General features: G+C 37.0%; 50 protein-coding genes, 1 pseudogene and 1 riboswitch. Of the genes and pseudogenes, 25 read left to right on the top strand and 26 right to left on the bottom strand.

All coding sequences use genetic code 11. The features are described from left to right. Positions 1–800 (bottom strand): aldehyde dehydrogenase family protein (locus AC3WOM_RS15760; protein WP_492447530.1); only part of this gene is annotated, 800 nt, incomplete at its 3' end. Positions 801–979: 179 nt separating this feature from the next. Here AC3WOM_RS15760 and AC3WOM_RS15755 point away from each other — a divergent pair. Continuing rightward, positions 980–2,317 carry an AAA-type ATPase lid domain-containing protein gene (locus tag AC3WOM_RS15755; protein WP_492447529.1) on the top strand — a complete coding sequence of 446 codons (1,338 nt, stop codon included), beginning with the start codon at positions 980–982 and terminating at the stop codon, positions 2,315–2,317. A gap of 40 nt (positions 2,318–2,357) precedes the next feature. On the opposite strand, the gene AC3WOM_RS15750 is transcribed toward AC3WOM_RS15755, so the two are convergent. Continuing rightward, positions 2,358–3,332 carry a proline dehydrogenase family protein gene (locus AC3WOM_RS15750; RefSeq protein ID WP_492447528.1) on the bottom strand — a complete coding sequence of 325 codons (975 nt, stop codon included), beginning with the start codon at positions 3,330–3,332 and terminating at the stop codon, positions 2,358–2,360. Between the two features lie 346 nt (positions 3,333–3,678). Further along, positions 3,679–4,152: a YbaK/EbsC family protein gene (locus tag AC3WOM_RS15745; RefSeq protein WP_492447527.1), complete on the bottom strand. Its 474-nt coding sequence runs from the start codon at positions 4,150–4,152 to the stop codon at positions 3,679–3,681. 130 nt (positions 4,153–4,282) lie between these two features. Between AC3WOM_RS15745 and AC3WOM_RS15740 the strand changes: the two genes are divergently transcribed. The 3 genes from AC3WOM_RS15740 to AC3WOM_RS15730 all read left to right on the top strand — a co-directional run bounded on the left by AC3WOM_RS15740 (position 4,283) and on the right by AC3WOM_RS15730 (position 6,723). Then, complete coding sequence (locus AC3WOM_RS15740) at positions 4,283–5,434, top strand: PstS family phosphate ABC transporter substrate-binding protein (RefSeq protein ID WP_492447526.1); 1,152 nt, start codon at positions 4,283–4,285, stop codon at positions 5,432–5,434. A gap of 31 nt (positions 5,435–5,465) precedes the next feature. Next, positions 5,466–5,561: riboswitch (guanidine-I (ykkC/yxkD leader) on the top strand. A 506-nt stretch (positions 5,562–6,067) separates the two neighbouring features. Beyond that, positions 6,068–6,409 carry a DMT family transporter gene (locus tag AC3WOM_RS15735; protein WP_427544146.1) on the top strand — a complete coding sequence of 114 codons (342 nt, stop codon included), beginning with the start codon at positions 6,068–6,070 and terminating at the stop codon, positions 6,407–6,409. Beyond that, entirely contained in the window at positions 6,409–6,723 is a 315-nt protein-coding gene (locus AC3WOM_RS15730; RefSeq protein WP_427544144.1) for a DMT family transporter, read from the top strand. Before AC3WOM_RS15735 ends, AC3WOM_RS15730 begins: the two co-directional genes overlap by 1 nt. A gap of 171 nt (positions 6,724–6,894) precedes the next feature. Here the strand turns inward: AC3WOM_RS15730 and AC3WOM_RS15725 are convergent, their stop codons facing one another. From AC3WOM_RS15725 to AC3WOM_RS15710, 4 genes are all read right to left on the bottom strand, one after another. Beyond that, positions 6,895–7,770, bottom strand: coding sequence for a glycine betaine ABC transporter substrate-binding protein (locus tag AC3WOM_RS15725; RefSeq protein WP_492447525.1), 876 nt, complete (start codon positions 7,768–7,770; stop codon positions 6,895–6,897). A gap of 60 nt (positions 7,771–7,830) precedes the next feature. Further along, on the bottom strand, positions 7,831–8,685 hold the full coding sequence (locus tag AC3WOM_RS15720) for an ABC transporter permease (protein ID WP_492447524.1): 855 nt from the start codon (positions 8,683–8,685) through the stop codon (positions 7,831–7,833). Further along, positions 8,678–9,877 (bottom strand): quaternary amine ABC transporter ATP-binding protein, encoded by a 1,200-nt coding sequence (locus AC3WOM_RS15715; RefSeq protein WP_492447523.1) that lies wholly within the window; start codon positions 9,875–9,877, stop codon positions 8,678–8,680. Before AC3WOM_RS15715 ends, AC3WOM_RS15720 begins: the two co-directional genes overlap by 8 nt. Before the next feature lie 362 nt (positions 9,878–10,239). Beyond that, positions 10,240–10,875, bottom strand: a complete 636-nt coding sequence (locus AC3WOM_RS15710; protein WP_427544132.1) for a GntR family transcriptional regulator — start codon at positions 10,873–10,875, stop codon at positions 10,240–10,242. Between the two features lie 271 nt (positions 10,876–11,146). Here AC3WOM_RS15710 and AC3WOM_RS15705 point away from each other — a divergent pair, with 271 nt between their 5' ends. The 4 genes from AC3WOM_RS15705 to AC3WOM_RS15690 are packed head-to-tail and all read left to right on the top strand — an operon-like array spanning position 11,147 to position 14,661. After that, positions 11,147–11,878, top strand: coding sequence for a GTP cyclohydrolase II (locus tag AC3WOM_RS15705; RefSeq protein WP_492447522.1), 732 nt, complete (start codon positions 11,147–11,149; stop codon positions 11,876–11,878). Positions 11,879–11,891: 13 nt separating this feature from the next. Further along, on the top strand, positions 11,892–13,001 hold the full coding sequence (gene ribD, locus AC3WOM_RS15700) for a bifunctional diaminohydroxyphosphoribosylaminopyrimidine deaminase/5-amino-6-(5-phosphoribosylamino)uracil reductase RibD (protein WP_492447521.1): 1,110 nt from the start codon (positions 11,892–11,894) through the stop codon (positions 12,999–13,001). Next, complete coding sequence (locus tag AC3WOM_RS15695) at positions 12,998–14,083, top strand: FAD-dependent monooxygenase (protein ID WP_492447520.1); 1,086 nt, start codon at positions 12,998–13,000, stop codon at positions 14,081–14,083. Before ribD ends, AC3WOM_RS15695 begins: the two co-directional genes overlap by 4 nt. A 17-nt stretch (positions 14,084–14,100) precedes the next feature. Next, a complete protein-coding gene (locus AC3WOM_RS15690; protein ID WP_492447519.1) occupies positions 14,101–14,661 on the top strand; it encodes a 5' nucleotidase, NT5C type in 561 nt (186 codons plus the stop codon). 47 nt (positions 14,662–14,708) lie between these two features. Here the strand turns inward: AC3WOM_RS15690 and AC3WOM_RS15685 are convergent, their stop codons facing one another. From AC3WOM_RS15685 to AC3WOM_RS15665, 5 genes are all read right to left on the bottom strand, one after another. After that, positions 14,709–15,476, bottom strand: coding sequence for an IclR family transcriptional regulator (locus tag AC3WOM_RS15685; protein WP_492447518.1), 768 nt, complete (start codon positions 15,474–15,476; stop codon positions 14,709–14,711). Between the two features lie 121 nt (positions 15,477–15,597). Beyond that, positions 15,598–16,740, bottom strand: a complete 1,143-nt coding sequence (locus AC3WOM_RS15680; RefSeq protein WP_492447517.1) for a CaiB/BaiF CoA transferase family protein — start codon at positions 16,738–16,740, stop codon at positions 15,598–15,600. A 14-nt stretch (positions 16,741–16,754) separates the two neighbouring features. Beyond that, positions 16,755–17,561 (bottom strand): enoyl-CoA hydratase/isomerase family protein, encoded by an 807-nt coding sequence (locus AC3WOM_RS15675; RefSeq protein ID WP_427544111.1) that lies wholly within the window; start codon positions 17,559–17,561, stop codon positions 16,755–16,757. Positions 17,562–17,616: 55 nt separating this feature from the next. Continuing rightward, the gene (locus tag AC3WOM_RS15670) at positions 17,617–18,693 is read right to left on the bottom strand and encodes an acyl-CoA dehydrogenase family protein (protein WP_492447516.1); all 1,077 of its coding nucleotides are present in this window, start codon (positions 18,691–18,693) and stop codon (positions 17,617–17,619) included. Continuing rightward, positions 18,690–19,844 carry an acyl-CoA dehydrogenase family protein gene (locus AC3WOM_RS15665; protein ID WP_492447515.1) on the bottom strand — a complete coding sequence of 385 codons (1,155 nt, stop codon included), beginning with the start codon at positions 19,842–19,844 and terminating at the stop codon, positions 18,690–18,692. Before AC3WOM_RS15665 ends, AC3WOM_RS15670 begins: the two co-directional genes overlap by 4 nt. Positions 19,845–20,063: 219 nt before the next feature. On the opposite strand from AC3WOM_RS15665, the gene rpoN reads away from it, so the two are divergent. From rpoN to AC3WOM_RS15630, 7 genes are all read left to right on the top strand, one after another. After that, the gene (gene rpoN, locus AC3WOM_RS15660) at positions 20,064–21,401 is read left to right on the top strand and encodes an RNA polymerase factor sigma-54 (RefSeq protein ID WP_492447514.1); all 1,338 of its coding nucleotides are present in this window, start codon (positions 20,064–20,066) and stop codon (positions 21,399–21,401) included. A 237-nt stretch (positions 21,402–21,638) separates the two neighbouring features. Then, positions 21,639–23,054: an amino acid permease gene (locus AC3WOM_RS15655; protein ID WP_427544099.1), complete on the top strand. Its 1,416-nt coding sequence runs from the start codon at positions 21,639–21,641 to the stop codon at positions 23,052–23,054. Positions 23,055–23,261: 207 nt separating this feature from the next. Further along, complete coding sequence (locus AC3WOM_RS15650) at positions 23,262–24,908, top strand: sigma-54 interaction domain-containing protein (RefSeq protein WP_492447512.1); 1,647 nt, start codon at positions 23,262–23,264, stop codon at positions 24,906–24,908. Between the two features lie 269 nt (positions 24,909–25,177). Next, on the top strand, positions 25,178–26,503 hold the full coding sequence (locus AC3WOM_RS15645; RefSeq protein WP_492447511.1) for an aminotransferase family protein: 1,326 nt from the start codon (positions 25,178–25,180) through the stop codon (positions 26,501–26,503). A gap of 29 nt (positions 26,504–26,532) precedes the next feature. Then, positions 26,533–27,927 carry an aldehyde dehydrogenase family protein gene (locus AC3WOM_RS15640; protein ID WP_492447510.1) on the top strand — a complete coding sequence of 465 codons (1,395 nt, stop codon included), beginning with the start codon at positions 26,533–26,535 and terminating at the stop codon, positions 27,925–27,927. A 209-nt stretch (positions 27,928–28,136) separates the two neighbouring features. Then, positions 28,137–30,161, top strand: coding sequence for a hydantoinase/oxoprolinase family protein (locus tag AC3WOM_RS15635; RefSeq protein ID WP_492447509.1), 2,025 nt, complete (start codon positions 28,137–28,139; stop codon positions 30,159–30,161). A gap of 24 nt (positions 30,162–30,185) precedes the next feature. Continuing rightward, positions 30,186–32,162: a hydantoinase B/oxoprolinase family protein gene (locus AC3WOM_RS15630; protein ID WP_492447508.1), complete on the top strand. Its 1,977-nt coding sequence runs from the start codon at positions 30,186–30,188 to the stop codon at positions 32,160–32,162. A 68-nt stretch (positions 32,163–32,230) separates the two neighbouring features. Here AC3WOM_RS15630 and solA read toward each other — a convergent pair whose 3' ends face one another. Together solA and AC3WOM_RS15620 are read right to left on the bottom strand one after the other, a co-directional pair. Next, the gene (solA, locus tag AC3WOM_RS15625) at positions 32,231–33,349 is read right to left on the bottom strand and encodes an N-methyl-L-tryptophan oxidase (protein ID WP_492447507.1); all 1,119 of its coding nucleotides are present in this window, start codon (positions 33,347–33,349) and stop codon (positions 32,231–32,233) included. A gap of 293 nt (positions 33,350–33,642) precedes the next feature. Continuing rightward, entirely contained in the window at positions 33,643–34,911 is a 1,269-nt protein-coding gene (locus tag AC3WOM_RS15620; RefSeq protein WP_427544079.1) for a DNA cytosine methyltransferase, read from the bottom strand. Positions 34,912–35,024: 113 nt separating this feature from the next. Between AC3WOM_RS15620 and AC3WOM_RS15615 the strand changes: the two genes are divergently transcribed. Next, positions 35,025–36,704 (top strand): hypothetical protein, encoded by a 1,680-nt coding sequence (locus AC3WOM_RS15615; RefSeq protein WP_492447506.1) that lies wholly within the window; start codon positions 35,025–35,027, stop codon positions 36,702–36,704. A gap of 209 nt (positions 36,705–36,913) precedes the next feature. Here AC3WOM_RS15615 and AC3WOM_RS15610 read toward each other — a convergent pair whose 3' ends face one another. The 3 genes from AC3WOM_RS15610 to AC3WOM_RS15600 all read right to left on the bottom strand — a co-directional run bounded on the left by AC3WOM_RS15610 (position 36,914) and on the right by AC3WOM_RS15600 (position 37,768). Next, complete coding sequence (locus AC3WOM_RS15610) at positions 36,914–37,210, bottom strand: hypothetical protein (protein WP_492447505.1); 297 nt, start codon at positions 37,208–37,210, stop codon at positions 36,914–36,916. An 87-nt stretch (positions 37,211–37,297) separates the two neighbouring features. Further along, a complete protein-coding gene (locus tag AC3WOM_RS15605; RefSeq protein ID WP_492447504.1) occupies positions 37,298–37,438 on the bottom strand; it encodes a hypothetical protein in 141 nt (46 codons plus the stop codon). 183 nt (positions 37,439–37,621) lie between these two features. Beyond that, positions 37,622–37,768 carry a hypothetical protein gene (locus tag AC3WOM_RS15600; protein WP_492447503.1) on the bottom strand — a complete coding sequence of 49 codons (147 nt, stop codon included), beginning with the start codon at positions 37,766–37,768 and terminating at the stop codon, positions 37,622–37,624. A gap of 61 nt (positions 37,769–37,829) precedes the next feature. Between AC3WOM_RS15600 and AC3WOM_RS15595 the strand changes: the two genes are divergently transcribed. Beyond that, the gene (locus AC3WOM_RS15595; protein ID WP_492447501.1) at positions 37,830–37,997 is read left to right on the top strand and encodes a hypothetical protein; all 168 of its coding nucleotides are present in this window, start codon (positions 37,830–37,832) and stop codon (positions 37,995–37,997) included. Positions 37,998–38,032: 35 nt separating this feature from the next. Continuing rightward, positions 38,033–38,296, top strand: a complete 264-nt coding sequence (locus AC3WOM_RS15590; protein ID WP_492447500.1) for a hypothetical protein — start codon at positions 38,033–38,035, stop codon at positions 38,294–38,296. Between the two features lie 10 nt (positions 38,297–38,306). Here AC3WOM_RS15590 and AC3WOM_RS15585 read toward each other — a convergent pair whose 3' ends face one another. Next, positions 38,307–39,203: a LysR family transcriptional regulator gene (locus AC3WOM_RS15585; RefSeq protein ID WP_492447499.1), complete on the bottom strand. Its 897-nt coding sequence runs from the start codon at positions 39,201–39,203 to the stop codon at positions 38,307–38,309. A gap of 114 nt (positions 39,204–39,317) precedes the next feature. Between AC3WOM_RS15585 and AC3WOM_RS15580 the strand changes: the two genes are divergently transcribed. Together AC3WOM_RS15580 and AC3WOM_RS15575 are read left to right on the top strand one after the other, a co-directional pair. After that, positions 39,318–40,520, top strand: a complete 1,203-nt coding sequence (locus AC3WOM_RS15580) for a YbfB/YjiJ family MFS transporter (RefSeq protein ID WP_427544058.1) — start codon at positions 39,318–39,320, stop codon at positions 40,518–40,520. A 160-nt stretch (positions 40,521–40,680) separates the two neighbouring features. After that, positions 40,681–41,202 carry a DUF6886 family protein gene (locus AC3WOM_RS15575; protein WP_492447498.1) on the top strand — a complete coding sequence of 174 codons (522 nt, stop codon included), beginning with the start codon at positions 40,681–40,683 and terminating at the stop codon, positions 41,200–41,202. Positions 41,203–41,253: 51 nt separating this feature from the next. Here AC3WOM_RS15575 and AC3WOM_RS15570 read toward each other — a convergent pair whose 3' ends face one another. Further along, the gene (locus AC3WOM_RS15570; protein ID WP_427544052.1) at positions 41,254–41,739 is read right to left on the bottom strand and encodes an NUDIX hydrolase; all 486 of its coding nucleotides are present in this window, start codon (positions 41,737–41,739) and stop codon (positions 41,254–41,256) included. Positions 41,740–41,932: 193 nt separating this feature from the next. On the opposite strand from AC3WOM_RS15570, the gene AC3WOM_RS15565 reads away from it, so the two are divergent. The 3 genes from AC3WOM_RS15565 to AC3WOM_RS15555 all read left to right on the top strand — a co-directional run bounded on the left by AC3WOM_RS15565 (position 41,933) and on the right by AC3WOM_RS15555 (position 44,163). Further along, positions 41,933–42,385 carry a 2-thiouracil desulfurase family protein gene (locus tag AC3WOM_RS15565; RefSeq protein WP_492447497.1) on the top strand — a complete coding sequence of 151 codons (453 nt, stop codon included), beginning with the start codon at positions 41,933–41,935 and terminating at the stop codon, positions 42,383–42,385. Between the two features lie 114 nt (positions 42,386–42,499). Further along, entirely contained in the window at positions 42,500–43,066 is a 567-nt protein-coding gene (locus AC3WOM_RS15560; protein WP_492447496.1) for a sigma-70 family RNA polymerase sigma factor, read from the top strand. Continuing rightward, on the top strand, positions 43,063–44,163 hold the full coding sequence (locus AC3WOM_RS15555) for a DUF4179 domain-containing protein (RefSeq protein WP_492447495.1): 1,101 nt from the start codon (positions 43,063–43,065) through the stop codon (positions 44,161–44,163). Before AC3WOM_RS15560 ends, AC3WOM_RS15555 begins: the two co-directional genes overlap by 4 nt. Before the next feature lie 56 nt (positions 44,164–44,219). Here AC3WOM_RS15555 and AC3WOM_RS15550 read toward each other — a convergent pair whose 3' ends face one another. Next, positions 44,220–46,607 (bottom strand): FtsX-like permease family protein, encoded by a 2,388-nt coding sequence (locus tag AC3WOM_RS15550; RefSeq protein WP_492447494.1) that lies wholly within the window; start codon positions 46,605–46,607, stop codon positions 44,220–44,222. A 3-nt stretch (positions 46,608–46,610) separates the two neighbouring features. Further along, on the bottom strand, positions 46,611–47,369 hold the full coding sequence (locus AC3WOM_RS15545) for an ABC transporter ATP-binding protein (protein ID WP_427544037.1): 759 nt from the start codon (positions 47,367–47,369) through the stop codon (positions 46,611–46,613). 191 nt (positions 47,370–47,560) lie between these two features. On the opposite strand from AC3WOM_RS15545, the pseudogene AC3WOM_RS15540 reads away from it, so the two are divergent. Continuing rightward, a pseudogene (locus AC3WOM_RS15540) lies at positions 47,561–48,324 on the top strand (DUF4184 family protein). Positions 48,325–48,464: 140 nt separating this feature from the next. On the opposite strand, the gene AC3WOM_RS15535 reads toward AC3WOM_RS15540, so the two are convergent. From AC3WOM_RS15535 to AC3WOM_RS15515, 5 genes are all read right to left on the bottom strand, one after another. Then, a complete protein-coding gene (locus AC3WOM_RS15535) occupies positions 48,465–48,950 on the bottom strand; it encodes a DinB family protein (protein WP_492447493.1) in 486 nt (161 codons plus the stop codon). Between the two features lie 74 nt (positions 48,951–49,024). Then, positions 49,025–50,464 (bottom strand): sensor histidine kinase, encoded by a 1,440-nt coding sequence (locus tag AC3WOM_RS15530; protein ID WP_492447492.1) that lies wholly within the window; start codon positions 50,462–50,464, stop codon positions 49,025–49,027. 9 nt (positions 50,465–50,473) lie between these two features. Then, a complete protein-coding gene (locus AC3WOM_RS15525) occupies positions 50,474–51,184 on the bottom strand; it encodes a response regulator transcription factor (protein ID WP_492447490.1) in 711 nt (236 codons plus the stop codon). Between the two features lie 6 nt (positions 51,185–51,190). Next, entirely contained in the window at positions 51,191–51,904 is a 714-nt protein-coding gene (locus tag AC3WOM_RS15520) for an ABC transporter permease (protein ID WP_492447489.1), read from the bottom strand. 21 nt (positions 51,905–51,925) lie between these two features. Further along, on the bottom strand, positions 51,926–52,804 hold the full coding sequence (locus tag AC3WOM_RS15515; protein WP_492447488.1) for an ABC transporter ATP-binding protein: 879 nt from the start codon (positions 52,802–52,804) through the stop codon (positions 51,926–51,928). Between the two features lie 42 nt (positions 52,805–52,846). On the opposite strand from AC3WOM_RS15515, the gene AC3WOM_RS15510 reads away from it, so the two are divergent. Then, positions 52,847–53,053, top strand: a 207-nt coding sequence (locus AC3WOM_RS15510; RefSeq protein ID WP_492447487.1) for a hypothetical protein, incomplete at its 3' end; no start/stop codon positions are given.

Genomic DNA, 53,053 nt, shown 5'->3' with positions numbered 1-53,053 from the left:
TGGTTAATACGTAAGCCTACATCACGTGAACCTGTGAAGCTGATGAAGCGTGTTTTTGGATGATCTACTAAGTAGTCACCCACTTCAGCACCAGAACCTGGTACAAAGTTCACCGCACCTGCCGGAAGACCAGCTTCTTCTAATACTTCAATAAATTTATAAGCTACAACAGGTGTTGTTGAAGCTGGTTTTAATAACACTGTGTTCCCTGTTACTAAAGCTGCTACTGTTGTACCCGCCATGATCGCAAATGGGAAGTTCCAAGGAGAAATAACAATACCGATACCTAGTGGGATATAGTCATAACGGTTGTACTCACCTGGACGGCTTTCTACTGGCTGACCGTTTTTAATACGCAGCATTTGGCGACCATAATATTCTAGGAAGTCGATTGCTTCTGCTGTATCTGCATCTGCCTCTGCCCATGGTTTCCCAGCTTCTTTTGTTAAAAGTGCAGAGAATTCATGTTTACGACGACGAATAATCGCTGCTGCTTTGAAAAGTACATCTGCACGAATGGCTGGATCTACTTTTTTCCATGTTTTAAATGTTTCATCTGCTGCTTGCATCGCTTTTTCAGCTAAGTCCTTGCTCGCTTTTGACACGCGACCAATCACTTCTGTTTTCTTAGCAGGGTTATACGAAACGATTTTATCTTCTGTCGTAATACGTTCGCCACCAATAATAAGTGGATAGTCTTGACCTAAATAGCTTTCAACTTTATTTAAAGCCTCTACGTAAGCGTTGTAGTTTGCCTCTTGTGAAAAATCTGTGAACGGTTCGTGTTTGTATGGAATCATGTCATTTTCCTCCCATGGATAGAAGGTGCCAAATGATTATGCACCTTTTAAGATTGTGATAATTATATAATGCAATATTATTTGGCATTAATCAACTCAAATATTAAAACTTTTTTAATTTTTGCATCTGTTTTTCGTATTGGTGTTAGAATAGGCTTAAGGGAATACAGGAGGACAAGATGGATAATAATGTACTACAAAGTATTTATAAATACGTTATTGAAAAAGGCGATATGGGCGTTTGCGTTATCGATACGGAAGGCAAACTGCTCATATACAATAAAAAGATGAGGGAATTAGAAGGCGTGAACGAAGATGAGTTCGAGGAGAGGCGAGCCTTAGAGATTATTGATTTCGAAATTGAAAAAAGTGATATATATAAGGTTTTAAGTTCTGAAACGCCAGTGCTCAATGTGAAAAAAACGTATTGGAATAAAAAAAATCAAGAAGTAACCTACATAAGCAATATTTATCCGTTGCACTATGAGGGTGTTTTAGTAGGGGCTGTAGAATTTGCTCGTGATATTACACAGCTTGAATACATGATGTACCAGCCATTAAGAAGATATGGTGCACCATTGACATTTGATATTATTACGGCTGTATCGACAGTCATGAGGGATGTCATTGAAAAAGCAAAAATTGTTGCACTAAGTAGAATGCCTGTTGTATTGATTGGGGAGTCAGGTACTGGTATCGATATGGTGGCTGAAGGTATTCATCATGATCTAAAGGTGCAAAATGATATGTTTATTGCTCTAATTTGCCGTCGAGATGAGAAAACGGTGTTAAAGCAATTTGAAAAATATATTGTTGAAAAGGAAAAAATTACTTTCTTTGCTGAGCGTATTGAATACTTATCGCAAGAAGCTCAAGAAATGATTGTTGAGCTTTTCAACAATCATCCAAATCATCAGCATGTTTTAATTGCTAGTGTAGGTAAAGATCCAATTGATTTAATTCAAAAGCATGAACTATCCAAAAAGCTCTATCGACTATTTTCAGGTATCACGATTTACGTGCCACCTTTGCGAGAAAGAAAAGAAGATATAATGCCATTTATTGATGATTATTTTAAAAGGCATCGTGATAGCTTTGGTTCATCTATCCAAGGGCTTTCAGATGAGGTGCAAGAGACCTTTCTAAAATATGACTGGCCAGGTAATTTAAAGGAGTTAGAAGTACTATTGGATGAAATCACCTCGCTTATTACGAATGAAACCATTGTCGAACCACATATGCTACCTGTCCATTTTAAATGGAAAATTCAGAGCACATGTGAAGAAATCGAAAAGGAATCTTCCACGAGTGATTTATTTGTTATTAAAAATCAGCAGGACATAAGACCACTGGACGTCTATATGAAAGAGGTAGAGGAATATTATATTTCGAAGGCGTTAGACTTTCATCAAGGTAATATTTCCAAAACGGCTGCTGCTTTAGGGATACGTCGACAAAGCTTACAATACCGTGTGAAAAACTATAAGCTTAATAAAAAAGGCGAAAACATTGATTAACGATGTTTTCGCTTTTTTGATTGATGGATAGTTTGCTGAATTATTTTCTTTTTTTAGAAAGGCGTCCAAGGGCAAATGCTGCTGCACCTATGCCAATAGCAAGGTTTGTATTTTTATTAAACACTTGTTTTGTAACAAGCGCTACATTTTGAGGGCGTTCTGCTAAACGGCGCATAAAGTATCCATACCAATCGTTACCAAATGGTAGATATGTGCAGAAATTATAGCCTTCTCGTGCCAGATCTAATTGCATTTCTTTACGGAAACCGTAGAGCATTTGGAATTCAAACTTGTCATTCGAAATATTATGTTGTTTAACAAATTGTTTTACATGGTTGATTACATTATGATCATGTGTAGCGATAGATGTAAACTTACCATGCAATAAATGATATTCAATTAGTTTCAGGTAGTTACGGTCGATATCACCTTTTGATTGATATGCTACATTTTCTGGCTCTTTGTAGGCACCTTTTACAATACGTAAACGGAAGTTTTTATATTTTTCAATATTTTCCTCTGACTCAAAGAAGTAAGCTTGAATAACTGTACCAACGTTATCAAATTCTTTGTGTAGCTCCTCAAGTAATTCAAATGAGCTGTGTAAACGCTCGTAGTTTTCCATATCGAAATTCACGAAAATATTATATTGATGGGCAAGTTCCACGATTTCTTTTAAATTTTCGAAGCAAAATGCATAATCAATATCTAAACCTAGTTGTGAAGGCTTAAGTGAAATATGTGCATCTAACTGTTCATCATGGATAGCTTGTACTACTGCTAAAATATTATTTTTCGCAGCCGTTGCCTCTGATTTTTCGTATACGAATTCACCAAGATTATCAACTGTACAAGAAATATTAGCTTTATTTAATTCTTTGATTGATTGCACAACTTCAGGAAGACTTGTGCCAGCAACAACGCTCTGGGCTCCCATTTTTAGTCCATATTTTTGTGCAGCGCTATTTAATAATTTGTTTTCTGATAAGTAAATAAAAAAGTCACGTAATACCATAAAGTTACCTCCAAAGTTGAAAATTTTAAATTCTTGGCGATTATAACACTTTTTTTAAAAAGTAAAACTATTAGATTTTTAGTAAAAAATTTTTTAAAAGGGTTGTGGGATATTGTGTTTACTGACTTTTTTGAGATATAAAAAAGGAAAAAATATTTTTTTCTGAAAAAAAGACTTTTCAAAAAGGATTTTTTCTTTTATTTTGGATTATAACTATGCTTTTTTAGGCGGGTATTAGATGAAAAGGGTAGTTAATAATGCTTTATGTTATATTGAAATATTATTTTTGACTAGAAAAAAATCGATGAAACGACCTTAAACGTTTCATCGATTATAAAAAATACCATTATTCATTCCAACCCTTGCAAACATCTATCCATTCTTGGTAAGGTGTGTAGGTTTCAAGTTCAGAAATCGTAAGCTCAATGGCAGAATTACTACTACCACATGCAGGAAAAACCGTTGTAAAACGTTTAAGTGATTCATCTAAATAAATAGCGACACCATCATTCACACCAAAAGGACAAACACCGCCAACTTCATGTCCAATTTTTTCACTTACCTCATCTTTTGCCAGCATTTTTGCCTTGGTTCCAAAGATGGCTTTAAATTTAGCGTTGTCAATTTTTGCATCCCCCGCTGCAACGATTAATACCGCACCATCGTTCACAAGAAACGATAAAGACTTGGCAATGCGTTCAGGCTCACAACCAAGTGCCTGTGCTGCTAATTCCACCGTTGCAGAGCTTTCGTCTAGCTCCAATATTTTGTGTTCCACATTCCATTGTGATAAATGTTTCTTTACCTTTTCAATTGCCATATGTACTTACCTCCTTGCCATAGTAAGCTTTATTTTAACATAATTTTCAGAATAAATAGTTGTTTATCACTCATAAATGACCTATTATAATTATATGTAGTGTAAAATTACACTTTTCGGAGGTGGGAGAATGCTTTTGAAATTACTACAAACGCTTTTTGTACTAATAGGATTGTTATTTTTTTCAGGGATATTCGGACTATATGTATTGTTAATGGGGGGAATACATTTTAGAGGATTACTCGTTACCGTTCCACTGTGTTTATTTGTTTTATTTACTTGTTTAATTTTTAATTGGTTGTCAACAAAGAAGCGCAAGATTTGGCTGGCTGGAATAATGGGAATTTCACTGTGCCTTGCCTTAGTTGAGCCTGTTCAACATTACTACAAAATGAGTATCCCGACAGTTGATGCTGAAATCGATGTATCAGCCTATCAACCATTTACTGAGCATAATCAAGTTATTAAGCTAGATACAGGGGCTTCATTCCAGCTTGATGAATCATTGCCACGCTTAGATGGGGCGACAGCAATGTATCCACTGTATGCCGCCTTTGTAGAAGCGACATATCCAAAGAGTGATTATCCTTATTACGATAGCAGAGTAATGGTAAGCCGTACACCCGAAGCGTATCAAAATTTAATCTCTGGAGATGTTGATCTAATTTTTGTAGCAGCACCATCAGAATCTCAAAAGAGACAGGCTGAGCTGCAAGGTCTTACTTTTAATATGATTCCCATTGGACGAGAGGCGTTTGTCTTTTTCGTCAATCATAAGAACAGCGTAGAAAACTTAACACTAGGGCAAGTTCAGCAAATATATGCTGGCAACATTACGAATTGGCAGGAAGTTGGTGGTAATAATGATGTGATTCGTGCATTTCAACGTCCAGCTGATAGTGGAAGTCAAACAGCACTGGAAAAAATTATGGGAGATACACCTATTATGGAAGCGCCCGCTGAAAATGTTGCAACAGGCATGGGGGGCATTATTCATGAGGTGTCACAATACCGTAATTATAAAAATGCTATTGGCTACACGTTTAGATTTTATTCCACAGAAATGGTCAATAACAAAGACATTAAATTATTGTCCATTGATGGCGTTGCGCCTACAAAGGAAAATATTCGTAATGGCACATACCCACTTGTATCTGAATTTTATGCTGTTACAGCAGGTACCGATAATCCGAATGTAAAGAAATTTATTGACTGGATTGTATCAGAGGAGGGGCAAGCAATTGTCAAAAAAGTTGGCTATGTTCCAGTGGAAAATGACTAAATAGTTTGTTATACTAGTGGCATAATCATATATGATAGTTTTCTAGGGTTCCGTAGCAATTGCTAGTCTGGTCCGAGAGAAAACCACAAATTGTTTTGTGACACGGAAGGATAAAAGCCTGGGAGATACTGTTTACGACAGTGTTCTTCAGGCTTTTTTTGTTTGGCTAAAATAAGGTTATGCTGGTAGTGCAGGGAGTTTGAAATGTGTGCTGATTCGAGCGACGTCTATTTGAGTTGAGAGAAGAATGCTCCGCTCGGGGAGAGGATTGCTTAGAAAGATGTGAGAAGGGCTTGGCTTTGGAAGAAAAGCGCTCCGGTAGATGTGAAAAGTGCTCGGCTTGAGGATAAAAGCGCTCCGGTGGATGTGAAAAGTGCCCGGCTTGAGGATAAAAGCACTCCGGTAGATGGAAAACTGTTCGGCTTGAGGATAAAAGCGCTCCGGTAGATGTGAAAACTGCTCGGCTTGGAGAGAAAAACGCTCCGGTAGATGTGAAAACCGCTCAGCTTGGAATAAAAAGCTCCACTCAGAGAAAAAACTCGCAGATGTAAATTTCATTCAGCAAGAAATAAAGCTAAATGACCTTAGTATAGTCGTTGGTCCGTGTCTAGCAATAAAATGGAGGAATTCACTATGAATAAACAATGGGCAAGTGTTATTATCGCTGCTTTTTTTGAGGTCGGTTGGGTCATAGGCTTGAAGCATGCGGGAAATAGTATTGAATGGATCGGTACAGCTATTGCTATCTTTGTGAGCTTTTATTTATTAATTAAAGCCGGGGAGAGTCTTCCTGTCGGAACTGTTTATGCGGTATTTGTCGGCTTAGGTACAGCGGGAACGGTGTGTGCGGATAGCTTGCTATTTGGAGAGCCATGGAAAATAGCTAAAATTTTATGTATTGTGGTGTTACTTGCAGGGGTTGTGGGCTTAAAGCTGGTGACTGGGGAGCCGAAAGATAAAGAGGTGAGTGAATAATGGCATGGATAGCATTGGTGATTGCAGGGCTCTGTGAGATGATGGGTGTTTATATGATTAGCAAATATAATGATACCAAGAGCATTAAAAATTTGGCACTATTGATTTTTGCATTTACTTTAAGCTTTGCTGGCCTAGCATATGCTATGGAAACTTTACCGATGGGCACAGCCTACGCCATTTGGACAGGTATTGGAGCCGCGGGTGGAGCACTGCTAGGTATGTTGTTCTTCAATGAATCTAGGGATTGGAGACGTATTCTTTGTATTGCGTTGGTACTAGGAGCAGCAATTTCCTTGAAATTACTATCGTAAAAAAATAATAGAGAGCACTGAAAATGTTGATTCGCCACAAAAAATGTTTTTCAGTGCCCTCATTTCATAAGTCCCTTTTGGAGTAAAATCACATGAAATTGAAAAGGCAGAAACGTTGTTAAATCAACGTTTCTGCCTTTCACAATTTATTCACTCGGGTTAAAAAGCCCTTTATTTTTTTACATCCTTTGTCCATTCAGCTACTGTATCAGCATTTTTTTCTATCCAGTCTTTAGCGGCATCTTTTGGATCTTTGCCATCCATAATTTCAAGCATTACACTTTCTAAATCTTCTGATGTCCAATGGAAATTATCTAGGACAGAATAGACATCTGGTTGATCCTCTTTTAAGCCTTTGCGAACGAATGTATTAATTGTTTCTTCTCCACCATAAACACCCTTTGGATCTTCTAAATATTTTAGATCATATTTGGCGAATTTCCAGTGTGGAGACCAGCCTGTTACGATAATTTCTTCCTTATTTTTAAGGGCTTTCGCAAGGGAAGTTGTCATGGCACCAGATGAAGAGGTTACTAGATTCCAATCTGATAAGTTATCGTATTCCTCTAACGCCTTTTCAGTAGCAGCAGTGATTCCTGCACCAGGCTCTATACCTGTTATTGTATGATCAGCCTCATTTGCTAAATCCTCAATTGAGTTTACTTTCATATAGCTTGGTACTACTAAACCAATTTTTGCACCAGCCAGGTTTTCACCTAGCTCATCTAAATCAGCCTTATATTTGTCGTACTGAGAGGCATGCGTATGGGGTAGCCAAGCAGCCACCATTCCATCTGCCTCACCTTTTGAAACAGCCTCCCACATGATGGCATTATCAAGCGGTGTTAATGTTACATTATACCCTAAGTCCTCTAGCACCTGACCAACGACATTAGTGGAAGCAATTTCTGTATCCCATTCCACATAGGCAAGGTTGACATCCTTTGAGTCTCCACTGCTCTTGTTAGAATCATCGCCACTACATGCGGCAAGCATAAAGCCAAGACCTAAAGCCATCCCTAATTTAGATAAAGTTCTCAATTTCATCGAATCTTCCTTTCTCATTTATAAATTTGAAAAAAACGCATCATAGTTGCTATGGTTTTTCTAAGCTGCTTTCTTTTTATTAAAGCTTTGTGTTAAACGATCAATAATAATCGCGAAGATTACTAAACTTAAACCTGCCACAAATCCATTACCGACTTGTGTACGTTGCAATGCAGTTAATACTTCACGGCCAAGTCCAGGAGCACCAATCATTGAGGCAACGACCACCATTGATAGTGAAAGCATAACGGTTTGGTTAATACCTGCCATGATGGTTGATTTAGCGAGTGGAATCTCCACTTTAAATAATTTTTGGCTTGCCGTACTGCCGTAGGAATCAGCAGCTTCCACTAATTCTTTTGGAACCTGACGAATACCGAGATTCGTCATACGTACTGTTGGAGGTAATGCAAAAATAACCGATGCAAAGACACCAGGTACAATTCCAATGCCAAAGAAGGCAACTGCCGGAATCAAGTATACGAAGCCAGGCATTGTTTGCATGAAATCGAGTATAGGCTTAATAATATTTTCTGCTACATTAGACTTGGACATAAGGATGCCAAGTGGAATTCCAAAAATGATTGAAATAATACTTGAGAAAAGTACAAGTGTGGTTGTTTCCATCAGATGTGACCATAAGCCTTGGTTATAAATAAATAGCAGACCTATGAATGAAAATGCAGCGAGCCCAAACTTTTTGCCTGTGATGAAAAAGGCAAAAATGACGACAAGTACTATAAGAATAATGGCAGGAATGTTTATTAATAAATCAGTGACCTGATTCATGAGTAGTTTTCCAGATTTCTGAATAGCGTTAAACAACACTGAAAAATTACTCGTCAACCAGTCCATAGCTGATTCTACCCATGGAGCAAGCGGGATTTTTGGAATATTGTCTAAAAAATTATTCATGTGTTACAGCCTCCTCATCGCTAGTTGATAATGCTTCGATGACAACGCCACGAATGAGAACTCCAAGTAAGCGCTCATCTTTTACAACTGCAATAGGAGTAGGAGAATTATGAATCAAACCTAAAATATCCTGTAATAGCATATCTGGTGGAACGGTTAACACCTCTGATTGAACAATGGAATGCACGGTTTGTTCATGCTTTTTAGCAGCTGCCAGGGCGTCATCAGCCGTAATAAAGCCTTTTAAATGACGGTTTTTGTCAACCGCCATTAGCAAACTAACAGCCTCTTGGCGCATTCTCTTAAGGGCTACGGCAGGACCATCTAAGTCAACATTGACATATACAGGGCGTACCATAACATTTTCGGCAGTTAATACTTTAGAACGATCAACATCTTCCACGAAGGTTTTTACATAATCATTTGCTGGGTTTGTTAAAATTTCTTCTCCCGTGCCAATTTGAATAATGGAGCCATCCTTCATAATGGCAATACGATCTCCAATACGCAATGCTTCATTCAAATCGTGGGTGATAAATATAATGGTTTTCTTCAATGTTCGTTGTAAATCGAGTAATTCATCTTGCATTTCTTTCCGAATTAATGGATCAAGTGCTGAAAAAGCTTCATCCATTAGTAATATTTCAGGATCATTGGCAAGTGCCCGTGCTAATCCAACACGTTGTTGCATACCGCCTGATAGTTGATTCGGAAATTGGTCTTTATATGCGAGTAAGCCAGCATTTGCGAGTGCCTGTTCCGCTTTTGCTTGACGTTCTTCCTTTGAAATGCCTCTAATTTCAAGGCCGTATTCGGTATTTTGAAGAAGTGTACGATGGGGGAATAAACCGAAGTTTTGAAAAACCATACTCATTTTGTTCCTTCTGACATTTCGTAAACTTTCTTTACCCATTGACGAAATATTTTCTCCATCGATATAAATGTTTCCACTGGTAGGTTCAATCAGTCGGTTTAAAAGCCGGATAAGTGTTGACTTTCCACTCCCTGATAATCCCATGATTACGAAGATTTCACCCTCATTTACTGTAAAACTTGCATCATAGACACCAACAGTTGCACCTGTTTCTTTTAAGATATCAGTCTTGCTTTTTTGTTGCTTGACGAGTTCTAATGCTTGAGGAATATGTTTCCCAAATACTTTTGAAACATGTTCCACTTTTATTTTTTCCATAGAACCACTCCTTTCGAAGAATAATTTAGCCTTGGCGTAAATGTGCTGTTGCACAAATAAATATTTCGTCCGGTTTTGAATAGTGTCTGCATCTTTCTTTATTCTCAAATTCCGTGACATTTGCCAGAGACTATATCTTCACATCTGCATCTCATCACCTATAGAGGTGGGAGTATTCTATAGCCGACATTCCATTTTCGCTACAAACATTTGCTGCATGAAGATAAACACTATTTGAGGGTAATGATACCCAATAATAAACAAGTAACAACTTAAGACTAGCAAAGAGTTGTTACTTTTGTCAAATCGGCAAATAAGAAAAAATCCGCTTAAACGCTGTTATATCAGCGCTTAAGCGGATTTTAATTTGGGTATAAAAAGCTCTGAACACGAGCGAAGCTTTCATCATTACCAATAAAGTAAATAATATCACCTTCCTCTAACGAAACATATGGACCAGGTGATAGTAATAATTCATTTCCTCGGCGGATACCAACAATCGTACTAGATGTATTTTGCCAAAAATTCAAAGCTTGTACTGTTTGATGGATACAAGGACTTTCGACGGTCATTTCTAATTGATAAGGGATAAACGGATTGACGGATCGGAAATGTTCAGTTCGACTAATAAGCTGTTTCGTTTTATCCTGTAGGTTTAATAATTCTTGATGCTGTTTCTGAATACTAATCATCAGCTCAGTTTGTAGCTCATGGACAGACTGAACATCTTGAAATTGTCGGACAAAATGTGCTGCCTTCTCGTATGATTTGATAATGACGCCACTGCCTTTTGATGCCTCTACGATTTCTAAGTCCTGTAAAACTGCGATAGCTCTTCTTGCGGTTTCTGCAGATACATTGTATTGACTTGCAAGAGAGGATCTTGCATAAATTTTATCGCCAATACTATATTTTCTTTCTACAATTTTTGAAGCAAGATCGACTGCAATTTGCTGATATTTTGGCTGCTTCACCTGAACATTCTTTTCTAAGTTCATTCTAAACTTCCTTTCATCATTACAATTACCTCAGCTTATTATAGACTAGCCTGCACAGAAAAAATAGCATCTCCATAAGCTATTAGTATATCATTAAAACGTCTTATAACAGTTTTCGTTTCTATATATTTTTAGTTATAGAATAGGAGCAGTTATTTGACAGTTATTAGTTATTATTATAAACTAAGTTACGTTATGTAAGTGATGTGAAAATATACGTGCTCAGTTAGTAAAATAAACTAGCTGCTAACAATAGAAGGTTGGATAAAAAATGACAATTACAACAAAAGTTATGGATATAGTGAAAGATAAAATGATTATTGTACAGCACTCTAAAACAGAAAATATTTGTTTAGTTGGGCCAGTAAAGTTACCAGTGAAACAAGGTGATTTTTCAGCCATTTTTCAATGGTATAACTGGCTAAAAATAGATGCAAATTTATCGAAAGAAGAAATCATTGACGGTTTAAATTCAGCCAATTTAGCTTTCTCACAACAATCTTCAGTGCTTGTTTATGGTGATTTTACCCACACAGACGATGCTTTAATCCGTATGCATAGTATATGTCATACAGGTGATATTTTTGGTAGTCAGCGCTGTGACTGTGGCTATCAATTACATGAATCGATGAAAATGATTGTGGAGCATGGCAGTGGAGCTATTTTTTATTTAGCGGATCATGAGGGGCGTGGCATTGGTTTATTCTCCAAATCTCTTGCTTATTTATTACAAGAAGAGGGATTGGATACGGTTGAAGCAAATCATGCACTAGGCTTCTCAGACGATACTCGTTCCTATGAAGAGGCAATTACCGTATTAGGTGCTCTACGCTCCAAGCCAGTTACGCTAATTACGAATAATCCGAAAAAGCTTGCAGCATTACAGGCACATGGCTTAGCAGCAGAAGGACATGTCCCATTATGGGGGGGTCTGACAGAGACAAATCGTTTTTATTTAGATACAAAGGTTGAAAAATCTGGACATATACGAGGAAAGAAGTGAGGTGAGTTGCGAGATGATGACAGATGAGAAATATATGCAATTAGCACTGGATTTAGCTGCTAGTGCAAGAGGCAATACAAATCCCAATCCACTTGTTGGGGCAGTAATCGTAAAAGACGGCATAATTGTAGGAACAGGTTTACACAGAAAAGCGGGGGAACCACATGCAGAGGTTCATGCTTTCCGTATGGCTGGAGAACATGCGAAAGGTGCCACGCTTTATGTAACACTTGAACCATGTTCACATTATGGAAAAACACCTCCTTGTGCGAAATTAGTGAAGGAATCTGAGGTTAAGCGTGTTGTGGTTGCCATGCAGGATCCAAATCCTGCTGTGGCTGGACGTGGTATTCAATTGCTGCGCGATGCAGGGATTGAGGTAGCTGTAGGCGTGCTGGTAGAGCAGGCTCAACGTTTAAATGAACGTTTTATCCATAATATGTTAACAAAACGACCATTTATCATTTCAAAGTACGCGATGACATTAGATGGAAAAATCGCGACCCATACAGGTCATTCTAAGTGGGTGACAGGTGAGGAGGCTCGTCAGGATGTTCATCATATTCGACATCAAGTTGATGGGATTTTAGTTGGGGTTGGCACGGTGATAGCTGACAATCCTTCCTTGACAACAAGATTACAAGAGGGGTACGGAAAAAATCCAGTACGTATCATTATGGATAGTACACTCCGCATACCAGTACATGCTCACGTACTAGATGTGAAAGAAGCTAACACAATTATTGTCTGTGATGAGGATGCAAGTTTAGAGAAGATAGTAACCCTACAAGAACAAGGTGTGACAGTTATTCCAGTGCGCCGAAATCAAGAGGGTCTTATGATTGATGATATGCTTGATAAGCTCTATCAATATGGTATTACTGATATTTTAGTGGAGGGCGGTAGCGCAGTAAATGCTTCCTTTTTACAACAGGGTGCCATTGATAAATATATAATTTATATAGCACCAAAGGTTCTTGGAGGAAAATTATCCTTGACACCATTTGCTGGCCCAAATCCTTCTACAATGGATGAATCATGGGATGTTGAAATTGCATCCTTTGATAAGATTGGGCAGGATTTACGTATTATTGCTTATCCAAAGAAGGGTGAAGGCAAGTGAATTATCAAGCCGATGTTTGTATCGTAGGCGCAGGGCCAGGTGGTGCATTACTGTCCTATTTATTAGCCAAAAAAGGTCTTTCTGTCATACTATTAGAGCAAAATGCAGCACTTGGTCAGGCATTTCGTGGTGAGCATTTAAATGAGGAGGGGGAGGCTGTTTTGAAAAGTCATCAGCTTTTTGAAGCAGTCGAAGCACTCGGCGTATTACGTATGGAGAAGCTTGAATATTACGCAGAAGGGAAAGTTTTTAAAACAATCTATCCTAATGAAGCTGCAGGACATTTAGGGATTCATGTACCTCAAGCAAATTTATTACAGGGAATTTTACAAAAGGCACAGCAATTTCCTCATTTTTCATGCCTCCTACATACTAAAGTAACGCAGCTTCTACAGGATTCCTCTGGTAGGTATATAGGTGTTGTTGCAACAAAAAATGGGGAGACTATTGAAATTGACAGTCAGTTAATTATTGGTGCTGACGGTCGTTATTCTACTATTCGTAAGCAAGCAAAAATCGATATTCAAAAGCGTAAGCATGGCTTTGATTTACTTTGGGCAAAAATTTTGGCTCCACAGGGCTGGGAGCCATCTATAAAAATGGCCTTAATTGGGGATAAACAGCTATCATTGTTTACGCAGGTTGGTGGCTTTATTCAGATAGGGTGGAATATTGAACAGGGAAGTTTTTCACAATTAAAAAAACAGGATTTTACCCCGTTTATTCATCAACTTTCAGTGGCATTTCCGGAATTAGCAGACTCAGTTAGAACACAGATTACCTCTTGGCATGACTTTGTCTTGCTTGATGTTTTCAGCAGCCATTGTGAAAGCTGGGGAACAGAAGGTATTGCTTTACTAGGAGATGCTGTTCATACGATGACACCAACAGGGGCATTTGGTCTCAACAGTGCGTTAAAGGATGCAGATTGTTTAGCATCGCTGTTAAAGAAAGAGTCACTTGCTCAATTTGATGTGAAAAAATTCCAAGATATGCGCACACAAGCTATTGAAGAAGTTTTGACAAAACAACTAGAAAAAGAGCAAACCTTCGCAGCAAACTTTATCAACAAGGCGTCCTGAAAGGAAGAAAAATAAACATGAAATTTGGCTTTGATATAGATGACACACTCATTGATTTACGTGCGCACGCCTTTTCACTCTATAATCAAAAATTAGGTAAAAATATTGCGCAAGAGGTATTTCAAACATTGCAAAGGGTGGAAATACATGAACCGTTTGGGTTAACAGACATAGAAGGAGCAAAGATGTGGAATAACTCCATGGAGGAAATCTATTTTACAGACTGTCCTTCCTTTGAGGGAGCTCTTGAGACACTTCAATTATTAGCACAGCAGGGACATGAAATTTATTACATTACATCGCGTCCAAAGCAGTATTGTGAGCGTACAAAGGAATGGATGAGAGCAAAGGGCTTTCCAATCAAAGATGGTCACTTTTTCTGTGGTATGCAGGATATAGAAAAAGTAGAAATTATTCAGAAGCTTGCCTTAGATGTCTATGTTGACGATAAACCAGCAGTGTTAGAAACACTTGGCAATGTAGCAACAAAAGTAATCCTAAAAAATCAATCCTATAATCAGCAAGTAGATTTGCCGCGATTGAATCATTGGAATGATTTTCTTAAATTAATCATGTAATTGCATGAAGAAATCCCGAATGAGGTGTGAGCTCGTTCGGGATTATTTTAAAATAATTGTTTTTCGATTTCTAAGCCAACACTTTGAATGGTGTGAATTAGTTGATTTTCATCATAGTCACTGTATCGTACTTCAGGTATGACCAATGACACAGAGGCAATAACTTGCTGAGAAGCATCTAAAATCGGAGCCGATAGCGAGCAGGCACCTCGTACACGTTCACTACTGCTTTTTGCAAATCGTTGTTTACGAATTTGCAGTAATTCCTCCCATAGCTGCTCTTTGGAAAGAATGGTTTTATCGGAGATTGGTTCAAGTCCTATATTCCCAACATAGTCCTCCGCATTCGACATAAATGCGAGCAATGCTTTAGAAGAAGCTCCCGCATAAAGAGGAGACGTGTCCCCAACAAACATCTTTGTTGAAAGCGGGTAGGTTGAATCGTAGTTTAATATACAGCGTCTTTCCAATCCATCAATTATATTCATGGAAACACTCTCGCCAATTTCTTCATTTAACTTCTTTAAAATGGGCTCTGCAACAATAATTAGACTCGATTCTTCTTTAACTAAATTTCCTAGGTATAGAAGCGAATGCCCTAATTGATAGCGCTTTGTACGTTCATCTTTATGCAGAAAGCCTTCATATACAAAGGTAGAAACGAAGCGCTGTAAACTAGAGATGCTTATCCCTGTTTTTTTACTTAACTCGGTAAGAGAAAGGCTTGGTTCATCTTTTGTAAAAGCTTTTAATACTTTAATAGCTTTGTGCAGTGATGACATTGTATAGTTTTTTTCGAAAATCTCTTGATTCATCTCAACACCTACTAAAATCTTATTTACAGGATATCAGACTTTTATTGTCAAAATCTGCTCCTTTTTGTTGAAGCTTTTATCTTAATAAGATAAAAATTACTTCTATTATAGCGTAAATTGATTAGAGGAGAGAGGGTTTTTGGAATTCGTTTGTATGTTCTCCAAGTATCGGTGGTGCTAATTTATATTGAATATTTAAATTGGAAAATTTTAATGGGCTTTTAATAAATTTGATTGTCCCATATTGTTCGTGCTCAAGTTCACCAACCATATCACGTGCGATCAACTGGGGTTGGGCTAGTGCCTCAGCAATCGTATTTACACGACCACCAGGAATTTTATACTGCTGTAATAATGTAATCCACTCATCCCGAGTTTTAGTAATTGTAATAGTAGCTATCATCTGTACAAGCTCAGCCTCATGCTGCTTACGCAGGGTATTTGATATAAAGCGCGGATCCTTTGCCCATTCCTCATGTTTCAGCATCGCGCAAAACTTTTGAAACTGTCCATCTGTCCCAACACAGATCATTAAGGGACCATCTGCACATTGAAATACTTGATACGGGGCAACATTATTATGGCGATTCCCTAGACGTTGTGAGGAAAAGCCTGTATTTAAATAAGCACTTGCTACATTTGCTAAGCTGCTCATTTGGACATCTAATAAAGCTAAGTCTATAAATTGACCTTGATTAGTTAGGTCTCGTACTCGTAAGGCAGCTAAAATACTAATTACAACATAATTAGACGTTAAAATATCTGCAATAGGTACACCCACCTTTGTTGCTTCTCCCTCAGGTGAGCCAGTGACATGCATTAAGCCGCTCATTGCTTGAATAACGGGGTCAAAGCCAGGTTCGTGTGAAAGAGGGCCAGTTTGCCCGAAGCCTGTGACCGCACAATAGATGAGTCGAGGATTTACTTTTTTCAGCTCCTCATAGCTTAGCCCCATTCGTGCCATATCCCCAGTTTTAAAATTTTCAAGTACGATATCTGCATCTTTGACAAGATCTTTAAATCTTTCTCTACCCTCCGTTGTTTTTAAGTCTAGTAGGATTGATTTTTTATTTCGGTTAGCACATAGATAGTACGTACTTTGTTCTTGCACAAACGGTCCCCAATCTCGCATACTATCGGAGCCATTTGGATGTTCAATGCGAATTACTTCTGCTCCTAAATCTGCCAGCATCATGGAGCCGGCAGGGGCAGCATAAACGCGAGATAAGTCCAGTACTCGAATATTTTCAAGAGGTTGCATCATTTCTCCTCCTACACTCATTTATAAACAGGCTTACGTTTTTCTACAACCGCGCTTACACCCTCTTTAAAGTCATCTAGCTCTGTGACAATTGCCATTTGCGATGAAATATAATCAAGGGCAGTACGTAAATCCATGCGTTGGCTTTGATAAACAGCTCGCTTAATGAATTGTAATGTCGTGGTTGGGCGACTTGCTAAGTCCCTTGCATAATTCATTGTATATTCTTCCAGCTCATGGTCATCCACAACAAATGTTACAACACCTTTGTCTTTTGCTTCATCTGCAGTTAGTACACGAGCGGTCCAGAACATATCCAATGCTTGATCGATACCAATTAATTTTGGTAAATAATATGCTCCACCATCACCAGGCACTATTGCAACGTTAATATAGCTTTCAGAAATCTTTGTAGATTTTGCGGCAATCCGAATATCACACATTAAGGCCATATCAAGCCCAGCCCCCATTGCAAAGCCATGCACCTGTGCAATTACAGGTTTATCAATTTCTTCAAGGAGAAGAGGGATACGTTGAATCTTTTTCCAAAGTGAGTTTTTTCGTGCTAAACCTGTAGAAGAGATATCCTCTTCACTTTGGAAAAAGCCTTCACCTGCTTGCATGGCTTTAATATCGCCCCCCGCACAGAAGGATTTTCCATTACCTTTCACAATGACAGCTCGAATATCGTTAGAATCACGAACAATTTCAAGCGCTTTTATCCATTCAGTAATCATTTCTTCACTAAAAGCATTGTATGCCTCAGGTCTATTTAACGTAATTGTTGCAATATGATCTCGCACTTCAAAAAGTAAATCAGTCATTGAAAAACACTCCCTTTAGGTTATTGGTTTGAATTGAATGTATTTACTGTAAACTTCATCCTTCTACTTTAAGTAGTGGAGAGCTACTATTAGAAGTAGTTAAATATGCCCAAAGACTATCCTCGCTATTTTCCATTAGTTGTATTGCTACGATATTAGCCCAATAAGAGGAATTTACTCCTTCGTCCCGCCATGCCCAAAGTCTACGTGTAAATTGATGCAAACTATGTTCGTGGGTTGTACCGATGGCTGCATGTACTTGGTGTGAGATGGTTGTCACTGCTTGAATGATCTCTTCAAAACGAATACGGGCATAGGCAACCTCACTATTTTCAGTGTTTGTCAGAAGGGCTTCGGTTACATTATTAAATGCAGCTAATGCGATAGCCGTTTCACCTGCTAAGTGAACGATATGCTGCTGAACAAGCTGGAAGCGGTGAATTGGTCGACCGAATTGCTCACGCTCCTTCGTATATTGAACGGTTAAGTCATTTATTTTATCGATAGCACCAGTCATCAGGGCTAATTGAAAGGCGGTACAGAGGGTTGTTAAAGTGTGTATTTCATCAGGAGATAGCCCAGCAGACAATTGTGAAACTAGTGCATGTTGGAATGTCACTGTATCACGCGGCTCGCCTGCTAAATTTGTGCCATGTTTAATATCAGCCTGACTTAAATCTATTGCTACAAGGTGTGTACCCTCTGTACTATGAGCAAGCGTTACTAGGTGCTTCACGTGACGTGCCCAAGGAATATGATGAGCCTCACCTGTTAATGTCCCGTTCTCTAACGTAAAGACTTGGTTCGTAGATAAACTATATGTCGCTAAATCTTCTAGTACCTGTAATTTTGAATACTCCAGCAAATAGTTCGCAAAGGTTGTTTCGATAAATGGAATCGGTGCAGCGTATTTTCCTGTTAATCGAACAATATTCAATAAATCTTCAATATCGCCCCCCGCACCTCCATTTTCTTCGGTAACAGCTACAACCGTCATACCATTTTCTTCGAATAATTCCCATAAGGCTGGTGCCCAATCACCTTGTTCTACAGTATCGACTAAATCTTTATCCACATTTTCCTTTAACATGCGCTCAACAACATCCATAATCATGTCTTTCATCTCACTCATTGTGCTACAACTCCTTTCGCTACAACGCCATATAATACCTCTGAAGTTCCACCTCTAATAGTAAAGCCTGGAGCATGTAAAATAGACTGGGCCATAAAGCGATCAATTTTACGATCAGCATCAAGTGAAGGATAAGTCTGTATGATTAGACGTGTTATTTCAGGAATACTTTGCTCAAATTTCGTTCCGAGAGCTTTTACAAGTGCTGCTGGAATAGATACGTCTTCACTATTGCCAGATGCTAAAAGCTGAGCCACACCAATTGATAGGTTTCGTAAACTCCAAAGACGAGCAACAATTTTGGATGCTTGCATTAATCCTTGTGAATTGTTTTGGCGCTTTAGCTCATGAATAAGCTCATCAATTAATGGGAATGTGCTCAATATTCGCTCTGGACCACTGCGCTCAAAGGCGAGCTCTGCTAATCCTTGTGCCCAGCCATTACCGATTTCTCCAACAACCATATTGTCTGGGACAAAAACGTTATCAAAGAACACCTCATTGTAATGATGCTCACCTGTTAAAAATTTAATGGGAACAATGGTTACACCCTGTGCCTGTAAATCGATGATAAGCTGACTAAGCCCTGCATGTTTATGTTTTCCGTCAAAGGGACTTGTACGTACTAAGGTCACCATATAATGGCAAAGGTGAGCGTTACTTGTCCATATTTTTTGACCATTTACAATCCATCCGCCATCTACTTTTTCAGCACGTGTACTGACTGAAGCTAGGTCAGACCCACTATTAGGTTCACTTAAGCCTATGCCAAAGTAGCATTCGCCTTTCACGATTTGTGGTAAGAAAAATTCACGCTGCTCCTCTGTTCCATACCGTAAAAGAAGTGGACCTGTTTGGCGGTCAGCAAACCAATGTGCTGCAACGGGAGCGCCAATAGCTAAAAATTCCTCTGTTAAAATATATCGATCTATAGTACTTCGTTCTTGGCCACCATATTTTTTAGGCCAGGTTAAGCCAATCCAGCCCTTTTGACCAATTAATTTGGAAAATTCAGGATCATCTCCACTTAACCAAGAATCACATTTTTGTGTGAAGGTCCCTTTTACTAATTCATCCTGTAGAAAAGCTCGAACCTCTAAGCGAAATTGTTCCTGTTCTTCTGTAAATTGCACCGTTGGTAATTGAAACATTTCATCATTCCTCCTTTTTTACCGCAATGTGGTAACTATTATTTTATATGTGTATTTTATGACTTCTTATGAATGGAGTCAATGTATTTTTTGAATTATTAAAATTTTTATCTGCGGAAGAATAAGTGATGAGGTGGAAGTAATATTTTTAATCAAAAAATGGTAAAATGCAGAATAAACATGTTACTATGTAGAAAATTCTGTTATGGAGGTAAGGGCATGCAAATGGCTATCAAAACTTCCCAAAAAGTAATGCAAGTTTTATCAGCACAGCTTGTACAGCATTTAGAAATACTGCAATACTCCACAAATGAGCTTGAACAGTTCATTTATGACAAGGCCAATGAAAATCCTCTGTTAGTTGTTACTGATGCTACTTTAAAAAGTCAATATGAGGAAATTTTCCAATTAGCAAGCTGTTCTGTTAAGAATTTTTCCTCGCAATATTATGAATCAGAAAGTAATTTGTTTAATTTGGTTGAGATGGGGCTGGCTGCAAAAGAAAGCTATGAACGGTTTTTATTGGAACAGGTGCCTATGCATAAAAACCTTTCTTCAAAGGATTTAAAAATCTTAACGTTTTTAATTCAATCCTTAGATGACCGTTTATTTTTAGATGTTGATGTAGAATTGGTGGCTGCTAGATTTAAAACAAGTAATTTGCATGTAGAGGCACTATTGGACTTACTTCAAACATTTGAGCCAATAGGGGTAGGGGCGCGTAATACGAAAGAATATTTACTAATTCAAGTAGAAAGAGATGAGCTTGCACCCAAATCGACCTACCAATTTATCAAAGATGATTTAGAGTTAGTGGCTGCACAAGCCATTAAACAATTAAGTAAAAAGTACAAAACGCCAATACATGAAGTAAAAAAAACTTTGGACTATATAAAAAATTTACAACCAGTAATAACAGGAGATAAATTGGAAGCGATTCCATATGTCATTCCTGAAATTGAAGTGGAGAAAATGGATGAGGAATGGTTGATTAAATTAAATCGTGGATATGTACCAACCGTTACAATTGATAAAAATTATGTAGAAATATTAAAGAATGATCCAAACTGTGAAACATATTTCCGAGACACAATGAAAGATGCTCTGTTATTACTACAAGGAATTGAGCAACGCGATAAGACACTTTACGAACTAGCTAGATTACTAGTGAAATTGCAAGAGGATTTTTTCCATCAAGGGCTTGGGGCCATAAAGCCCATGCGTTTAAAAGATGTGGCGGACATTTTAGGTTTACATGTATCAACGATTAGTCGTGCTGTCCGTGGAAAATATATAAAAACCTCTCACGGTGTATATGCTTTACAAACGTTATTTACAAAAGGAGTAATGAATAGTTCAGGAAAAATGGATTCTATTATGTATATTAAAAAGCGACTTAAACAGTTGATCGAAGGTGAAGATAAACAAAAGCCTTTAACGGATCAGCTAATTACTAAAATATTAAGTGGAGAAGGGATTCAAATTTCTAGACGGACAGTAGCGAAGTACAGAGAGGAAATGAACATTTTGAGCTCATTTAATCGGTCATATGGATAGATGATGTAAATGAAGTGTCAATGATGTATATTTGCATCAAAAATTCGAAACCGCATATGAGTTTATTCATGAACCAATCATTTTAAATGACAACAATTGGAGGTATGGATAGATAATTATTTGAAATTTTTAATAATTGAATAGAGTTGGCATCCAATTTGCTTATTAAATGGTAGACATTGAATTAGAGGAAAGGGGCTAGTAAATGTCTACATAAAACACTAAAGGGGTGCTTTAATGGGAGCTTTGCAAAAATCACTGAAAACACGGCATATTACAATGATTTCCATTGGAGGGGTAATTGGTACAGGGCTATTCGTTGGTACAGGAAAAAACATTTTAAGTACTGGTCCAGCAGCGGTCGTTTCATATGCAATTGCATGCTTACTCATTGTTTTAATCATGCAAATGGTTGGTGAAATGGCAGCAGGAGAAATTGTTCTAGGGGAAAAGGCTAATGGTTCGGCAGAGTTAGGTTCATTTGCTTCATACGCAGGAAAGTATATTGGTCCATGGGCAGGCTTTACTGTTGGCTGGCTATATTGGGCAAGCTGGGTATTTATTGTGGGGTTAGAGGCGGCACTTATTGGAGGAATGCTGCATAACTGGTTCCCGTTTATACCAATATGGGTTGGGAGTATTGGCATCACATTGTTAATGACCATCATCAATATTTATTCTGTAAAATCATTTGGGGAATTCGAATATTGGCTTTCCTTCGTTAAAGTTTCAGCCATTATTGTATTTTTAGTAGTTGGGCTAGCTATGATTTTAGGCATTTGGCCAAACTATGAAGCAAAGGGGCTAGGAATCTTAACAGAATTCGGTGGATTTGCACCAAATGGTATTGTTCCAATTTTCACTGCTATTGTATTTGTCATTTTCTCAATTTGCGGTGCAGAGGTAGCGGCTATTGCGGCAGCAGAGTCTGAAAATCCAGCGAAAAATATTGTTCGTGCCATTCGCAATGTCGTGTTTCGATTAGGGCTATTTTTTGTAGGCTCAGTAGCTATTATGGTGTTAATCTTACCTTGGAATGATACAAAAATGTTGGCAGCGCCATACGCAAATATTTTAACGATGGCAGGGCTCCCTATTGCTGCTCAAATTATTCAAATCGTCATTTTTATTTCATTAATCTCAGTTTTAAATTCGGCACTTTATACAAGCTCACGTATGTTACTTGAAATGTCACGTCAGGGTGATGCACCGAAAATCTTTTCTCAAATTAAAAATCGGCGGGGAGTACCTGTACCTGCCATTATCGGCAGCACAGTGGTGGCTTATATTTGTGCGATGCTATATTTCATTTCACCTGAAGTTATCTTCTATTTTTTAGGTAACTGTGTTGGTGGATTGATGATTGCGGTTTATATTTTTATTGCTATTTCTCAAATTCGTTTCCGACGTTATTATGACAAGGTTTCAAATGAGCCATTATCGATTAAAATGTGGTTATTCCCATACCTTTCGTATGTCACAATTGGTATTTTAACAGTTGTTTATTTCTGCCAAGCGCTCATTGAATCATTACGCTCTCAATTTTATTTAAGCACAATTGTTTTAATTGTCTCAGTTGTGCTGTTCATGATTATGCGAAAGCTGTCAACAAGGCCAGCAGAACAAATAGAGGAAAAACTAGCCTCAGAGTAGAATAGTATGGTAATGTTCCTAATCGTATTGATAATCGTAGTGATTTAAATAAGCATACAAAAAATTCGCGACCATTCTGCGAGATAGTAAGCCAAGCAATAAAGCGAAGGTCTTCAGCACCTTTAGGCTTGCAAATTACCCGTGGAAAGAGAGCGAATTTTTTGTATGAAGAGTTTATATTTTCTGGTCTGAGAGGAAGTGGTCTATATGTCGATAACAGAACTTCATAAAGATGAACATTTTATTCTTGTCAAAAATGATGAAGTGATTGTAAAAAGTGATATCCAAATAGAGCTTCTTGAAAAAATAATAAAAAAATATAGCAAAGGAACTGAAACATTTGAGGCAGAGGGCTATTTTATTCATGTATTAGAAACTTCACAAGGTGGTTTATTTACTATTAGACCATTAACACAGTTTAGCCATATCGATTTTATGAATCCGCTATCAAACAAAGTATTAAATTCCATATCAGATGGCATTACCATTTGTAATAGCGATGGTAAAATATTATTTCAAAATGATATTGATATCGAAATTGTCGGTATCGATTTAATGGGAAGATATGCAAAAGACGCAATAGCTGAAGGTTTAATGAGTGATTCTATATCCATGAAAGTCATCGAATCAAAAGAAAAAGTAACCATACTGCAAACGTTCATTAATGGAAAATGCTTTTTAGTGACGGGCAAGCCGATATTTGATGAAAATGGTGAGTTGCAATACGTAGTAGCCATTACACGTGATATGACGCAGTTAAAACTATTAGAGACAGAAGTGAAAAAATTAGAGGTTCAGAACGAAAATTTTAAAAACAAGCTACAAGCGTTACATAATAAGGAGGCGACAACAAGTAGTTTAATCGCTGTATCTCCTGCAATGATGGATGTTATAAATCGTGTGATGAGAATTGCAGAGGTGGATTCTACTGTACTAATTGGTGGTGAATCGGGGGTTGGTAAAGAAGAAATTACAAAACTGATTCATGCAAATAGTAGACGTAGTCATAAACAAATATTAACGATTAACTGTAGTGCAATTCCTGAAAATCTATTAGAAACAGAGCTTTTTGGCTATGAGGGAGGAGCATTTACTGGGGCATCTAGAGGAGGTAAAGCTGGATTATTTGAAATTGCGTCAGGAGGGACAGTATTTTTAGATGAAATTGGAGAGATGCCTTTGCTGTTACAGGCAAAATTATTGCGTGTGCTCCAAGAGTCAGAGGTTCAGCGTATTGGTAGTGGGAAGCCTATTTCCATTGATGTCCGCATCATTGCAGCAACCAATCGTAATTTGGCAGAAATGGTGAGACAAGGTAGTTTCCGTGAGGATTTATATTATCGTTTAAATATCATCCCAATTGAAATTCCACCGTTAAGACAACGACGCCAGGATATTATTCCATTAGTTCATCATTTTTTAGCTGTCATTGGAGAGAAATATGGGATTCATCGAACAATTGAATCCTCGGCTATGAAAATATTAGTGTCCTATGATTGGCCGGGAAATATACGTCAGCTTAAAAATATGGTGGAACGAATTTGCTTATTAGCTACACAGCCAGAAATAACAGTATTTACGGTGCAACAGGAATTAGATAGTAATACAACGAATATTCGTAATATCGAAAATGTGGAGCAACTACCAAATTTACAGGAATCAGCTGTTCCAATGGTATTTAGTGGCACATTAAAGGAGCAAGTAGCTGCGTTTGAAAAGCAAATTATTAAACAGGCGTTGTCTAAATATCCAAGTATAAGGCAGGCAGCCAAATCACTTGGCTGTGATCAATCAACATTAGTACGCAAAATACAAAAATTCCAATTAACAAGACATATTTCTTATAAGGAGTAGTGATGTATTATTGCATCAAATTTTTGTTTTTGCATAGTAAATGGTGATAACGCAACAATCTTTTTGGTGTAATGCAAAAACAATGATGAACTGCATCAGTGAAATTCATCAATAAAACAAGGGATAGGAGAGGCATTTTCGATCAAGAGAATGTCTCTTTTGCTTTTTATGCCGAAATTTTTTGATGGAAGGAAATTTTTTAAACAGTTGGCATGAGAGTTGCTATTAAAAAAGTGTAGGAAATTTTAAACGAAAAGAGGTTGGTATTGATGGCAATTCAATTACAGGAAGAGCTAAAAACATTAGATCAAAAGCATTTTTTACATCCAACATCGTCAATTGAGCAACAGCAAACACAAGGACCAGCAGTTATTTTTACAGAAGGAAATGGCATTTACTTAAAAGATGTTGAAGGAAATGTCTATATTGACGGGATGTCCTCTTTATGGAATGTAAATATTGGGCATGGCCGTCAAGAAATTGCAGACGTCGCGAAGGAGCAAATGTCTACATTAGCTTTTAGCTCCTGCTTTGCAACATTTAGCAATGAACCGGCGATTCGTTTAGCAGCGAAAATTGCTTCTTTAGCTCCTGGAGATTTAAACACAGTATTTTTCACTTCAGGTGGGTCAGAGGCAAACGATACAGCGATTAAACTAGCCCGTCATTACTGGTTATTAAAAGGACAGCCAAAGCGTCAAAAAATTATTTCACGTACACACTCCTACCATGGTGTAGCGATGGGTGCTACAAATGCAACAGGTTTACAAGCATTTCGTGATTTTACTAATTCACATGCTCCAGATTTCCACTATGTCTATAGCCAATCGGTACGTAATCTACGTGAAACTATTGAAGCATTAGGTCCTGAGACTGTGGCAGCATTTATTTCTGAGCCTGTACAAGGAGCAGGTGGAGTAAATATTCCACAAAAGGACTACTTTAGAGAAGTGCGAAAAATTTGTGATGAGTACGGTATTTTATTAATCGCAGATGAAGTCATCACAGGATTTGGTCGTACGGGTAAATTTTTTGGGATGGAGCATTACGGTGTAGTGCCAGATATGATGAGCTTCGCAAAAGGCGTTTCGAGTGGTTATGCCCAACTTGGAGGCGTGGTGATATCCGAAAAACTGCATCAAGACTTTTGTGAGCTTTCTAAAGGTACTTTAATGCATGGTTACACTTACAGTGGTCATGCACTTGCTTGTCAAGTCGGCTTGAAAAATATTGAAATCGTTGAGCGTGAAAATCTCGTTGAAAATGCTGCGATCATGGGTGATGCAATGTTAAAGGGATTCCAAGCACTGCAAGAAAAATATAGCTTTATCGGACGTGTACGTACACTGGGATTACTTGGGGCAATTGAATTAGTAAAAAGCCGTGAGACAGGTGAATTGTTTGGGTCTCCACTTAGCCCTATTTTTGTACAGGAAACAATGAAGCGAGGGTTAATCCTTCGAACGGTTACTTATGATCAAGATACAGTTGTTTTTGCTCCTCCTCTTATTCTATCAAAAGTAGAATTGGACGAAATGCTACGTATATTAGACGAAACGTTTGAATATATACGTAAAACTATCGTTGAAATATAAATACAATAATTTTGTGAAGGAGGAGTTATATGACAACGGTTGTTAGAGAAATACGTGAACAATTTAATCCAGCGAGACCAAGTCAATGTATTGGCACAGTGGAGCTTTTGACACTAGATGAAACGAAGGAAGTTGTTAGTGCGGCTCATAATGCATTTGAAGGCTGGAAAAATACATCGTCTGTAGCACGTGGAGAGGTTTTACGACTAACAGCGGATTTACTTGAGAAAAATATGGATCAAGTAGCTGAAATAGCTTCATGTGAAATGGGTAAAACGAAAAGTGAAATGCTCGGTGAAGTGAAAAGAGGGGCTTCTATTTTGCGTTATTTTGCCCAAGAGGGGATGCGTGCTGTAGGTGAGGTGTTACCTTCTGCTAATGAATCAAAAATATTATATACAATGCGTGTGCCACTCGGTGTAGTTGCAGCAATCACCCCTTGGAATTTTCCAGTTGCCATTCCATTGTGGAAGATTGCTCCGGCATTAGTGTATGGCAATACAGTTGTTTGGAAGCCATCCATTGAAACCGCTTTAACCGGAAAATTAATAGGAGAATTATTTCAACAAGCTGGTTTACCAGAAAATGTGTTACATGTAGTCCAAGGACGTGGCTCAAAGGTGGGGCAGATTTTATTGGAGGCTCCTGAAGTAAGGGCGATTACATTTACTGGTTCAAATAGTGTCGGTCAAAGTATTTTAGATACTGCTGGATCAACGAATAAAAAAATTCAACTGGAGCTTGGAGGAAAAAATGCAGCCATCATTTTAGCGGATGCCAATATCAAACAAGCTGCAAAACTAACGATAGAAGGTGCCATGAAACAAACAGGACAGCGTTGTACAGCGACAAGTCGAGTGTATATTGAGGAAGCGGTTTATGAAGAAGTGCTGCAGCAGTTAATAGAAGAGGCTAAAAAAATAGAGGTTGGCGTAACAATGGGCCCTGTATCCTCCAAGGGGCAATATGATTCTATTTTAGCCGCTATTGAAAAGGCACAACTAGATGGAGCTGAGCTTGTAATTGGTGGTGGTCCCACTCAAGGTATGAAAGAGGGGTATTACATCGATCCAACCATTTTTACAAATGTAACACATGATATGGCGATTGCCCGTGAAGAAATATTTGGCCCCGTACTAGCTGTTATAAAGGTTAAGGATTATGAAGAGGCGATTCACTTATCAAATGCTTCCGATTTTGGATTAAGTGCTTCGATCTATACTACTAATATTTCAAAAGCTTTTGATTTTATTAATCGCAGTGAAGTGGGACTTGTACAGGTGAACGATGAAACAGGAGGAGCCGAGCCCCAAGCACCATTTGGAGGAATGAAAAACTCAAGTACCGGTGCCCGTGAGCAGGGGCAGGCGGCGAAGGAATTTTTTACAACCTTCAAAACAATTACAATAGGTACAAAAGTCTAACTCATCTTGAATTTAAATAGTATCCAGCCAAACAATAACACATTCTATATGCCTCAGTGAAATGATCTCGGATTGTTCTCATAGTGACTACTATCTTTTGAGGAAATCTAGCGGCATTCACTTGAGGCATTCACTTCATACAAAGAAGATTTATAATGAAGAATTTTTGTGTATTTCATCAAACCAAATAAACGAAAGAAGGTATAACTATGTCACAAAGTCGTTTAGCAATTGATGTTGGTGGAACGTTTACGGATGTATTTGTTTTTAATGAAGAGACGGGAGACGTATTTGTAACAAAAACATCTTCAACACCTTCAAATCCAGAGCAGGGAATTTTAAATGGAGTAGAAAAAGCGGGATTAAATGGGAAGAATATAAAAATTTTTTCTCATGGCACAACCGTTGGAACAAATGCCTTAATTGAACGAAAGCTTCCGAAAACAGCCCTTATAACGACAAAGGGTTTTAGGGATGTTATTGAAATTCGCCGAGGGACAAAGGAAGATATTTGGGATACGTACAAGGATACTGCTAGACCCTATATTCAGCGGAGAGATCGGTTTGAAGTAGGAGAACGCATAGATTATGAAGGGAACATTCTTCAAGCTATTGATGAAGAGGAAGTTCGGATTTTAGCCAAAAAATTAAAACGTAGAGGTACGCAATCTATTGCTGTTTGCTTCCTCAACGCCTATGTCAATGGAGAGAATGAGCTGAAGGTCAAAAAAATTTTAAAAGAGGAACTACCAGAAGTCTATGTTTGTATCTCAAGTGAGGTGCTTCCTGAAATTTTCGAGCATGAGCGGATGAGCACAACGATTATCAACGCAGTTCTCGGACCAATTATGAGTAAATACATTAGTAAGTTAAGCAATGAGATGCAGAAAAAGGGCTATGAGGAAGAAATTTTAGTGTTACATTCTGGTGGTGGTGTCATGACTTCAAGTACGGTTCCACGTTATGCGGCTAGACTAGCAAGCTCAGGGATAGCAGCTGGTGCTATTGCCAGTAAGCATATCGCAAAGCTGTGTGGATTTGACAATGCAATCGGCTTAGATATGGGTGGTACAAGTACTGATATTTCACTTATGTATAAGGGTGATATTCGCATTACAAAGGATTGGTCAATAGAATATGGTTATCCCATTGGTTTCCCAAGTATTGAAATATTAACAATAGGAGCAGGGGGTGGTAGCCTTGCATGGCAGGATGAAGGGGGATCTTTACGTAATGGACCACAAAGTGCAGGGGCAGCTCCAGGTCCAGCTTGCTATGAACGAGGGGGAACAGAACCAACGAACTCAGATGCAAATTTAGTGTTAGGGCGTCTTGGCGCGGATTTATTGGATGGTACGATGCAATTAAACAAAGAAGCGGCAAAAGAAGCTGTGAATAAAATCGCAAAAGCTTTCAATCAAACGATTGAGGAAGCAGCAAGCGCAATTATAGAAGTTGCAAATGCCAATATGAGCGATGCAGTACGACTAATATCTGTTCGTAGAGGCTATGATCCACGAGATTTTGCACTTGTTGCTTTTGGTGGTGCAGGGCCATTACATGGTGCCTATTTGGCAAAGGATTTAAACATTCCAAAAGTTATTATTCCTACACATCCAGGTGTAGCTGCTGCAATGGGCTGTTTACTTGTCGATGTTCGTCATGATATTTCTAAAACGTATGTGAAGAAACTTGATGAGGTAACTGCTAAAGAACTAACTAAACAATTTGGTGCATTACGTATAGAAGCAACAACATTATTAGAGGAGGAAGGGATAGCAGAAAATACCTCGTCCTTAACGAATTATATAGATCTTCGTTATAAGGGACAATGGCGATCTCTTGCCGTTCTTGTATCAGATGAAATAACTTCTCTAGATGCAATACTAGAAGCATTTCATCAGGAACATGAACGAGAATTTGCATTTTCCGATAAGGATCAAGCTGTTGAAATTTTTGGTCTACGTGTCACGGCGATTGGAACAGTACCAAAGCCAGATTTCCCGCAATATGTTCCTGAGGGCTCTTTAGAAGATGCATTCAAGGAAACTCGCTCTGTTTATTTTGAGGGCAAATATTTTGAAACAAACGTGTACTATCGCGATAAAATACCTGTTTACACACACTTTGCTGGTCCAGCCATCATCGATCAACTTGACACAACGACCGTTATTCCACCTGGTTTTACAGCAGAGGTTGATGCATATAAGAATATCATTATTACGGTGAACTAATACTCGATAAGGAGGAATTGGGCGATGAGTACAACGAATTTAGAGACACATCATAAGGTTCGAAATTTAGATCCAGTAACATTTGAAGTGTTAAAAAACGGTTTTGTGAACTTAGTTGATCAAATGGCTGAACAAATGCTGCGTACATGCTATTCATTCGTTATTTATAATCGAGATTTCAGCTGTGCATTATGTGATGCGCAGGGAAATACAGTGATGCAAGGAACGCAAGATATTTCAGTACATGTCGGGACATTACATTTAACCGCAAAAGCTGTATTAGAGGATTTCGTAGATGATATTCATCCTGGTGATGTATTTCTAGTGAATGATCCTTATCGTGGTGGCACACATTTTAGCGATGTCCGTGTTATTTTACCAGTATTCCATGAAGAAAAATTAATTGCTCTTATGCAAACGAATGGACACTGGGCAGATGTCGGTGGCTCTAATCCAGGTTCCTTTGATATTACTGCCAAGGAGCATTACGGAGAAGGATTGCGTATTCCGCCTGTACGCATTTATAGTAAAGGTCAATATTTATCAGATGTTGTGAAAATTATTGTTATGAATATGCGGATACCAGAAGAACGGATAGGAGATTTACGTTCTCAGGTAGAAGCAGCAAAAGTTGGAGAGAAGCAGCTCAAGGAAATGATTGGAAGGTATGGCGTAGATACAGTACTAGTAGCCTTTGAAGAGGTGCAAAATTATGTAGAACGATTAATGAGAGCGAAAATTAAAGCTCTACCCAAAGGTCAATGGGAAACGGTGGACTATATCGATATGGACCCACAAGTAGGAGATGGACTTATCCCAATCCATGTAAAAATGACCATTACAGAGAAAGAAATAGCGTATGATTTAAGTAATTCTCATCCTTATATTAGCTGCTTTTTAAATGCGGGGTTTGGCTCAGCCCTTTCTGGCACTTATGCAGGCACTAAAACATTCTTCCCAGATATCCCACTAAATTCAGGATTCTATCGAGTTGTCAAAATTTATCTTCCTGAGAACTCTGTCGTCAATGCTCCTAGCCCAGTTGCTGTCTCTGGCTATTGTTCCGGGGCGTTTGAAAAAATTATGAATGCTTGCTTCGAGTTATGGTCAAACATTATGCCTGAACGAGCTATTGCATGTTCATTTAATTTAGAATATTTATTAATCGGTGGGTATGATCAGCGTCAGGGTAGTAGTGAGTATTTTATGTGGTATGACTGGATGGCTGGTGGACATGGGGGGCGTATTGATCGTGATGGTGCAAATACAACCTCGCCAGTGTTTGGAGTAGGGCTAAGCGTGCAGCCATGTGAGGGGCAAGAGCGATTGTCACCAGTGATTACAACAAAGCATGAAATAATAATAGATTCTGCAGGCCCAGGCAAATACCGTGGTGGTTGTGGTGTCGAGAAGGGAGGCATTTTAACAAATGTCAACCATACAGTGATGTCGTATTGCTGTGATCGTTCACGCTCCATCACATGGGGAATTATGGGTGGCTTACCTTCTATCGCACAGGGAGCTATTTTAAACCCAGGTAAAAAGGATGAGTCATTTTTAGGTACAATTTTCTCAAATATCGAAGTGAAAGAAGGGGATTCCTTTACTCGTCCCTCAGCAGGAGGAGGGGGCTTAGGAGACCCGTTAGCACGAGATGTAAATGCTGTATTAGAGGATGTTATTGATGAATATGTTTCAATTGAGCGTGCTAAGCTTGATTATGGTGTTGTGATCCATGAAATCGATCGTGATATCGATGCATTTGAAGTAGATATAGCAGCCACATTAAAAGAAAGGGATTATATTCGCCGAAATCGTCATAGATGGCTGGAGACAGATCCTATAAAAGTGGAGCAACTGTATAATAACGGAGAAATTAATCAGATGGATGTTGTCCGAAAATATGGTGTAGTTATGGATTATCAAATAAATAAAGCATTACCAATCTCAACAGAGCAATATCGAGAATCGATGAAGAAACGTTCTTTAGCCTTTTGGTAAGCATAGATAAATATAGAGAGTAGTTTACGCTACTCTCTAATGCATTTCGTATGAATATACAAGTAATTTTATTTAAAACGATTTAATCTAAAAAGTGATAAATCCTGCTTGCTTTCTCCATTTAGTGTTAACTCAGTGAGTACCTCACCAACTGCACTGCTGAATTTAAAGCCATGCCCAGAAAAGCCTGCTGCAACGATAATGTTTTGATGCTCAGGTAAAAAGTCGATTATGAAGTCTTCATCTGGTGTCATGGAATACTTGCATGTTTTTCCATATTTTAATGCCCCATGCTGTGGCATAAATTGCTGAATAAAGTTAAGTAAATCAATGGAATCCTGTTCGTTAAATGGACGAAGCGGATTATTTGGGTTGATTGCCTCGCCACCATCATGACGACCAAGTTTTAGTCCTGCACCATCAATATTTGGAAATCCATAGTACGTGGAATCTGCCAATTCAAAACAATAGGCTGGAAATACATCTTTACCATAGAGCTGTTCATCCGCTTCAAACCATGCAAAGGTTTTTCGAGTAGGTGTAACAGGTATAGCAATGTCCATTGTTTGTAATAGCTCCGTGATCCAAGCACCAGCAGTGACAATTAACTGCTTCGCCTCGTAAATATTATTTTCGGTTTGTACCTTTATAATACTTCCGGCTTGAATGGACTGAACTTTTTCATTTGTATGTAATGTTGCTCCTGCCTCCACTGCTAATTTTTTATAGGCACGAATACAGGCTTCTACACGAAGAACTCCAGCTGTGGGCTCAAAGCAAGTAACAAAGTTTTCAGGGACAAATAATCCTGGCCATTTTTTCATAGCTGTATCGGCCGAATATTGTTCTAATGCTAAGTCGTAAAGCTCGGCACTAGCTTTTACATTTTTAATAAAAGAATGTGTTGGCTCTCCAACATTCACAACACCTGTTTGTAGAAATAAGGATTCATTTGATAACGCTTCTAATTCCCTCCATAATTCACCTGCTCTTTTAACAAAAGGTACATAACTAGCCCCCTCGCCATAGGCAAAGCGAATAATTCTTGTTTCTCCATGATGACTGCCTTCTTCATGTGGAGGATCAAAGGCATCGAGCATCAGAACATTTTTTCCTGCCTTTGCTAAATAATAGCCCGTTGCCATACCCATCGAGCCAGCCCCAACAATTATCACATCATATATCATATAATCCCTACTTTTTTGCTCTAGTATAACAAAAGAATAGACGAGGAGACAGAAATTTTTGAAAATACTTTGTAATAGGAAATATTAGGTTAATGGGAAAGAGGCAAATAGCGCTCCTAATATAAAAGAGGGGCGCTATTTGTTGGTATTTTGATTGAAAAATTCCTATATTGGGATAATTTCTGTTCCTACTAAGTGCTTCATGTGGATTCGTTCTAGTTGATACAATCGCTTCAATCATTGCACATATAATTTCCTTATTTTATGGGAGATGATATATTTGTTCACAACATTTAAAATAAATTTAGTTGTTGTGATTGTTCAATAAATCGGTTTCCTACAAAATCAACCGCCCATTCAGCGATTGGTGTGGCAACTGCCTTCGCAAGTAAAACAGGCACGGCATTACCGATTTGTTTGTACTGTTTATCGAGGCGATTATTAGCGGAAACATTCATATTTCTACCGTCGCTAAATGTATACCAATCAGGAAATGTTTGAATACGTGCAATTTCAAGGACAGACAAACGGCGATGTTGCTCCTCGCCATCTGGAAAAATCCATTTATCCTTACCAACCTTCTCCATTGGCAAACCACTAGGATGTAACGGAGCCTGTCTACCCGATGCCTGAATTGTAAAACTCTGTTCATTCCAATCTTTTTTACGATTACGTGACATGTAAATACTGGAGTAAGAGCCTGTGAAATAAGGTCCTGGATTTTCCTCTAAATCACCGATTGTCTGCTGTAACGTCGTAAATGGTAGTAATCCTCTACCATGAGTAGCCTTTGGATAATGATATTTAAAGCCAAGTCCTTTTTTGACACCTACAATAAAAACACGCTCACGGAGCTGTGGCACACCATAATCGCGAGCATTCAATAGTTTGTATTGCACATCATAACCACTGGCCGCAAAATCCTCAGTAATTTGCTTAATGACCTCACCCTTTCCGAGTGTCATCATCCCTTTTACATTTTCAGCAACAAAAATATCCGGTTTAGCCTGTGTAATGCAGCGAATAAAGTGAATATATAAAAAGTTGCGCTCATCATCTACTAAGCGTGGACCTGCCTCACTGAAGCCAGGGCATGGGAAGCCGCCTATGACAAGATCCGCCTTCGGAAAATTACGCACCCTACGAATATCAATACCGTGCTGAAATACAGGCTTGGGGAAATTTGCTCGATATGATTCATTCGCTTCTTTAAATAAATCATTTGTATAAATTGTATGAAAAATACTTTGCCCACGTATGTTGTCGTAAGCTTTCTTTGAATGTAATGCCTTAAGTGCCGCTTCTTCTCCGATAACCGCTGCGAGACCCGCTAGTTCAAAGCCTAGGTCCAATCCACCGCAACCAGAGAATAAGCTAATTGTGTTGATTTTATTTGGTATATATTGAATAGAAGACAAATAATCTGAGTCAATGTTTGCATGTAACATTTTACTGTTTTCTTCGATTATTTTTTCATGTAGCACACGCTTCACATCATCAATACTATAGTCGGGAGCGGGTTTAAATTTCCCTCGTCCTTTTTGTTCTACTTTGATGCTCATCATTATTCCCTCCTAGATTGCTTGTATTATTATATCAAACACTGTAATAAAAGGCCAGTATGATGTTTTCAAAAAATAAAATAGGTTAGAATGGAAATAAGAGGTGATAGTAGATGGCAAAGTCGAGTGAGCGTGGAAAAGCACATGTTTTAAAAGTTTATGAATCTTTACTGAATCATAAAGATTACCCAACTGCTAATTATATTAAACAGCTTTACCCTAATATCAAATCTATTATGAATAAATATCAAACAAATCACCCTGATCAACATCCAGATTTACTGCTCACGTTGCAAAATGAGGATGTAATTAAAATAAATCTTTTTACTATAAAAGGAGCAACATCTATTCAGCCGAAAAATATAGGTGCTAAAAGCTTTTTATCTAAATATTTTAACAGTGAAGCTTTACAGAAAATGTTTAATGTAGATTTAGAACATGAACTTAAAGCATTTTATCGAGAAATTGTAAGTCAAAAAGGACAAATAAACGAATATGATACGATAACAATATTAAGAAGTAAGGTGAAGCATTATTTCCCTAAATTTACGGATGAAATCAATCCTCTTCGTCGAGTGTTTTTGGCGCAATTAAGAGATATTGCATTTTATTTGCTGAAAGAAGCCTACAATGCAAAAAAGGGTTTGCTAGAAGAAACCTTTCAAATACTAATGATGATAGACAGTATTAATATTGTTTCTAGGTACAACGAAGAACGAATTTATAAGGTAGAACAATGGCAAACCCAAATTGATTTTTCTAAACCATTGTATATTTATAAAAAGGGAAATGATACAGTAGGATTACGTATTGGTGAACATGCGCTAACATTACGTTTTAAATTTGAAAGTAGTCCATCTACTTCTATTAAAATAGCAACGAGTTTTGAATACTTCCCAGAAAATGCAAAGGTGCAGAATGAAAATTTACAAAGTATCGAAGCATTTGAGAAAAAGATTGAGCAACATGTCAAAACCAGTACGAGTAATAGCAGCAATGCGATTGGGAAATGTAATGAAGCGATAGTCTATTACAGATTATTAAAAACAAATCCATTGCTTCAGCAAGTGGAGGAATCTGCTTACCAAGAAATTTTGACTTCTTACAGTTCAATTGTTGATCATGATATACTACTACAAATTGTAGAATCGTCAATTGTCACTAAAGAAAAAATAGAGGAATATTTAGTGAATAAGTATGGAGAATATCGACTTCAAAGTATTCAGCTAGTTCCAGAAAGCTATATAAAGGATAGACTTGATACAACAGATTTAAAAATAATATTATTAGCTAACGGAAAATATATCGAAGAAGGTTTATCACTAAAAGCCATTGCAAACAAAAGTGCTAAGATAACAGTAAAAAATCCAGGAGCTGGACAAATTTTAGGACCGCTATATTTCGATGTCGGCTCATTAGTTCCACTGTTAGATAAATTGAAGAAGCAATTTGATCTTGGAGAAAAGAACCATCGCCAATGCTTGGAAGAGATATCTGTTGAATTTGGGCAAGCAGTGGGGAATGCTGAATTAAACAAGCTACAAAAAGGTTTAGTAGCTATTCTAGGTAATGCAACTAAGGTAATTACAATGTATAAGCAAAACGATTGCCACATTTTAGAACACAGCAAAGCCATAGGTCATGTAATGATCAATCAACAAACACCATCTACTATTCAAACGACCTTTATTTGTAATGAGGGTGAACTAAATTTAAGTTTAAGAGTGAAGTTTAGCGCAGGAAAGAGTAAGGGATGGTCTTCGGTTAAATTTGTTGGGGAGATGGGGATTTAGTCTATTTTGGTAGTATATAAATAATTAAAGAAGTTAAGGAATTTGTTTTCGTCGCAGAGTAAAGTTAAAAGCGAGACAGACAAATCCTCCACGGAGCAAAATGGTTCGATACTTACTCACAGGAAGTGAGTAACAATTAATTAATTTTTAAAAATCGGATTCCTTTTTGTTAAGGAATCGATTTTTTAAGATGAAAATTGATTGGAATTTTAAAATAACCTCATTTGTTTAGAAAAAGTTTCATTAATTGATTTATTTTCCAACAATTTATACCCTAACGAACGATAGCCTTTTAATCTTTTTTCAAACATTACTTTGAACATTTGCTCTTGATAATCTACGTAATCATAGACCTTTACTTTTAACTTTGAATCATGCTGACGATGTAGTCTTCCTACATATTGTTGCAATGTACCTTTCCATGAAAAAGGCATAACTAAAAATAAGGAATCTAGTCGAGCATAATCAAAACCCTCCCCTATATATTTCCCTGTTGCAATAATCAACCTTTCTTCATTTTCAGCAAGCGCATCTAATATTTTAAGCAGTGGTTGATTGGAGTGTAGACTGAGTGACTTCTCGGGGATTCAGCGTCACAGATGAGACCCTAGAGCGAGCAGATTAGGGGAACGAAGGCTAAAATCGTCACGTCCTGTGACAACGCCTTCGTGACCAACCTCCTGCTGCTGTCGCTTCGCTTTCGCGCAAAAAACATCTGTTGCCCCGCGGCTCATCGGACGCCCCCAGGAAAGCACTCAGTCGGAACGGAGATCAACACCTCGTTTTGAAAAAGGGCTATACTTTTAACTTTGTCACCTTGATGTCATTGACATAATAGTATTTCAACAACATGAATGCACAATCTCCTAAGGAATAGGAGTATTGTGCATTTGAGTTTATTTCACATCCGGTAATAATTAATTCATCAAGATGGCTACTATAGCAGCAGATGCGATTGATGAACGGAATAAGTATTGAATGGTAGTTGGCAATGAATAAAGGAAATCATCAGGTAGTAACATTAATGCTAATGTTAAAATTACAGGAACAGCAATTACATGCATTTCTTTTTCACCAATGCTTTCATTTTTTATTGTTTTGGTTTATCAGGGAAACCAAGCACCAGTGGCAATAAATACTCAGCGACTTGCTATACCTGTAATGGAAATAACACCTGAATTCGTTGACTACCCAGTAAAAGGAGTTGAACCAAGCAATGAAGCAATCAATGGCATAAGGTTTGCATTTAGAAAAATAAGCAAAACAAGGCTTTTGGAAATACTTGCAGAATAATCAATAGAAGAGACAGCTCAAAGAGGAGGATTTATATGTTGGTTAAAGGGTATAATTTAAAATTATCGATATTTTATTGGCTATTGTTCATACCAATTTTTTTAGGAATAAGCTATCAAGCATTATTTTTTGAGTGGCAAATACAAAAGTATTATTTTAATGAGCTTGAAGATTTTGGTCGTTACGTCTTTGTGTTAGCAATTAGTTTTATAGAAGCATTTATCTATGTATTAATCATTCGATTTATTGTATTTTTGTTTCAGAAACAGCTTCATCTAAAAAAAGTGAATCGTATTTGAGAATAAAATCTCAAATACGATTAATAGAATCATTAATAATATCCATAAACGTATGAAAGGCCGAAGAGATATTTTGTTCGTTTTTTCGTGTACAAAGATAGATGGGTCTTTGAATATCCATATCCTTTATAAAGACTCTGGCTATTTGCTGTCTTTGAATAAAGCTTGAAGCTGCTATGGACGGAGCTAGCATCGTACCGTAGCCTGCTGCTATGGCATGGATCGATTCATTAATGCCATCGAGTTGCAGACCTACTCTTGGTGGCGGAATTTTATGAACCTTACATAATGCATTTAAAAATTCCTTTGTCGAGCTACCGTCTTCTCTAGAAACAAATGGCTGCTGCATTAGTTCTGCTAATGTCACAGTTTGATTTGCCATTGGGTGACCATAAGGCACGATAAACCAATAATCCAAATTTATGAGAAATTGATAATTAATATCTGGATGATGGCCATCCTCTTTTACGATAAAGGCTAAATCCGCTTTATAGTGAAGCAATTCTTCAATAACCTGTTGGGAGTTAGCAGTTTTTATATGGATATAAGAGTTCGGGAAAGCTTGTTTATATTTAGCTAGCCATTTCGGTAATAAAAAATGCGATGGAACATGTGTAGAAGCAATTTGCAATTCCTCATTCCCAGTATTTTTTAATTGCTCTAACTTATTTTCAATATCCATTTCTAAATCAAATAGCCGCTGTGCCTGTTTAAATAAAAATTCTCCATTTTGTGTTAACGTTATTCCTCTTCCTTTAGATTCCAACAAAGTTAATTCCAAATCTCTTTCTAAATTCCTAATTTGTATAGTAACGGCAGGCTGGCTAATCATTAGTGCTTGTGCTGCTTTAGAAACACTTTTGAGCTCGGCTACTTTTGTGAAGAGTCTAAGAGCATGTAAATTCATGAAATTTCTCCTTATATAAAAATTATTTATCCTTTTATATAAATTATATATTAGATTTATTAATTTTCACTCTGTATCCTTTAATTACTATAAAGTTTTAGGGGAGGGGACGAGATGAATCGACAGCACATCGGAATTTTATTTGGAGGAGTACTGTTGCTCGTAGTGGCAATGGGCATTAGCCGATTTGCCTTTACACCAATTTTGCCATTTATGCGTCATGATGTCGGATTTTCTTTTGAAGTTGCAGGTTTTTTGGCATCAAGTAATTATATTGGCTATTTTATTGGAGCATTATGGGCAGGATTTATACATCGCAATAGAAAGAACTTTTTATTATTAAGTGTTGTCTTAAATGTCCTTTCTGTTGTTCTTATGGGAATCATTGGAATATACAGTGTGTGGCTTGTACTTCGTTTGATTGCAGGCATTACAGGGGGACTTATTTTTGTTTTAACATCAAGCATTATTATGGATTACTTAGCAAAGCGCTCACTATCACGTTGGTCAGGCTATTTATTTAGCGGAATTGGCTTAGGAATTGCTATCTCAGGTTTATTCGTACCAGTTCTTGAGGAACAATTTGCATGGCAGGGTACATGGATAGGTTTAGGGATTTTATCAGCATTGTTCTTAGGCATTACGTATATTCTTTGGAGAGGATTAGATGTACAAGATAGCAAGAAGGCTGCAAAATCCTCCGATGCAAAAATGACAAAGGGTTTTATGCCGTGGTTAATAATGTCATATGGCTTAGAGGGCTTAGGTTATATCATCACAGGTACATTTTTAGTTGATATTATTCATAATATTCCTTCACTCCAAGCGTATTCTTCCTATAGTTGGGTTATCGTTGGGGTAGCAGCCATACCTTCAGCACCAGTTTGGACCGTGTTATTAGAAAAGTTTTCTGCAATAAAAATCCTGTTTGTGGCTTACATATTACAAGTGTTGGGTATCCTGCTACCAGTATTTTCACAAACTGTTTGGAGCGTATTATTATCTTCGTTTTTATTTGGCTTAACATTTGTAGGGATTGTGACGCTGACAACTTCCTATGCACGTCAGCTTTTCCCAACTCAAAGCGGTCCTGTTGTATCTTTATTAACAACATTCTATGCATTTGGACAAATTATTGGACCAATTATTGCGGGGCAACTTGTAGAAGTTTATAGCAGCTATAAAGCAGCACTTGTATTTGCTGGTGGCATAGTATTTCTTGCCCTGCTCGTTATGTTGTGTGGGCGATTGTTAACAATGAAGCAGCAGGCTGCATTAGAAAATATATTGACCATTAAAACACAATCGAATTCCTAAAAAAAGCCTGAAATTCCAAGTGAATTTCAGGCTTGAATATTTTACTTATAGAAGGCGTGCCTCTATCTACATGATATAAAATATTAAATATAAGTTCAACGAAGACTTACATAGTACAGATTTTATTGTTTTTAAACTAAGAAAATAAGGTGGGAAGTACATGAGAATATTTCATGTCAGTGAGGAAAGTGATATTCTTGTCTTTCATCCTCGATTACCTGAACGAGCAGATTTAGATGCAACTAAAGGACTCATTTGGGCTATAAATGATAAATGCCTCCCTAACTTTTTAACGCCTAGAAATTGTCCAAGAGTTTGCTATCATATAGGTGCAGAAACAACAGAACAGGATATACTAACTTATTTCACCTCAGCATCTGCTTCACATGTAATTGTGATTGAAAGCAAGTGGTTTGAAACAATGAAAAATACGACACTTTATCTATATGAATTTGATATCCATGGATTTACGTTACAGGATCAGGTAGCTGGCTATTATACGAGTGAAACAACTCAGCTACCTATTGCTAAATTTGAAGTGAAAAATTTATTTGAGGAATTATTTAAGCGTCATGTAGAAGTACGGGTAGTCGATAGCCTGTGGGATATTTATGATAATATACAAAAAACAACATTAAATTGGTCGATGTGCAGAATGCGATTTGCGCAGCCAAGAAAATAATTAGACAAGTCTCGTAAACACTACTATCACGTTTACGAGGTCCTCTCAGATTTAGACAGTAAATGTATGTACTAATGGGATACTTATCATTTCAATTAATTTACTATCTTTATAAGTAAATATGTATTCATAGTTGGTTGATTCATCTAGCATCTTCGGTAAATAATATTTTAAATCTGCTATTCCTACATTTTGAGGATGCAAAATCCAAGTTAAGTCTTTCCAATCAAGAATACCTTCTGCAACCTTAATGGGTGTCACATATGGGTAGGAGTCTGGTAGTTCGGCAATAAATGCATACATGCACCCAAAGTTAGTGATTCCATCTGTCCATGTTATTTTTCCTTTGTATGTAATGTCTTGCAAAGCAATGCCGGTTTCTTCGTTAATTTCTCGTAATGCACCGACTAATGGCGTTTCACCTTGCTCAATTTTTCCACCGACACCATTCCAAGCGCCCATCCATTGTGGTTTATCTCTATTTAGTAATAATATTTTGTCTCCTTGCTTAAGAAAACAAATTGTATATTCAACCAAGCTTTTTCCTCCTTTAATTCAAAAAATGTGCCATAGTGGTCTTAAGTCTACTATAGCAGTTGTACCAATAGGAAGTTATAATAAATGTGACTTACAATCCATATTTAGGATAAAAATATTGTATCAAAAAATATAAATTTGACGTGATATTTAAAAAATGCCATGTTGATGAATGAGGAAATGAGGAAACGTTGTGATATTAATCAGTTCTTGCTTAGCGGGATTAAAGGTACGCTATAACGGTACAGATAGTTTAAATGAAAGAATACAACAGCTAGTATTAGAAAATAAGGCTGTAACTGTGTGCCCTGAATTGATGGGAGGCTTTACTACTCCTCGTGAGCCCGCTGAAATAGTTGGCGGTGATGGGGAAGATGTTCTTGATGGAAAGGCGATTGTAGTGGAAAGGTCTGGCCGTGATGTAACGGAGCTGTATCTAAAGGGTGCCTATGCAACATTACATAAAGCGCTTGAACTTGGCGCGACTAAGGTAATCTTAAAAGAGTATAGCCCATCCTGTGGCAGTGCAATGATTTATAATGGTGATTTCAATGCTACAAAGAGAATCGGTGCAGGCGTCACATCCGCACTGCTAAGAAGAAATAATATAGTGGTTATTTCAGAAGAAGATTTTTTTACAAAATAATAAAGTGAATTCCTTGCGTATAAAGGAATTCTTTTTTTTTTGAGAGAAAATGCTTGATATGGTCGTTGTATAGGATGTAGAGGCCTATACAAGAAGTTGAGAGGAATTGGTGCCATGAAATCGAATGAGAAAAATTTCATTAAGCGATTAAAACGACAGAAAGAGGATGCCCTTGAATATGTCGTGGATCAGTACTTATCGCTTGTGAAAGGTGTTATTTATAAGGTGCTTTCACCATTGCAACAGGATTATATAATTGATGAATGTATTAATGATGTCTTTATAAGTATTTGGGACAATATTGAGCAATTTAAAGGAGGTACTGATGATTTTCGAAAGTGGCTATGTGTCATTGCTAAGTTTAAAGCATTCGATTATTACCGACGAGCAGTAAAGAATAGAGAAGTATCCTCAGAGCACCCAGACTTACTAATCGACCCTTCAGTTGAGGAAGTGGTCATTCAGCTTGAAAATCAAGAAGAATTAGTAAAATTAATCAACACACTTGATGCTATAGATCAAAAAATATTTATGATGAAATTTTTCCTTGGTATGAGCACGAAGGATATTGCAATTCAAGTTGGTTTAACAGGTGCTGCTGTTGATAATCGCATATATCGAGGCAAGAAAAAATTACAGCAGCAAGCAATTGAATTAAAGCTTGGAGGTAATCCGTCATGAAGGGAATATATAAATTTTTCAACGACGTGCAATTAGATAATAAGGAATTTACTGAACTGGATGTTAGTGAATTTGAAAAAGCTCAGGTAAAAAAGCGATTAAAGCAAAGCCTAAAGAAAAAGAAAAAAAGAGTGAGATGGTCGCAAATAGCAGTAGCAATGCTTTTTATAGGATTATCAGGGGCGATATTAGGCTATACCTTTCCAGCCAATGCAGGAAGCATTCCTATTGTAAGAAACATCTTTCAATTTATAGATGAAGAAAGATCTTCACTGTATGAAAATTATAAAGAATTTTCAACAGCTATAGAATTATCCGACGTAAGTAAGGGTGTGGAGATATCGATTAATGACGCCCTTTACGATGGTGAAACAATTTTTGTAACCTATTCTCTCAAAAGTAAAAAGAAATTAGGTGACCATCCAAGAATCCATGATACTTCTTCTTCAGTAAAGGATGCAGATGGCATGGCCTGGGGATCGGAAATAAAAAGAGTAGACGATTACAATTATGTTGGTATGTTAACAGTTGGAAATTTCGGAACAAATGTAGGGGATACAGCATACTTAGTATGGGATATTGATAAGATTTTAACGGAAGAGAATACAATGATTAATGGTCACTGGCGTTTTGCTTTTTCTGTAGAGGCAACCACAAAGCACACGCAAATAGTCAATAAATCCTCGACTCTTGATGGTATCAAAGTATCAGTAAAAAAAATCACCCATACACCGATGTCCACCATTGTATATGTAAGGCAACAATTAGATCAGCATATTTTAGATTATTGGAATAATATTGAACTAGACTTTACAATGACAGATGATAAGGGGAATAGCTACGATGGTTTAAGTCATGGGGGGCGAGGTTATCCACATGATCTTAGTATAGGTAAGACGTTTGGAAAAGTTGACGAAAGAGCAACTACACTGAAGATTATGCCACATATCCGGCTCATAAAATCATCTGTAAATGAAGATGAACAAATAGAGGAAAAGAATGCCTTTGGCGAAACTGTTGTGAGGAATAGCCCTGTAGAAATAGAGGACTATAAAGAAATAAATCTTGAACCGATCGTTATTGAATTGAAAGAATAGGTAAGATATGAAAAGATGAAACTGCCCTCGCTCCTTTATAGAGTAAGGGCAGTTATTTAGTCAACAAGCAAAATTCGCGGTGAGGTTTTGGCGATGATTTTCGTAGATATCCAACAACCAAGACAGGCTGCCACAACACTTAAGAGAGATATTCCGATGGTTATTGGCCAATTTATCACAAGGGGTAACTCCAGTAAGCCATATTCTACAATAATACTTTGTAAAGCTACGGGTATTACTTTAACACCGATAAATATCCCGAATATAGTCCCTAGTGCTGAAAGAAACAGAATTCCTGATGTAATCGACCATCTAATAGTATTTGAGGTCATACCTATAGATTTAAAAATTCCGTAAGTTCCGCTTTCTTTTCTTACGTTTATTCTAGAAACACTAAAAATAATGATGAATGTTACAGTGATAAATAAAATTCCGATAACAGATAATGGGATTATTAAAACAGCGACCACTACTTTAAAGACATCATCTAATAATGTTTGTTGTGTGACAGCTTTGGCAGAGCTTTTAAAGTTATTGTTTAAATCATCAACAATTTGATCCGATAATGTCTCATCTACCAAATTGATCATACTGATTTCTGAAGCAGAATAGGTAGCATTATAAACTTTGATCACATCAGCGGTAATTCTCGCTGAATTAGACATATTTGCGATTGATTGATAAATACCAGTAACAATTAAATGATGCTGCTTGCCCTCAATATAGACTTCTACAATATCTCCTACATTTTTGTGTAAAGCCTTCGCGACATTAATGCCAATGGCTATTTCATTTTTATTTATAGGATTACGGCCAAAAATTGTCTCATATCCAGCAGCATCAAAACTACCTTCAATAGTATTGACATTAATATTTATCGATTGATTTAATTCATTAGGGAGAACCCCTGTAAATTGATCGAACCAAGCGTGATTTTTTATGCGTTCATCTGAGCGTAAAAATTGTTCAAACTGTTGTTTTGAAAATGTTGCCTCATTAAAAACCGTTACAACAACATGTGATGAATCGTAGCCCAATGCTGGTGTGTTTTGTTTGATGTTGGAAATAAAGCTATTATGAATGACTGCACTAAACACTAAAATTGCAGAAGTAATGGCTGTAAGAACAATAATTAAAATCGAACTTTTCATATTTTTAGTAATGTTTTTAATGCTAATTTGAAGTTGAATCGGCAAATGAACTAAATTAGAAAGACGATTAGAGTTGTTTAAACGCCGATTCAATTTACTGTTTGCAGATTCTGACATGCCGTACTTAATTGCTTGTACTGGTTCAACGTGACGTGCTTTGTTTGAGTAAATGAACGCAGTTAGGATAACAATGACAAGGATTATGACAGCAAGTAGCATAGTGATTCTAAAATCTTGAATAATCGTTAAATGCTTTCCGGCCTTTAAATAAGATAAAGAGCTTTCTATGATCACTCTGGAAAGGACTGTACTGGCAATAAGACCCGGAATAATTGAAACCATGGATAATAAACCAAATTGTAAAACATAGGTCGCACTAATTTTCCGAGAAGTGAGTCCAAGAGATTTGATAACACCAATCGTTTTATAGTTCGTTAAAATGGCATCTGAAATACTAAAACCAATAATAAACAATGAAATGAATAACATTGCTACACCAAAAGCGATCATGATAAAGCCGATAATTTTATTAATAATAAAATTAAACGAATAGAGATCCACGTATTCCATTTTTGATTCAAGGTAGGGGCCGTTTAAAAATTTTTCGAATTCTATCCAATAGTTTGCACTTTGCTGATAATCATCAAAGCGAAGGGCCATCATATATTGTTCAGACCCTATCATCGAATCAAATTGTTTATGATAGTCAGAGTCGTTCATCCAAATACGAGCATTCGTTGTAAAGGGTCCACCGTATGGCAAATCTACAACAATACCCGAAACATTTAATGTAAAAGCTTTTTCGCCAGTGTTAAATTCAATAGCATCTCCAAGTGAAATATTCGAAGTAGTAGCCATCGATGTGGGAATCCAAATTGTTCCCTCAGTAGGATAGTCCTGATTTTCACCCTCTGAAAATAGTAATTGATCAATAGCAAAGGGCGTTTTGGGTGTATTCATCATAAATAAGTAGAGATTTGGCGTTTCTACACCATTCGCTGTAAAGCCAGATAAATTTCTATAAGGAATGAGATTCGAGGCAGAAACCCCTTGTTGTTCTTGCCACCAATTGTTGACAGTGTTTGGATTATGAATATCCTTACCCATCGTTAAAATTTGATGTGCCCCATTTGAATCACGATGTGTTTTTTCAAAAATATTGCTTGTATTCATAATAATTATTACAGAGGTGGCTAATAAAAGGGTAGATAGCATAATTAGGATTGCTAATAGGACATTTTGGATTTTCCTTTTCTTAATATGTGCAAAGCAAAGTGTAAGTATTGCGCGCATTTTTTACTCCTTTCCTGCAACATATGAGAAGATAATATTTTCACGCTCTTGTATGCTAGCATCATCGTATTGATCGAAGTCTAAAATACCTCCAATTTTTCCATCCTGAATGATAATAAGCCGATTAGCACGACAGGCTGCTTTTATATCATGTGTAATCATCACGACAGACTGACCCTTGTTATTTAAATTCGTTAAAATATCTAAGACAGCTACTCCTTGATCGTAATTTAAACTACCCGTTGGTTCATCTGCAAATAGAATCTCTGGGTCATTGACTAATGCTCTAGCAATAGCAGCTCTTTGTTGCTGTCCACCAGAGGTTTGCGAAGGTAAACGATTTCGTTGCTCTTCTAGTCCCATTTTATTTAATAGCATCTCCGCTTTTTTTAACACATCTTTTTTAGGATATTTTGCAATATATCCTGGCAGGGTGATGTTTTCTAGCAATGTCATATCCGGGACGAGATTACTACTTTGATAGACATATCCAATTTTTTTAGAACGAAATGTAGCTAACTGCTGTTCGGTAAATGTATCCAGCCTTTCTCCATGAAAATAGACTTCACCAGTCGTAATGGAATCTAGACCACTTAAAAGATAAAGCAGTGTTGATTTACCCGAACCAGAGTTTCCCATAATGACTGTAAAATCTCCTTTATATATTTCGATATTAATATTTTTTATTGCATGAAATTGCTCACTCCCTGTGGAATATGTCTTGCATAGATTTTGAGCACGAATAAGTACCTCTTTTCCCACGAAAATACCGCCTCCATCGATTTTATTTCTTTTAGTGTAAGGGGGATTTATTATAAGGGCCTTATTAAATTATTAATAAATTATTACAACAGAAAAATCTGTTGATAAATTCATGTAGCTCTTTCATTATAAGAACTTTTAGAAATGAAAAACGTTGTAATATAGATGCTGTGAAAGAGGAGGGGATTATTATGCCATTAACATTTGCCCATCCAGCGGCAGTAATACCATTCTGTAGAAAAAGCAGATATATTAATTTTTCCGCAATGGTTTTGGGAAGTATGGCTCCTGACTTTGAATATTTTTTACGAGGTCAACCAATAGGGGAAATAGGGCATACTTTCACAGGTTTTTTTCTATTAAATCTCCCTTTAGTTTTAATGATTTACTTTATTTATCATCAAATTATACGTTTGAATGTAATCATTTACCTACCTTTCTACAGGATACATCTAGCTACAAAGTGGAGGGAAGTAAAACATGGAAGACAGTCGTTTTTTGTTACTCAGCGATAATTGGAATGTTAACTCATGTAGTATGGGATTCTTTTACACATATGCATGGATTTATGGTAATGAGTTTCCCAACTCTTAGCCACACTTTCAATGTGTATGGCTATCAAATACCCATTTATAAATTTTTACAACACGGCAGTACACTTTTTGGAATTTCGCTAATTATCGGCTATATGTTTTACAGAGCATCACTAAATAAGAATAAAGATACTTCGAAAATTAGCGCTAAAAAGAAACTCTATTTTTGGGCTTTATTAGTTATTTTAACACTACTATATGTAAGTATTTGGTGCATGATTGATTGGGTACCAATTAGTAGCTATGGAAAAATAGTTGTGCGTTTCATAGATTCATTTTTTGGAAGTTTACTAACCATTTGTTTAGTTATAACATACCATCAAAAAAAATCAGATTATCGTAATAAAAAAGTGCTCTCTTGAAAAGGTGTATTTTTATCCCGTGTAACCAGTCGTAGAAGCCCGATCAATAGGAATGAAGAAAACCCTCTCAGATTAAACCTTTAGTATAAAGACAAAAATAAGCTTTGGATATAAGAAGGGTCCAAAGCTCTTTCCTAAAATTATAATGTTTTCACTTGCTCGATTTTTAATCCGAAAATTTGAGGCGGTTCAATCTTGTTCATTTGTAAATATGCAGAGATTTGTCCACGATGATGAATTTCATGTTCGGGAATCGACATAAGTATTCTCCATGCACTTACTTCATGACCATGAAGGGTTAAAACCTTTTTTGACAACACATCGTTACCTATTTTCAATAGCCCCTCTGTTAATTTAGTTTGACATGACTCTAAATAATTAGATATATCCTCTATGGAAGCCCCATTACTAGTATCATGTCCCGTGTACGTCCACGAGCCATGTTCAAATATACCTAGAAACATCAAACGAGCTGATGCGATATGCCGCAATAATTCACCTATAGAAAATTTATCTTCAGAGGGCTTCCAATCTAAAAGTTCATCAGGTATTGCCTTCATATATTGCATCGTTCGTTTATGAATACCATCTAAATATTTTACATATTCCTCTATATCATGAATCATGTCTTCACTCTCCAATTTTTTTCTGACCTTCATTACTTATATTCTTAATTTTTTGGAATTTTCCTCTTGAAAATTTAAATAGTAGGAAGAGTTAATGTAAATGTTGTTCCAATATTTTGTTTACTTTTAAATGAAATAGAACCATTATGCGCTTCCATAATATGCTTACAAATAGACAACCCGAGTCCAGCTCCTTCATTTTTCACAGCAGTCTCTCCAGGAGCCTGAATACCTCTGAAGTATCGTTCAAAAATAAAAGGCATATCCTCAGGTAGCATTCCATTACCATTATCTATGACATTAATGTATAGTAATTGGTTTTCAATATTGATGGAAACGGTTATGGAATCGCCTTTAGAGGTATGCTTTAGTGCGTTCGTAATAAGGTTTGAAAGTACCTGCTCTAGTCTATGCTCATCTGCTCGAATAAGGACATTAGGAATATACTCTGGCTCGATAAATTCAATGCCGGTCGTTTGGACGTAATGATGAATGGGATGCAAAATATTCGTAAAAACATCTTTGCTATATTGCTCTGTTAAGTTAACTGGGATATGCCCAAGCTCCTTCAACGTGTGAATAAATAAATCATCAATTAGCCTGGACATTTTTTCAGTATTTGTTTGCATGATTTGAATATATGACAGAAGCGAATCCATGTCAGGACAAATTCCCTCAGAAATAGCATCTAAGTAAGCTTTTATTGTTGTTAGAGGTGTTCTTACCTCATGCGAAATACTTGAAATGAGCTTTTTCTGGTTTTGCTCCTGTTCATCTCGTTGTAGCGTAAGATTTTTTATTTCTAATCGCATTTGATCAAATACTGCATATAATTCACCAATTTCATCTACTCTCGGATACTCCGTTTTCTGTTCATAATTCCCTTTGACAATTTCTTCGGTACTTTTTTTCAAATCATTTAAAGGAAGTAAGATTTCCTTATTAGCCTTCCTTGTAATGTAAATGGCAAGGCAAATGATTAAAAAACATAATAGACCACTTATGAATAAAATTGAAAAAATGCTAGTATTAGGCTGTTCCATGGGAAAGAGTACATCTTTATCGATGGTGAAAATAGCGTTACCTAGTTGTTCATTCGTCTTACTAATTATAGGAAAGGCAATTTTTATGATCTCAGGTTGTTGTTGAGAAGTAAATAAATCATAATGTAAATCGTTTTTTAAGCTGATAAACTGTGAAGGGTCATCTTCTATTGAATTAAAAATAATTTTCCCATCTAATTGAACAACTGTGATATCTATATCTTCACTATTGCTCATTTCCTGAAGGGAATTGCGTAAATTTAAATTTTGTTCGAGACTTGTAAAATGGTCTTCTATGTACAATAAAACGTTATTTACCTGTAAGCGAATTTGATTGATAACGTACTCATTTGATGGTTCCTCATTTTGTTTAACAGTAGTAAGCAGTAAAAGAAGGAAACAAATAAATAATAGAGAAACACAAATTAGTATAGACCATAGCCATTTCTTCATCCAAATTTTTAAATACATTGTGCTCTCCTACGAATGATTTTGAGTACTAAATTTATAACCAACACCCCAAACAGTTTGAAGGTAGACAGGGCAAGATGGATTGACTTCAATTTTTTCACGGAGACGTCTAATATAAACAGTTATCGTGTTTTCATCTCCATAGGTGTCATAGCCCCAAACCGCATCAAGTAGCTGCGTTTTGGAGAACACCTGATTACTATTTTTCATTAGAAAAAACAACATTTCAAATTCTTTTGCTGATAGAGGAATATGCTTTTGATCAAGGGAAAAGGTATACTCATTTTTATTGATAATCATATGATCGATTTGAATCAGGTCCATCTTTTCTGTATTGTCCTGCAGCCATCTATACTGTTTCCGTAAATGGGCATTTATTCTTGCAACAAGCTCACTTAAGGAAAATGGCTTCGTCATATAATCATCTGCACCGAATCCTAGACCAAGAACCTTATCAGTATCACTGCTGCGAGCACTTAAAATTAATATCGCAACATTGCTATCTTCTCGAATTTGACGACATAATTCGATGCCATCACAATCAGGGAGAGATAGGTCAAGAATAACAAAATCAGGACGGCTATTTTTTATAGCCTGAATAGCCTCATGTCCAGTTGGAGCGATATAAGGCTCAAAATGGTTGACGCTTAAATAGTCTCTAATGATAGTAGCAATATCACCCTCATCTTCTATAATTAGTACTTTTGCTTTTTTTAACATAGAAACCTATCTCCTTAGTAGTTTTCGATTAGCTAGGAGGAAGAATACCATAATGACTAGGCTCGCATAAATAAATATCCAAGCAAATTGCCAATAAAAAATGCTTGGTATTGTTGTTATGGAATCTTCTGAATTCATCATATCTAACGAAAGACGGACTGGAGGAAGCAGCAAAGTAAGGCCTTTCACTTGTGATATTGTCTCGTGTAAAGCAGCTGCTACAACAGAGATTAGTAAGATGCCTAGCACACCCCACCAAGTATTGTGCCTATTTTTAACAAGCTCTCTTGTACAGATAGCTGAAAGTGCAATAGCTAGTATAGCTAAACTAAAGTGAGCAAGGAAGCCTAGTAATAGATGTAAAAATCTTGGCGTTTCTCCAAAGGCACCAATAACAGTAGGGTAAAGTACTGATATAATGCTTAAGCCTAACGCAATCAGTCCACAAATAATGAAAATTGCTAGATTGTATTGTGTTCGACCTTTAGCATGTAGCGTTGTTATTACTTTTTGCTCCTCATCCTCCGCGTGAAACAGTGTGACCGTAAACCATCCCATTAGAAAAAAGAGCATAATGGCTGTGAATGAATAGCTATCTAATATAGGATTTGGAACAAAGGTATAATTGACGACAAGACATAGCACAAAGATTGAAAAAGGTGGAACATATTGATAAGTCCTTAAATAATTGATAAATTGATAGCGTAATAAACTAAGCATTCTAGTGTCTATTCCTCCTCGTTAAAATTGATTATAGAAATGTTCCTCCTGATAGTTGACTGGCATTAATTGTTTGATGGAGACATTTTTGCGTAGAAGGTCTTCTAAAATACGATTGGTATCCTCTAATTTAATCACAGTAACAATTTCAAAATGGTCAGAATTTAACTGATTTTGCTCTAGAATATCAAGAAAAGGATATAGGTTTTCCAATAGTGCCAGATCGCCAATCTCAAAAATTAATCTATTATGCTGTGTCTGATTGGAATTGAATGAATCTGTTTGGATGATTTTATTATTCTGAATTACAAAAACGGTGTCAACAAGATGCTGAAGCAATTTCGTTTCATGACAGGTTAGGACGATGCTCAAACCCTTGTCTTTTAAAATAGAGAGGGTTTCTTCTAGATCACTCTGTGCCTTTGGATCAAGACCTGATAATGGCTCATCCAATATTAGTAGATCCGTATTTTCAAGCATTGCCTGCATAATCATTACCTTTTGCTTCATGCCTTTTGAAAAATTAATGATACGAATATTCCTTGATTCCTGTAAATGAAACATTTCTAGTAAATCATCAATTTTTTGCTGTAATTGTTTTGTTGCCATTCCTCGAATACTGCCCATATGAAAAAGATATTCTTCTGGCGTAAATAAAATATGTGAAGGTGTCACCTCTGGTACATACCCAATTTTTAAAGACTGTTGGTGTTTAATAACTGCACCACTGTCGGCATCTATTAATCCAGCAATGATTTTTAAAAGAGTGCTCTTTCCAGAACCGTTCTTTCCAACAAGAGCTATTATTTGGTGGGCATAAATTGATAAGTAAGCATTCTCTAAAATCTTTTTGCCTTTGTATTGTTTAGAGATGTTCTGTATTTCCATCATCATCTTCATTTTTATACCCCTTTATTTTATTGATATTTTGGTAAAATACATATGTACGATGGCACTAATTGTAAAACTAGTATAGATGAATATCTGCTCTTTTACTATGAAAATGATGGGGTAATTTTCTATTTTTGGTCATTACGTTCAAAAGAGTTCTGCCTAGGAAATGGCAGAACTCTTCATAGTGTTGAAAAATTAAATAGTCAAGGGACTTTTTGTGAATATTTAGTCAAAATGAAGGTGATTTCCGTTCCA

This window comes from Lysinibacillus sp. FW301-JW8 (assembly GCF_058788755.1).
Note: the sequence above shows the minus strand (reverse complement) of the source record. Positions and strands in the feature narration are given on the sequence as shown.

What these genes read in the sequence shown, in the direction of transcription:
- AC3WOM_RS15755 (WP_492447529.1), top strand. Translation starts at nt 980, where the DNA reads ATGGATAATAATGTACTACAAAGTATTTATAAATACGTTATTGAAAAA.
- AC3WOM_RS15750 (WP_492447528.1), bottom strand. Translation starts at nt 3,332, where the DNA reads ATGGTATTACGTGACTTTTTTATTTACTTATCAGAAAACAAATTATTA.
- AC3WOM_RS15745 (WP_492447527.1), bottom strand. Translation starts at nt 4,152, where the DNA reads ATGGCAATTGAAAAGGTAAAGAAACATTTATCACAATGGAATGTGGAA.
- AC3WOM_RS15740 (WP_492447526.1), top strand. Translation starts at nt 4,283, where the DNA reads ATGCTTTTGAAATTACTACAAACGCTTTTTGTACTAATAGGATTGTTA.
- AC3WOM_RS15735 (WP_427544146.1), top strand. Translation starts at nt 6,068, where the DNA reads ATGAATAAACAATGGGCAAGTGTTATTATCGCTGCTTTTTTTGAGGTC.
- AC3WOM_RS15730 (WP_427544144.1), top strand. Translation starts at nt 6,409, where the DNA reads ATGGCATGGATAGCATTGGTGATTGCAGGGCTCTGTGAGATGATGGGT.
- AC3WOM_RS15725 (WP_492447525.1), bottom strand. Translation starts at nt 7,770, where the DNA reads ATGAAATTGAGAACTTTATCTAAATTAGGGATGGCTTTAGGTCTTGGC.
- AC3WOM_RS15720 (WP_492447524.1), bottom strand. Translation starts at nt 8,685, where the DNA reads ATGAATAATTTTTTAGACAATATTCCAAAAATCCCGCTTGCTCCATGG.
- AC3WOM_RS15715 (WP_492447523.1), bottom strand. Translation starts at nt 9,877, where the DNA reads ATGGAAAAAATAAAAGTGGAACATGTTTCAAAAGTATTTGGGAAACAT.
- AC3WOM_RS15710 (WP_427544132.1), bottom strand. Translation starts at nt 10,875, where the DNA reads ATGAACTTAGAAAAGAATGTTCAGGTGAAGCAGCCAAAATATCAGCAA.
- AC3WOM_RS15705 (WP_492447522.1), top strand. Translation starts at nt 11,147, where the DNA reads ATGACAATTACAACAAAAGTTATGGATATAGTGAAAGATAAAATGATT.
- ribD (WP_492447521.1), top strand. Translation starts at nt 11,892, where the DNA reads ATGATGACAGATGAGAAATATATGCAATTAGCACTGGATTTAGCTGCT.
- AC3WOM_RS15690 (WP_492447519.1), top strand. Translation starts at nt 14,101, where the DNA reads ATGAAATTTGGCTTTGATATAGATGACACACTCATTGATTTACGTGCG.
- AC3WOM_RS15685 (WP_492447518.1), bottom strand. Translation starts at nt 15,476, where the DNA reads ATGAATCAAGAGATTTTCGAAAAAAACTATACAATGTCATCACTGCAC.
- AC3WOM_RS15680 (WP_492447517.1), bottom strand. Translation starts at nt 16,740, where the DNA reads ATGATGCAACCTCTTGAAAATATTCGAGTACTGGACTTATCTCGCGTT.
- AC3WOM_RS15675 (WP_427544111.1), bottom strand. Translation starts at nt 17,561, where the DNA reads ATGACTGATTTACTTTTTGAAGTGCGAGATCATATTGCAACAATTACG.
- AC3WOM_RS15670 (WP_492447516.1), bottom strand. Translation starts at nt 18,693, where the DNA reads ATGAGTGAGATGAAAGACATGATTATGGATGTTGTTGAGCGCATGTTA.
- AC3WOM_RS15665 (WP_492447515.1), bottom strand. Translation starts at nt 19,844, where the DNA reads ATGTTTCAATTACCAACGGTGCAATTTACAGAAGAACAGGAACAATTT.
- rpoN (WP_492447514.1), top strand. Translation starts at nt 20,064, where the DNA reads ATGCAAATGGCTATCAAAACTTCCCAAAAAGTAATGCAAGTTTTATCA.
- AC3WOM_RS15655 (WP_427544099.1), top strand. Translation starts at nt 21,639, where the DNA reads ATGGGAGCTTTGCAAAAATCACTGAAAACACGGCATATTACAATGATT.
- AC3WOM_RS15650 (WP_492447512.1), top strand. Translation starts at nt 23,262, where the DNA reads ATGTCGATAACAGAACTTCATAAAGATGAACATTTTATTCTTGTCAAA.
- AC3WOM_RS15645 (WP_492447511.1), top strand. Translation starts at nt 25,178, where the DNA reads ATGGCAATTCAATTACAGGAAGAGCTAAAAACATTAGATCAAAAGCAT.
- AC3WOM_RS15640 (WP_492447510.1), top strand. Translation starts at nt 26,533, where the DNA reads ATGACAACGGTTGTTAGAGAAATACGTGAACAATTTAATCCAGCGAGA.
- AC3WOM_RS15635 (WP_492447509.1), top strand. Translation starts at nt 28,137, where the DNA reads ATGTCACAAAGTCGTTTAGCAATTGATGTTGGTGGAACGTTTACGGAT.
- AC3WOM_RS15630 (WP_492447508.1), top strand. Translation starts at nt 30,186, where the DNA reads ATGAGTACAACGAATTTAGAGACACATCATAAGGTTCGAAATTTAGAT.
- solA (WP_492447507.1), bottom strand. Translation starts at nt 33,349, where the DNA reads ATGATATATGATGTGATAATTGTTGGGGCTGGCTCGATGGGTATGGCA.
- AC3WOM_RS15620 (WP_427544079.1), bottom strand. Translation starts at nt 34,911, where the DNA reads ATGAGCATCAAAGTAGAACAAAAAGGACGAGGGAAATTTAAACCCGCT.
- AC3WOM_RS15615 (WP_492447506.1), top strand. Translation starts at nt 35,025, where the DNA reads ATGGCAAAGTCGAGTGAGCGTGGAAAAGCACATGTTTTAAAAGTTTAT.
- AC3WOM_RS15605 (WP_492447504.1), bottom strand. Translation starts at nt 37,438, where the DNA reads ATGAGCCGCGGGGCAACAGATGTTTTTTGCGCGAAAGCGAAGCGACAG.
- AC3WOM_RS15600 (WP_492447503.1), bottom strand. Translation starts at nt 37,768, where the DNA reads ATGCATGTAATTGCTGTTCCTGTAATTTTAACATTAGCATTAATGTTA.
- AC3WOM_RS15590 (WP_492447500.1), top strand. Translation starts at nt 38,033, where the DNA reads ATGTTGGTTAAAGGGTATAATTTAAAATTATCGATATTTTATTGGCTA.
- AC3WOM_RS15585 (WP_492447499.1), bottom strand. Translation starts at nt 39,203, where the DNA reads ATGAATTTACATGCTCTTAGACTCTTCACAAAAGTAGCCGAGCTCAAA.
- AC3WOM_RS15580 (WP_427544058.1), top strand. Translation starts at nt 39,318, where the DNA reads ATGAATCGACAGCACATCGGAATTTTATTTGGAGGAGTACTGTTGCTC.
- AC3WOM_RS15575 (WP_492447498.1), top strand. Translation starts at nt 40,681, where the DNA reads ATGAGAATATTTCATGTCAGTGAGGAAAGTGATATTCTTGTCTTTCAT.
- AC3WOM_RS15560 (WP_492447496.1), top strand. Translation starts at nt 42,500, where the DNA reads ATGAAATCGAATGAGAAAAATTTCATTAAGCGATTAAAACGACAGAAA.
- AC3WOM_RS15555 (WP_492447495.1), top strand. Translation starts at nt 43,063, where the DNA reads ATGAAGGGAATATATAAATTTTTCAACGACGTGCAATTAGATAATAAG.
- AC3WOM_RS15550 (WP_492447494.1), bottom strand. Translation starts at nt 46,607, where the DNA reads ATGCGCGCAATACTTACACTTTGCTTTGCACATATTAAGAAAAGGAAA.
- AC3WOM_RS15535 (WP_492447493.1), bottom strand. Translation starts at nt 48,950, where the DNA reads ATGATTCATGATATAGAGGAATATGTAAAATATTTAGATGGTATTCAT.
- AC3WOM_RS15530 (WP_492447492.1), bottom strand. Translation starts at nt 50,464, where the DNA reads ATGTATTTAAAAATTTGGATGAAGAAATGGCTATGGTCTATACTAATT.
- AC3WOM_RS15525 (WP_492447490.1), bottom strand. Translation starts at nt 51,184, where the DNA reads ATGTTAAAAAAAGCAAAAGTACTAATTATAGAAGATGAGGGTGATATT.
- AC3WOM_RS15520 (WP_492447489.1), bottom strand. Translation starts at nt 51,904, where the DNA reads ATGCTTAGTTTATTACGCTATCAATTTATCAATTATTTAAGGACTTAT.
- AC3WOM_RS15515 (WP_492447488.1), bottom strand. Translation starts at nt 52,804, where the DNA reads ATGAAGATGATGATGGAAATACAGAACATCTCTAAACAATACAAAGGC.